This is a genomic window from Plantactinospora sp. A48, assembly GCF_055793945.1.
This window is the reverse complement of record NZ_JBTIXF010000008.1, coordinates 114,706-156,911: the sequence shown is the minus strand read 5'-3', so window position 1 is coordinate 156,911 and position 42,206 is coordinate 114,706. Positions and strand designations below refer to the sequence as shown.

The window sequence follows — 42,206 nt, the reverse complement described above, 5'->3', positions numbered from 1 at the left end:
GACCAGACCTGACCGCCCAGAGCGGGCCACCCAGCGAAGGGTTGGGGGCGGGGGGGAGGCGGCGGGGGTGCGAACCAAAACCCCAAAGCGGGGCTCCGTACCCAAACCAAACCCCCCAAGAACCCCCCCCCCACCTCCCCCCCCCACCCCCCCACCCCGGCACCCAGAGCGACTCCGCCCGGCCTCGACCCTCAGCGAGCGTCGAGCTGGTCGAGCCGGCCGAAGATCACCCCTTCGCGCAGCGCCCACGGGCAGATTTCCAGCGTCTTCACGCCGAGCCGGCGCATGGTTGCCTCCGCCACCACCGCCCCGGCCAGCAACTGGTGCGCCCGGCTGGCGCTCAGCCCCTCCAACTCGGAGAGCTTGCTCGGCGGGATGTGCCGGATGAAGCCGATCACCTGGCGCAACCCGTCCTGCGACAGGGTGCGGCGGGCCCACAGACCGGCGCCCGAGGGAGCGGCACCGGCGAGCCGGGCCAGGGTGCGGAACGTCTTCGAGGTGGCCACCGGACGTTCCCAACCGGTCTGCGCCAGCTTTTCGACCACCGGATCGAGGGTGTCGGTGACGTACTCGACAAGCTCGTCGATGGTCTCGGCCGAGGGGGCCGCGCTGGTGGCGGGCGTCACCCCGAGCCGGTCCCGGGTCAGCCGGCCGGCGCCCAGCGGCAGCGAGAGGGCCAGCTCCGGGTACTCGTCGACGCCGGCCGCCAGCTCCAGGGAACCGCCGCCGATGTCGAGCACCAGCAGCCGACCGGCGGACCAGCCGAACCAGCGCCGGACCGCCAGGAAGGTCATCCGGGCCTCGTCGGCGCCGGGCAGCACCTGCAGGTGTACGCCGGTGTCGCGGCGTACCCGGGCCAGTACCTGGGGCGCGTTGGTGGCGTCCCGGACCGCCGAGGTGGCGAAGGCCAGCAGGTCGTCGGAGCCCAGTTCCTCGGCCGCCGCACGCGCGCGGGCGACGGCGCCGACCAGGGCGTTCTCCCCGGCTTCGGTCAGCGCGCCGTCGGATCCGATCTGCTCGGCCAGCCGCAGCACGGCCTTTTCGGAATGCGCCGGCCACGGGTGCGCGCCCCGGTGCGCGTCGACCACGAGCAGATGGACGGTGTTGGAGCCGACGTCGAGCACACCCAGCCGCATGACCCGACCCTAAGCCAACCCGGGGAATCCGCGCGGTTGGCGGGCGCGTCCACGCCCACGGCGTACGCTGGCCGGGTGGCAGCCGGTACCGAACTCCGCATTCTGGTCGACGACGCCGACGACCCCCGCAGTCGGGAGGTCGGCCTGGACTTCCCTCGGGAGTGGATCGAGTTTCCCGACCCGGCCGATGAGGAACACCTGATCCGGGCCGATCTCACCTGGCTGCTGTCCCGGTGGACCTGTGTCTTCGGCCGTGGCTGTCACGGCATCATCGCCGGACGGGCCGAGGACGGCTGCTGCTCGCACGGCGCCTTCTTCACCGACGGCGACGACGAGAAGCGGGTCCGGGCTGCGGCGCGGCGGCTCACCCCGCAGACCTGGCAGCACCATCGCCGGGGCTTCCAGAACTGGACCGAGATGGATTCGGTGGACGGCACCAAACCGGCCCGCCGGACCGCCACCCGGGGTGAGGACGGGCCGTGTGTCTTCCTGAACCACGCCGACTTCCCGGGTGGTGGTGGCTGCGCGTTGCACGCCCAGGCGCTGCGTGACGGCGTCCACCCGCTGGAGTACAAGCCGGATGTCTGCTGGCAGTTGCCGGTCCGCCGGGATCAGGAGTGGAGCAAGCGTCCCGACGGGACGAAGGTGCTGGTGTCGACGCTCGCCGAGTTCGACCGTCGGGGCTGGGGCGCCGGCGGACACGACCTGGACTGGTGGTGCACCTCGTCGCCCGACGCGCACGTCGGACGGGAGCCGATGTACCTGTCGTACGGCCCGGAGTTGACCGCGCTGATCGGCGCCGCGGCGTACGAGCGGTTGGTCGAGCTGTGCGCGGCGCGGGTCAGGCAGGGCATGGTGGCGCCGCACCCGGCGACGCCGGCCCGCCCGGCGCCACGCGCCGCCGGTGGTCGGGAGCCGGCCACCCCACCCCGCCAGCCGTAGCGCCGGGTCAGGGTTCGAACTTGTAGCCAAGGCCGCGGACGGTCACGATGTGCCGGGGCGTCGATGGTTCCGGTTCGACCTTGGACCGCAGCCGCTTGACGTGTACGTCCAGCGTCTTGGTGTCGCCGACGTAGTCGGCCCCCCACACCCGGTCGATGAGCTGGCCCCGGGTCAGCACCCGACCGGCGTTGCGGAGCAGCAGTTCCAGCAGCTCGAATTCCTTGAGCGGTAGTTGCACGGTCGAGCCCTCCACGGTCACGACGTGCCGCTCGATGTCCATCCGCACCGGGCCGGCGGCCAGCGTCGCCGCCGCGGTCTCGGGCGTCTCGGGCAGTTGCCGGCGCAGTACGGCACGGATCCGGGCGACCAGCTCACGCGGCGAGTACGGCTTCGTCACATAGTCGTCGGCACCGATCTCCAGCCCGACCACCTTGTCGATCTCGCTGTCCCGGGCGGTCACCATGATGATCGGCACGCCGGACCGCTGTCGCAGCTGACGGCACACCTCGGTGCCGGACATCTCGGGCAGCATCAGGTCGAGCAGCACGATGTCCGCGCCGGTGCGGTCGAACTCGGTAAGTGCGGAGGTGCCGGTCGGGGCGACCGAAACCTCGAACCCCTCTTTGCGGAGCATGTAGGACAGGGCGTCGGAGAACGACTCCTCATCCTCGACCACGAGCACGCGGGCCAACGAAGTGTTCCTTTCCTCTGGTCCGCACCTTGCGGAGAGATCATCTGGTTCGCAGCTAGCGGAGCGCGGCCGGACCGGTTCCTATCTCGGCAGACGGCGGTGACGGCAGGAAGGCGTCGGGTGGATGCGCGGGCAGCCGCAGGGTGAACGTCGAACCCCCACCGAGCGCGCTGGAGACCTGCACCCGCCCGCCGTGGTTGGTGACGATGTGCTTGACGATCGCCAGGCCCAGCCCGGTCCCCCCGGTGGATCGGGATCGCGCCTGGTCGGCCCGGTAGAACCGCTCGAAGATCCGGTTGACGTCGTCGGGCGCGATCCCGATCCCCTCGTCCGCCACCGCGATCTCGACGTGGTCCCCGTCCGCCGCGATGGTGACGGTGACCCGGGTTTTCTCACCGGAGTAGGCGATGGCGTTCTCCACCAGGTTCGTCACCGCGGTGGCGAGCTGGCCGTCGCTGCCGTACACCGTCTGGCCGCGCTGCCCCTCGATGGCGATCTCGACTCCACGGGCGTTCGCGGCGGTCCTGGTCCGGTCCACGACCTCGGCCAGCACCCAGTCCACGGAGACCGGGTCCGGCGCGGGCAGCGGCTCGGCGCCCTGTAGTCGGGTGAGTTCCAGCAACTCGTTGACCAACCGGCCGAGCCGGGTGGACTCGCTGGAGATGCGCTCGGCGAACCGGCGGGCCGCGGCCACGTCCTCGGCCGCGGTCTCCGGGTCGCTGCTGGTCGAGTCGGTGGCGTCGAGCAGCGCCTCGGCGAGCAGTTGCAGGGCGCCGATCGGGGTCTTCAGTTCGTGGCTGACGTTGGCCACGAAGTCCCGGCGTACCCGGGCGACCCGGTGCGCCTCGGTGACGTCCGCCGCCTCGACGGCGACATGGTCGGCGCCGATGCCCATGGCCCGCAGGTGTACGCCGAGCGGGTCGGAGGCCAACCCCGCGCCACCGCGGGGCAGGTCGAGCTCCACCTCGCGCCGCACGCCCGTCCGCCGGACCTGCCCGGCGAGGGTACGGATGATCGGGTGCGGCACGACGGTGCCCGGTTCGGGGCCGGTCCGCAGCAGCCCCATCGCCCGAGCCGCCGGATTGATCAACAGGGGCAGTTCGTCCGGCCCGAGGACCACCACGCCGACCCGGAGCGAGTCCACGGTCCGCCGGCCCAGATCACGCAGCCCGAGCGGCCGATCCGGTTCGGCCGCCGCCGGTCCGTCCCGGACAGCGCCGGGCGGGGCGTCCGTCCCGCCGGCCGTCACGCCGCGACGGGCACGCGGAAGCAGCGGCGCGACGATCAGTCCCGCCACCAGCCCCAGCAGCAGGGCAACCACGACGTACCAGTTCACGTGACGATCGTAGGGTTGTTGTTAACCGAGGGATCCCCACAAATGGGGCAAATCGCCGCCAGGTTGTGGAAAGTTAACCCTGCGGACCGTCCGCGTTCACCCCGGTTCATCCGCGCGCCGCCTGCGCCGACCTACCGTGGGCCGGGAAATCCGCCCATCCCCCCGTACGTCGGCCTGCTCAGGCGCCGTACCAGACACAGGACGTGACCATGCGCGACGAATTCCGGGCCGATCTGCATCTTGTCAGTCAACTGCTGGTCGACATGGCCGAGGCGGTCCGGGCCGCCATGCGGCTGGCCACCCGGGGCCTGCTCACCGCCGACCGGGGCGCCGCCGAGGAGGTCGTCCGGGCCGACGCCGAGATCGACGCCACGTACAAGCAGGTCGAGGAGCGGGTCTGCGACCTGCTGGCGCGACAGGCACCGGTCGCCTCGGACCTACGGGCGATGATCACCGCCCTGCATGTCGCGGCCGACCTGGAGCGGATGGGCGACCTGGCCGACCACGTCGCCAAGACCGCGCTGCGCCGGCACCCCTCCCCGGCGGTACCGGCCGAGCTGCGGCCCGTCTTCACCGACATGTCGCAGGTCGCCGACCGGATGGCCGGCAAGATCGGTAACGTGCTCGCGAAGCCCGATGCCGAGCTGGCCGCGGAGCTGGACCGCGATGACGACGCCATGGACGACCTGCACCGCAGCCTCTTCGCGGTGCTGCTCGGCGACGACTGGCCGTACGGGGTGGAGACGGCGATCGACGCCACCCTGCTGGGCCGCTTCTACGAGCGGTTCGCCGACCACGCCGTGAACGCCGGCGAACACGTCGTCTATCTCATCACCGGCGAATCCGTCCCCGCCCAGCCCGGCGACAACACCTGACCCCACCCGTCCTTGCGGTTTCGCCGCCCCGCCCCAAATCGCCCGACGGAGTCCGCCGGACCAGACCCAAGGACACACGACAGGCTTCCACCGGGCCCGCCCACAACGGGATCAAGCCTGACCGCCCAGAGCAGCCAACCCCAAACGCGGACCCGGCGGAACCCCAAACGCGGACCCAGCGGAACCCCAGGTGCAGCCGGGATCAGCGTCCCTGGTTGGCGACCGCTGCCGCCGCCTCCTTGGCGGCCTCCGGGTCGAGGTACGTCCCGCCCGTGGTCAACGGCCGCAGCGAGGCGTCGAGGTCGTACCGCAGCGGGATGCCGGTCGGGATGTTGAGCTTCGCGATCGCCTCGTCGGAGATCTGGTCCAGGTGCTTCACCAGGGCCCGTAGCGAGTTGCCGTGCGCGGCCACCAGCACGGTCCGGCCGGCGAGCACGTCCGGGACGATCGAGTCGTACCAGTACGGCAGCATGCGTTCGACGACGTCCTTGAGGCACTCCGTCCGGGGCATCAGCTCGGGCGGCAGCAGGGCGTACCTCGGATCCCCGGCCTGGGACCATTCGTCGTCGTCGGCGATGGGCGGCGGCGGGGTGTCGTAGGACCGGCGCCAGAGCATGAACTGCTCCTCGCCGTACTCGTCGAGGGTCTGCTTCTTGTTCTTGCCCTGGAGTGCGCCGTAGTGCCGCTCGTTGAGCCGCCAGGACCGGCGGACGGCGATCCAGTGCCGGTCGGCGGCGTTCAGGGACAGTTCGGCGGTGCGGATCGCCCGGCGCAGCACGCTGGTGTGCACGACGTCGGGCAGCAGGCCGTGCTCCCGCATCAACTCGCCGCCGCGCCGGGCCTCGGCCTCGCCCTTGGCGGTCAGGTCCACGTCGACCCAACCCGTGAACAGGTTCTTGGCGTTCCAGTCGCTCTCGCCGTGCCGGAGCAGCACCAGGGTGCCGATCGAGGCCCCCTCGCTCGCCACGGGCCGGCCGGCAGAAGCACTATTCGCGCTCGCAGTCATGCGTCTCATCCTGCCCGACCCGTGAGCCGGCCACGCGCCGGACCCGGCTGCCCGGGCGTGGCTCGACCGTGATCACGGACACGCCGATATCCGAGTGACCCGTCCCTGGTCAGCGGCCTAGGTTGTAAGGCGTTCCAAATCTTTGGCTCATTACGGGGGCGGGGGCGACGGCGTGCGGTCGGTACGGGGATGGTTGCGGGAGACCACGGGCGGGCTACCTGGCGCGTTCTGGTACCTGTGGATCGGCACACTGATCAACAAGCTCGGCTCGTTCGTGCTGATCTTCCTCGCCATCTATCTGACGACGGTCCGTGGCTTCTCGTCGGTGCAGGCCGGCGCGGTCATCGCGCTCTGGGGCGTGGGCGGCGCCGTGGGCACGATGCTCGGCGGCACGCTGGCCGACCGGTGGGGCCGACGGCCGACGCTGCTCACCGCCCAACTCGGCGCCGCGACCATGATGCTGGCGCTCGGGCTCGCCCGCGGGCTGTGGGCCGTGGCGCTGGGCGCGCTGCTGCTCGGCATGTTCGCCGAGGCGGCCCGGCCGGCCTTCGGCGCCATGATGGTCGACGTCGTACCCGGCCGGGACCGGCTCAAGGCGTTCTCCCTCAACTACTGGGCGCTCAACCTCGGCTTCGCCTGCGCGGCGGTGCTCGCCGGCCTGGCCGCCGAGGCCGACTATCTGCTGCTGTTCGTCATCGACGCGGCCACCACGCTGATCACGGCGACGATCATCTTCACCAGGGTCGGTGAGACCCGGCCGGTCCGGACGTACCGAGCGGAAAGCCCGACCACCACGGGCAACGCCGGCCTCCGCCGGGCCGCGAACGGCGGACGCGGTACGCCTGGCGGCGGACGCGGTACGACGACCGGCGGCCTGCGGACCGTGCTGACCGACCGGGTCTTCGTCGGATTCGTCGCGCTGAACCTGTTCTCGGCGCTGGTGTTCCTCCAGCACGTCTCGATGCTGCCGATCGCGATGACCGCCGACGGGCTCGCGCCGTCCACCTACGGCTCGGTGATCGCCCTCAACGGGGTCCTGATCGTGGTGGGCCAGCTGTTCGTACCTCGCCTGATCCGGGGCCGTAACCGGTCGCGGGTGCTGGCGCTGGCCGCGCTGATGATGGGGGCGGGTTTCGGGCTGACCGCCTTCGCCGACGCGGCCTGGTTCTACGCGCTCACGGTGCTGGTCTGGACCGTCGGCGAGATGCTCAACGCGCCGTCCAACTCCACCCTGATCGCGGAGCTGTCACCCGTCGCGCACCGTGGTCGCTACCAGGGCGTCTTCTCGCTCTCCTGGCAGCTGGCCGGGGCGTCGGCGCCCATCCTGGGCGGGCTGGTGCGTCAGCAGCAGGGCAACACCACCCTCTGGCTGGGCTGCGCCGGCCTCGGGCTGCTGGTGGCGGTCGCTCATCTCGTCTCCGGTCCGGCCCGCGAGCGGCAGGCCGCGGCACTGGGTTCGGTCACCGCGTCGGGCATCAGCACCGCACGGGGCACGAGCATCAGGCCGGGTACGGTCACCGCGCCGGACGCGGTCAGTGCGGCGGTCGGTGCGGGCGCCCGGACCCCGGAGGTGGCCGAAGCCGCCGCGACGGCACCGACGACAACCGTTGGGGAGTCCGCGGCCACGGCGCGCACGTCGTAGTGACGAGAGGGTGTTCGCGCAGCCGGACCGGTCGGGAGATGTTCCTCGGCTCGATATCCGTTCTGTGCCCGGGCCGGCCGGGTGGGCCGGCGGCGGCGGGCAACGCTCACCCCCGTAAGCGCCGCCCGCTCGCACCGCCGGTCATAAGGTGGCCTCGCCGTCCCCCAACAGCGGAGTGCCACCTCCCCTGCGCCACTGCTCGGTTCTGCGCGAACTACGGCTCCCCCGAGCCGTTTCGAGCGTGGCGCGTACAGTAACGTTAGAGGTCCGAGGAATGCCCCCACAACCCGGCTGTCCTGTTCCGAGGGTCACACCGGGTCGGCGGCCTTTCCAGGCCTTACCCGGGGCACAACCCCGGAGGCAACCTCGGAATTCCCGCACCGTCAGCCGTCTTCCCGATGCGGCGCCTCGGTACGGAAAAAGTTGCTCATGCCGCCGTTCGACCGCTCTTCCTGGTAGATGAAGTTGAGTTGTCGCAGGTCGAACGTCTGGAACCACTGCTCCCAGGTGATCGGCTGGATCCGGCCGCCTTCCCGGTAACCGGGGAAGTTGAACGTCAGCACCCCGGCCCGGCCATCGCGCTCGGTGCCCGCGATGGTCGCGGGTTGCGCCTGCCGGTCCCGCGCCCAGTTCCGGATCACCTGGTGGTTCGTGGTCACCAGACTCCGGCCGGCCCGCTCGGGACGGTCGCTGGGCGAAGCTATCCGCTGGGCGTACCGCAGCGACCGGGACATGCTCTTGCCTTCCCGGATGCCACCCGCGCCGACCTTGGCCTTCGGCGCCGCCCCGCTCCTCGCGGCAGCGCTCCGCGCCGCGCCACTCGCGGCACCGGCCGCGCTGGGCTTGGCCGCCGCCGTACTCCTGGACCCGGTGGCCGTACCCCTGGCGGTGGCCGCCGGACTCCGAGACCTGGTGGCCGTGGACCTGGCGGTGGCCGCCGTGCTCCGAGACCTGGTGGCCGTGGACCTGGATTTTGTCGCCGCACCGGTGGCCCGGCGGGCCCCGGCGGCCGGCTTGGCGGCTGCCGCGCTCCGGCTGCCCGGTTTGGCCCCGGCCGCTCGCCTACCGGCCGGTCCGGTCGCGCTGGACCGGCGGTTCTCCGCCCGCATGCTCCGAACGAGCGTGTCGACGAGATCGTCCTTGCGCATCCCGGAGATCCCGGTCACGCCGCGTTTACGTAGTCGGTTCCGGATGTCGTCCGCCCGAAGCTGGGCGATGTCGTTCTTGCTGATCGCGGACGATCCGGTCGCCCGGCTTCTCGACCGGGTCGCCGTACCGCCACGAGCCGAAGGGTTCCGTTGAGCCATCAGGATCTCCCGCTCCCTCGACAGGTTGTCCTCCCGCCGGTGACTGCGGGACCTGCGGCCCGCGTCACCCGGCGGCCGGTTACCCGTCAGGTCGGCTCTGAACCCGGCTCGACCGGATGAGTTTTCGCAGCCTGCCCGGCCGCAGGCTGCCCCGATGGGGCGTCCGGCCCGGCGGAAGGCTCACTCGCCGCGGAGGACCCACTCGGGGCGGAGGGTTCGCTCACGGCGGAGGGCTCGAACAGGTGGGCGAACGCCTGGAGGTTGGCCAGCGACTCGCCGCGCTTGACCCGCCACTCCCACTCGCGCCGGATGGCCGCCCCGAACCCGATCTCCAGCATGGTGTCGAAGGACTCGTCCGCGTACGTGAGCACCGAGCCGAGCAGCCGGTCGAGTTCCTCCTCCGTCACCCCGGACAACCCCACCCGGCCGGTCAGATAGACGTCCCCCGAGGAATCGATCGAGAAAGCCACGCCGTACATCCGGGCGTTGCGCTGCAACAACCAGGCCCACAGCTCCTCGCGGCGCTCGTCCGGCTGGCGCATCACGAACGCCTCGATCCGCAGCGCGTGCTCGCCGACGATCAGGTTGCAGACCGTCTTGAGTTTGTGCGTGCCGGGAAGGGTCACCGCGTACGAGAACTCGCCGGTCGCCTCGCACGGCAGCTCGCGTTCGGCACAGACCCGCTCGACGAGGGCGGCGACCTGGGCTGGCGCGGAGTCGGTGGTCGTCATCGGAGCATTGTTCCCCAGCAGAACCGTCCGCACGCCGCCCCGACCGGAACGATGCCCGGGGGCCGCACGACGTTGGTCCTGAGCGATGCTCGGGCGCCGCACGGCGTCAAGCTGGCCGCACGGCGTCAAGCTGGCCGCACGGCGTCAAGCAAACCGCACGGCGTTAATAAGGGGCCCCTGCTATACGAAAAGCGATAACAAGGTGCCCTTCCTTTCAGCCGGTCAGCAGCAGGCGCCGAGGGTCGCGGCGTCGCCCAGCAGGCGATCGGCGAGTCGTTCCCGGTGCTCGACCATCGCCTCGCGGTAGACCGCCAGCAGGCCGGCGGCGGTACGCGACCAGGAGAAGTTCGTCGCGTGCCGGGCTGCCGCCCGGCCCAGGGCGAGTCGCCGCCGGGGCTCGGCCAGCAGGTCGGCCAGCGTTCGGGCCCAGTCCTGCGGATCGTGGCCGGCCACCAGCCGCCCGCTCACCCCGTCCCGGACGGCGGTGACCAGGCCGCCCACGGCGGCCGCCACCACCGGCGTACCGCAGGCCTGGGCCTCCAGGGCGACCAGGCCGAACGATTCGTTGTACGACGGCACGGCGACCAGGTCGGCGGCCCGGTACAGCGCCGGCAGGCCATCACCGGTCTGCGGTGGCAGGAACCGGACCAGTTCGGAGATGCCCAGCGAGGCGGCCAGCTCGATCAGCGAGGTCGGCCGGTCCAGCCCGCTGCCGCTCGGGCCGCCCGCGATCACCACGGTCAGTTCGGCGGCCAACCGCGGATCACGGTCACGCAGCGCGGCGACCGCGCGCAGCAGCACATCCGGTGCCTTGAGCGGCTGGATCCGGCCGACGAACGCCACGACGTACCCGTGGCGGGGCAGGCTCAGCCGGTCGCGGGCGGCGAGGCGGGCCGCGACCTCGCTTCCGGCGGACACCGGCCGGAAGCGGTCCAGGTCGACGCCCGGCTCGACCACGGCGACCAGCCGCGGGTCGGCGGCGTAGCGCTCCACCAGGTCCCGTTCCTCGAACGGGGTGTTCGCCACCAGCCGGTCGGCCTCCGCGACCACCTGCTCCTCGCCGATCACCCGGGCCTTGGGTTCGGGCCGGTCCCCGGCCGCGAGCTGGGCGTTCTTGACCTTGGCGAGGGTGTGCGCGGTGTGGATCAGCGGTACGCCCCAACGCTCCTTGGCGAGCCAACCGACCTGCCCGGAGAGCCAGTAGTGCGAGTGGATGAGGTCGTAGAAGCCGGGCGGGCGGGCCGCCTCCGCCCGCAGCACCCCGGTGGTGAAGGCGCACAGCTGGGCCGGCAGTTCCTCCTTGGCCAGGCCCTCCAGGGGTCCCGCGATGACGTGCCGGACCCGTACGCCGGGGGCCATCTCCACGGTCGGCGGCACGTCCCCGGCGGTGGCCCGGGTGAAGATCTCGACCTCGACCCCGAGTTCGGCCAGCCGGCGGGACACCTCGACGATGTAGACGTTCATGCCACCCGCGTCACCCGTGCCCGGTTGGTGCAGCGGAGAGGTGTGGACCGACAGGGTCGCGATACGCCGCGGTGTCTGCCACGGCAGGCTTCCGCGCTGCCGGGCCAGTGCGCTGTGCAGTTCCGCCACGTCCGCTCCCTCTGTCGCGGTTATCCCTGAACGCCCACCAGTGGCGCTTCTCGGTCAACCTCGACGCGGTATGCCATCTTCCCGATCGACGACCAAGGATGCACATCGGCACCCCCCGGGACGTGACCCATCTCATCCAGGGGGACGGTCGCAGCGTGCGGAAGAATGCTGCGATGACCTCCATAGCTGTCGTGACCGGCGCGTCCAGTGGGATCGGGGCGGCCACCGCCCGTCGACTGGCGGCCGAAGGTTTCCACGTGCTCGCCGCGGCCCGCCGGGTCGACCGGCTGGAGGCCCTGGTCGCGGAGATCACCGCGGCCGGCGGCGCGGCCACCGCGGTCGGCTGCGACGTGACCTCCGCCGAGTCCGTGGCCCAGCTCGCCGAGACGGCGCAGCGGCTGCCCGGTCCGGTCACCCTGCTGGTCAACAACGCTGGCGGGGCGCGCGGGGCGGATCCGGTGGCGTCCGGCTCGGTCGAGGACTGGCAGTGGATGTACGAGGTCAACGTGCTCGGCACCCTGCGGGTGACCCAGGCCGTCCTGCCGCTGCTGGACGCCTCCGGCGCCGGGACCGTCGTGGTGATCTCCTCCACCGCTGGCCTGATCGTCTACGAGGGCGGTGGTGGGTACACCGCGGCGAAGCACGGGCAGACGGCGCTGGCCGAGACGCTCCGGCTGGAGCTGAACGGCCGGCCAGTGCGGGTGGTGGAGATCGATCCGGGCATGGTCCGGACCGACGAGTTCAGCCTGCGGCGCTTCGGTGGGAACGCCGAGCGGGCGGACGCGGTCTACCGGGGCGTACCGGCGCCGCTGGTGGCCGAGGACATCGCCGACTGCGTGGCGTGGTGCGCCACCCGCCCGCACCACGTGAACGTCGACCGACTGGTGGTCCGGCCGCTGGCCCAGGCCGCCCAGCACAAGGTCCACCGGATTGGGTGAAAGGAAGGGCACCTTGTTATCGCTTTTGTATAGCAAGGGCCCCCGCTTAACGCCGAGGCACCGCAGTACGGTGGGCCGGGTGGGTTCCAGTGCGGCGCGCCGACCTCCGGTGGACCGGCCGGTGGGAACGGTCACCCGGGGCACCACCAACCCGAACCGGTTACGCCGGGTGGACAACTGGATCGCGTACCGGGCGGCCGGGGTGCTGCGCGACGCCGCCGACCCGCTGGTGGTCGACCTGGGTTACGGCGCGACGCCGGTGACGGCGGTGGAGCTACGCGCCCGGCTGGCCGCCGCGATCCGCCCCGACCTGCGGGTGGTCGGGCTGGAGATCGATCCGGTACGCGTCGCCGCCGCCGCGCCCGTGGCGGATCCCCCGGGGCTGACCTTCGCCCAGGGCGGGTTCGAGCTGGCCGGCCTGCGTCCCACCGTGGTCCGGGCGTTCAACGTGCTGCGGCAGTACGACGAGGCGGCGGTGACCGGTGCCTGGCGGACCATGACCGCCGCGCTCGCCGACGGCGGGCTGGTGGTGGAGGGCACCAGCGACGAGGTGGGCCGACTGGCCGGCTGGGTGTTGCTGGACGCGACCGGACCACTGTCGTTGACCCTGGCCGCCCGGCTGGCCAACCTCGACACACCGGCGTCGCTCGCCGAGCGGCTGCCGAAGGCGCTGATCCACCACAACGTGCCGGGCACCGGCGTACACGGGTTGATCCGGGCCCTCGACGAGGGCTGGCGGGACGCGGCGCCGTACGCGACGTTCGGCCCTCGGCAGCGGTGGCTGCGGGCGGTCGGCGCCGTCCGGGACGCCGGCTGGCCGGTGCTGGACCGCCCGACCCGGTGGCGTCACGGCGAACTGACCGTAGCCTGGACCGCCATCGCCCCCTAATCCCCCACCCCGCCCGCCGGTCCCGCCCGCCCCGCCCGTCCCGGTCCGTCCCGTCCGGTCCGTCCCGGTCCGTCCCCGCGATCTTGGAATTCTGGTGCCCCCAGAGGGGCAGCGGAATTCCAAGATCTCCGGGGTTTGTGGGGGTGGAAGGGCGGGGGTGGAAGGGCGGGGGTGGAAGGGCGGGGGTCAGATCGCGCAGTTGATCATGATTGGTTCGGGGTGCAGGGTCACGCCGAAGCGGTCCCGGACCCCGGCGCGGATCTCCCGAGCCAGGTTAAGCAGCGCCTCGGTCGACTCGCCGGCCGGGTTGGTCAACGCGAGGGTGTGCTTGGAGGAGATCGCCACCCCGCCGGCGCCCGGGTGGCCCTTGCCGAAGCCGGCCCGTTCGATCAGCCAGGCGGCGCTCACCTTGACCACGCCGGCACCGGGCCAGGAGGCCGGTTCACCCAGGCCGGCCGCTGCCGCCCGGTCCCGCAGCGCCGCGTACGCCCGCTCGTCGAGCACCGGGTTCATGAAGAACGAGCCGGCCGAACGGGTGTCCGGGTCGGTCGGGTCCAGCACCATGCCCTTGCCGGCCCGCAGCGCCAGCACGGCTTCGCGGGCCCGGGCCAGCTCGACCCGGTCGCCCTGCTCGACGCCGAGCCGGCGGGCCAGTTCGGCGTACCGGACCGGGGCCGACAGCGGCGACCGGGCGAGGGTGAAGTCGACGCTCAGCAGCGCCCAGCGGTCGCTGTGCCGGAACACGCTGGACCGGTACGCGAAGCCGCACTCGGCGGCCGTCATCCGGACCACCTCGCCGGTCACCCGGTCGTACGCCTCGACGCCCGCGATGGTCTCGGCGACCTCCTGGCCGTACGCCCCGACGTTCTGGATGGGCGTCGCGCCGCAGGAGCCGGGGATTCCGGAAAGGCATTCGCAGCCCGACAGGCCAGCCGAGACGGTGCGGGACACGAAGTCGTCCCACGGTTCGCCGGCCGACACCCGCAGGGTCACCGTGTCGGCGGTCTCGGCCACGGTCAGCACTCCGCGTGACCGGATGAGGATCACGGTGCCGGCGAAGCCGTCGTCGCCCACCACGACGTTGCTGCCGCCGGCGAGGAGCAGAATCGGCTCCCCGACCAGCTCGGCCTCCCGTACGCTTTGTACTATTTCGTCCGAAGATTTGGCCGTGACCAGCCGGCGGGGCGCTCCACCCAGCCGCAGCGTCGTATACCTCGCCAACCGCTTGTCCGGATCGAGGTCTGCGGCGGGTGTCGGTTGGGCACTAACGTCTCGCACGCCCTTCACCCTAGGCTGAGGGACAGCCTCGCCACTCCATCGGTGGTCAGGTCGTCCGGGAGGAACGCGATGAGCAGACTGCACGGCAGCAAAGACTTCTGGATCGGGGCGCTCCGGGCCGACGGCCCGGCGTTCCGCGCCGCCGTCGCGGAGGCTCCGTCCGACACACCCGTACCGTCGTGTCCCGAGTGGACGACGGCGGACCTGGCCCGCCACCTGGCCGGCATCTACCACTGGGTACGCGAAACCATCTCCCGGGGGGTCACCGACGCGCCGGAGCGGCGGTACGCCGACGACGCACTGCCGACCGGTACCGACCCGGTGGGGTGGTGGCAGGACGAGTACGACCAGTTGATCAACCTGTTCGACGGGCTCGACCCGGAGGCCCCGGCCTGGAACTGGGCTCCGCAGCCGAAGAAGGCCGGCTTCTGGCACCGCCGGATGGCGCACGAGACCGCCGTACACCGTTGGGACGCCCAGATGGCGCTGGCCGCGGCCGAGCCGATCGAGGCGAAGCTCGCGGCCGACGGGGTCAGCGAGGTGCTCGACACCTGGCTGCCGGCCGGCCGCCGCAAGGAGCCGGGGCAGTGGCAGGGCGTCGCCCAACTGGTCGCGGTGGACGCCGGTCAGGAATGGTTCCTGCGGCTGCGCGGCGACGGGGTGGCCCTGCTGGACACCGGCACCATCCTGGACGACGACGACCACCACGCCCGGGTGAACGCCGCCGGCACGGCCAGCGACCTGCTGCTGGCGCTCTACGGCCGGGTGGACCTGGACGTGCTCGACGTCACCGGGGACGGCGCACTGCTGCGCGGCCTTCGGGTCCGCTGAATCTCTGGGTCCGCTGAGCCTGTGAATCGCTGAGCCTTCGGGTACCGGGACGGACGATGCCCGGCCCGGTGCCCGCGTGGCACAGTGACGCCGGAGGTGATCCATGGCTCAGACCCGGCGTGCCATCCCGCTGCGCCAGCGGCCGACCGACCTGATCTTCCTGGGCTACTTCCTGCTCAACCTGACCTTCATCACGTACGTGGTGGACGTCGAACAGCTCGTCATCGCCGACCCCGACGCCTTCCGCCAGCCGCTCTGGCCGCCGGCGCCGCTGGTGGACCTCATCCACTGGTACGGGCGGACGTACGATCCGCTGCTGATGGCCCGGCCGCCGTTCTGGCGGATGACCATCTGGATCGACGTGCTCTTCTTCGGTCCCTACTATCTCGCGGCGCTCTACGCCTTCGTCCGGGGCCGGGACTGGATCCGGGTACCTGCCCTGGTGTGGTCCGGGACCATGGCCGCCAACGTCCTGATCATCCTGGCCGAGGAGCGTTCCGGTCAGTCGGCCACCCCGCACTTCGGTCCGGTACTCGCCCTGAACCTGCCCTGGCTGCTGATGCCGGTGGCGACCATCTGGCGGATGCGCCGGGAACACCCGTTCACCCGGTCCGGCTCCGTCGACCCCACCACCCCGGCGGCCACCGAACCGTCCCCGAGACCGGGCGGTGCAGCGGCCACGTCGCTGGGTCGGACCGAGGGGGCCGCGGAGGCGTCGACATGACGCGCGACGGGTCGGACTTCGCCCGCCGGTACGGGCCGTACGCCGTGGTCGCCGGCGCGTCCGAGGGCATCGGCGCGGCCTTCGCGCGGGCCCTGGCCGGCCGGGGCCTCGACCTGGTGCTGGTCGCTCGCCGGCCGGCACCGCTCGCGGCACTCGCGGCCGAACTGCCGACCAGGGCGATCACCGTGGCCGCCGACCTGTCCGAACCCGAGGGGCGCCGCGCCCTGTACGCGGCCACCGAGGGCCGCGAGGTGGGGCTGCTGGTGGCCAACGCGGCGAACGCGCCGATCGGTGCCTTCGTCGACGTCCCGCCCGAGGAACTGGACCGTACCGTCGCGTTGAACTGCGCGGCGCCGCTGCTGCTGGCCCGGCACTACCTGCCGGCGATGGCCGAACGCCGTCGAGGGGGCCTGATCGTGCTGTCGTCCCTCGCCGGACAGCAGGGCCTGCCCGGGATCGCCGCGTACGCCGCGACCAAGGCGTTCGGGGCGATCCTCGCCGAAGGACTCTGGGCGGAACTGCGTGGCCAGGGCGTCGACGTGCTCGCCTGTGTGCCGGGCGCGGTCGCGACCCCGGGGCTGGACCGGGCGACGCGCCGGCCGGCTCCCGGGACCGTGTCACCCGAGATGGTGGCGAGGGAGGCGCTGGCCGCGCTCGGCCGGGGGCCCCGGGTCGTACCCGGGCGGCTCATGCGACTGTCGGCGCAGGCCATGACCCGGCTGTTGCCGCGCCGCAGCGCCATCACGCTGATCGGCCGGGCCTCCCACGACGTCACCGGACCCGGTTGACGTCTGCCTCCCACGACGTCACCGGACCGGGTTGAGGTCTCAGCCCGACTGGAACACCCGCTCGGCCAGTTCGAAGGTCGACCGGCCGTAGAGCACCAGGCGTGCCTCGGTGTCCCCGGCCGGTTCGGCCGGCCGGAGCACGGACAGGGCCTGCGCGACCGCGTCCTCGGCCGGCCAACCGTAGATGCCGGCGGAGATCAGCGGAAAAGCGATGGTGCTGGCGCCGAGTTCGGCGGCCACCCGCAGGCTGTTGGCGTAGCAGTCCCGCAGCAGCGCGGACCGGTCCTCGGTCGCCGACCAGACCGGACCCACGGTGTGGATGACCCAGCGCGCCGGCAGCTCACCGGCGGTGGTCGCGACCGCCTGGCCGGTCGGCAGACCCCGTTCGTACCGGCTGGCGCGCAGCCGCCGGCACTCCTCAAGGATCGCCGGTCCGCCGCGCTCGTGGATGGCGCCGTCCACCCCGCCGCCGCCGAGCAGCGAGGAGTTCGCGGCGTTGACGATCGCGTCCACCCGCTGTTCGGTGATGTCGCCCTCGACCAGCACGATCCTCACGCCCGACCCACCTCGATCCTCATGACCGACCCTCCTCGATCCTCATGACCGGCCTTCCTCGATCGGCTGGCCGAGCGAACGGCGGGCCAGCAGGGTGGCACCGGCGACCGCAGCCGGGGTCAGCAGCACGGCACCGAGCGGGATCAGGAAGGCCACGAACACCGCCACCCCGAACCCCAGCGCCGTGGGCCGGCAGGTCCGCAGGGCCCGGCGGCGATCCGGGAGGCGCAGGCCCCGGCGGTAGAACGGAGCACCGGTCAGTTCCAGCGCCAGCAGCCAGCCGCCCACGGCGGCCCCCAGCACGGGTACGACCGTCTGGCCCACCACCGGCAGGAAGCCGGCCGCGAACAGCGGGAGCCCGATCAACACCGAGAGCAGAATCAGCCGTACGGAGTCGCCGAGGCTCCGGCGCAGCGACCGCCACCAGGAGATCTCCACCTCGTCCGGCGTCCCGCCGTACCGCTCCTCCACCCGCTCGGAGATCTTCTCGTAGAAGGGGTCGCCGATCGCCAGCGTGACCGCGGTGAAGAGCAGCACGCTGAGCAGGCCACCGACGCCGAGCAGCGCCAGCGCCGCCACCGTACGGACGAAGCCACGCGGGCCCGCCGACCAGTCGTCGGCGAACGGCGTGATCAGGTCGGCCAGGTCGGTGACGAAGTACGCGAGCAGCACGAACGCCCCGACGAACAGCGCGGCGGAGATCAGCGCCGGGACGATGCCGAGCAGGATCAGCCCGGGGTTGCGCGCGTAGACACCGAGCCCACGCAGCAGCAGGCCGACCCCGGAGAGGAACTGGCCGACCGGGCCGGTCACCGCCCTCGCGCTGCGTACGTTCACGAGGCGTGAGCCTAGCGATCAATCGCTACCTCGGCACGCGGGCGTTAATTGATAGGGGGCCCTTCCGCTACGAAAAGCGATAACAAGGTGCCCTTCCTTTCAGCCGGGCGCATCAACCGGGTGGTGGATGGGGTGGTCCGCCGGGGGTGGAGCTGGGATGTCGCCGGCCGTTCGATTCGGCGCCGCCGGAACGCCGGAATCCTGGAGTCGGAACTCCACCGCTACTGGAAGGGCGGCTCCGATGTCCGTTGTCGACGTCAAGAACCTGGGCAAGCGCTACGGTGCCCGGGTCGCGGTGCGCGACGTCTCGTTCAGTGTCGAGTCCGGGGAGATCTTCGGGATCCTCGGGCCCAACGGCGCGGGGAAGACCACCACGGTGGAGTGCGTCGGGGGGCTGCGGGTCCCGGACGCGGGCACCGTCTCGGTGCTCGGCCTGGACCCGCGGCGCGACCCGGCCGAGCTGCACCAGCGGGTCGGCATCCAGCTTCAGGAGAGCCAGCTTCCGGACCGGATCCGGGTGGGCGAGGTGCTGGAGCTGTACGCCTCGTTCTACCGGCGCCCGGCCGACTGGCGGGAGCTGATGGATCAGCTCGGCCTGACCGACAAGCGGGACATCGCGTACAAGCGGCTGTCCGGCGGGCAGAAGCAGCGGCTGTCGATCGCGCTCGCGCTGGTCGGCAACCCGGAGGTGGCGATCCTGGACGAGTTGACCACCGGGCTCGATCCGCAGGCCCGTCGGGACACCTGGGAGCTGATCGAGCAGGTACGCGCGCGGGGCGTGACGATCGTGCTGGTCACGCACTTCATGGCGGAGGCCGAACGGCTCTGCGACCGACTGGCGGTCATCGACGCGGGCCGCATCGTCGCGCTGGACACTCCCGCCGGGCTGGTTTCCCGGGTCGCGCCCGAGCAGCGGATCCGGTTCCGGCCGTCCGCCCCGCTGGACGACCGGCTGCTCACCGAACTGCCGGAGGTCACGTCGGTGAGCAGCAGCGGTGGTCAGGTGGTCGTCGCCGGCACCGGCAACGTGCTGCACGCCGTCACCTCGGTGCTGGCCCGGCACCAGATCATCGCCGCCGACCTGCGGCTGGAACAGGGCAGCCTCGACGACGCCTTCGTCGAGCTGACCGGACACACCCTCGACAACTCGACCCGGGAGACCCGATGAAATCCTTCCACCGGATCCTGACCATGGAGACCAGACTGTTCCTCCGCGACCCCGCCGCGCTGCTCAGCACGCTCGGAATACCCGTGGTCGTCCTGGTCGGGCTGGGCCTCATCCCGGCGCTGCGCCGAGCGGATCCGCAGTTCGACGGCCGGAGCTTCGTCGCGTACTTCGCACCCTCGCTGCTGGTGATCAGCCTGGCGGTGACCGGGGTCAACACCATGCCGCAGGTGCTGGCCGGCTACCGGGAACGTGGGGTGCTGCGGCGACTGTCCACCACCCCAGTCGGCCCGGCGGCGCTGCTCGCCGCGCAGCTCGTGCTCAACGTGGGTGTGCTGCTGGTCAGTTCCGCACTGGTCATCCTGACCGGACGGCTGGCCTTCGGAATACCGCTGCCCCGGCAGCCGCTGTGGTTCGCGTTGGCCTTCGTCCTGGGGGCGGCGTCGCTGCTCGCCCTGGGCCTGCTGGTCGCCGCGCGAGCCCGGGGCGGTCGGTCGGCCGGGGGCCTCGCGACCGGGTTGTTCGCCCTGGTCATGTTCTTCGGTGGCGTCTACCTGCCCCGGTTCCTGCTGCCGGACTTCCTGGTCCGGATCGGCGACTACACCCCGCCCGGGGTGCAGACCCTGCTGGACGCCTGGACGGGCACCAGACCGCAGGTCCTGCCGCTGGTCATAATGGCTCTGATCGCTGTGGCAGCCGGCGTCACGGCCGCCCGACTGTTCCGCTGGGAGTAGATCGCCATGCAGACCGAGGCCGACCGGTGGGAGGCGTGGCGACGCCACGAGAACACGGCGAACCGCGTCATCCCGTACGCGACCCTCGGCATCTCCACCCTGCTGGCGCTGGTCGTACCGGCTCCCGGCCAGCAGCCGGCGACGCTGCTGCTCGCGGTCTGCGCCGTGGCCGTGGGATGGGTCCTCTGGTTGGGCCGCGCGGTCGTCTGCGCGGCGGAGCGGCCCCGCCGGATGGCCGGGTACCTCGCCGGCCTGCTGGTGCTGGCCGCCGTGCTGGTGCTGCTCTCCCCCTGGTACGGCTTCTTCGCCTGGGTCGGCTACCCGCTGTCGTTCTCCCTGCGAGGCCGGTGGATCGTCGCGGGGGTGGCGGCCACCGCCGTGATCAGCGGCACCGCCCAGGGTGGCGGGCTCCCGGGCAGCGGCCGGGAGGCGGTGCTGTGGGTGTTCGTGGTGCTGTTCAACCTGGTGCTGGCCGGGGCCGTCGGTTGGTTCGGCGTGGTGAACGCCCGGCAGAGCGAGGGCCGCAAGGTCATGATCGACGAGCTCGCCGAGGCCAACGGCCGACTTGAGAACGCGCTGCGGGAGAACGAGGGGCTGCACGCCCAGTTGCTCGCCCAGGCCCGGGAGGCTGGCGTGCTGGACGAGCGGCAGCGGCTGGCCCGGGAGATCCACGACACCATCGCGCAGGGGCTGGCGGGCATCATCACCCAGCTGGAGGCGGCCGAGCAGACCCGGGATCGGCGCGGCGAGTGGCAGCGGCACGTGGACACCGCCATCGGGTTGGCTCGGGAGAGCCTGGCCGAGGCCCGCCGGTCGGTCCGCGCGGTGGGTCCGGAGGAGCTGGACACCGGCCGTCTGCCGGACGTACTCGCCGACCTGATCGAGCGCTGGTCGGCCCGGCACGGCATACCGGCCGGGATCACCACCACCGGTACGGTCCGACCGATGCACCCGGAGATCGAGGTGACGCTGCTGCGCACGGCGCAGGAGGCGCTCACCAACGTGGCCAAGCACGCCGACGCCAGCCGGGTCGGGCTGACCCTGTCGTACATGCCGGACCAGGTGACGCTGGACGTCCGGGACGACGGGCGGGGCTTCCCGGCCGTCCCGGTCAGATCGGCCACCGGTACGGTGCCCACCGGGCTGCCACCGGCCGGAACGCTGCCAGCCGGGCTGCCGCTGGACGGCGCAGCACCAGCCGGTACGGCGGCGCCCGGCGGTTCGGCGCCGGACGGATCGGTCGCGGACGGATCGGCGGGTGACGGTGGGTTCGGCCTCATCGCCATGCGACAGCGGATCGGCCGGGTCGCCGGTCGGTTGGAGATCGAGTCCGAGCCGGGCGGCGGAACCGCGATCTCGGCGTCGGTACCCGCCCTGGCCGGCGAGGCGGCGTGACCGGCCCGACCCCCGTCCGGATCGTCATCGTGGACGACCATCCGGTGGTCCGGGACGGGCTGCGCGGCATGTTCGCCGGTGACCCGGACTTCGCCGTGGTCGGTGAGGCCGGCGACGGGACCGAGGCGGTCGCCGTGGTCGAGGCGGTACGCCCGGACGTGGTGCTGATGGACCTGCGCATGCCCGGCACGGACGGGGTGACGGCGATCGGCGAGTTCGCCCGGCGCGGCCTGACCGCCCGGGTCCTGGTGCTGACCACGTACGACACGGATCGCGACGTGCTGCCGGCGATCCAGGCCGGGGCGACCGGGTACCTGCTCAAGGACACCCCGCGGAACGATCTGGTCCGGGCGGTTCGGGCCGCCGCCCGGGGCGAGTCGGTGCTGTCGCCCACCGTGGCGGGCCGGCTGATGGGCCAGCTACGCGCGCCCGCGCAGGAACCGTTGAGCCGCCGTGAGCTGGAGGTGCTGACCCTGATCGCCCGGGGACGAAGCAACCGGCAGGCCGCCGCCGACCTGTTCATCAGCGAAGCCACCGTGAAGACGCACCTGCTGCACGCGTACGGCAAATTGGGGGTGAACGACCGGGCGGCGGCCGTGGCGGTCGCCTTCGAGCGCGGGCTGATCAGCCGTGGCACGGGCTGATCAGCCGTGGCACCGACTGATCGGCGCTGGCACGGGCTGATCAGCGCTGGCTCCGGTTGACCCATGGCCCGGTTGACCCATGGCCCGGTTGACCGCCTCGCGGCGCTGCCTGATCCGGTGGTCCGGCTGATTCCGGCGCGTCGGTTGATCCGGCTGCTCGGGCGTCGGCGCTTGCTCTGAGTCACCGCGTCGGTAGCCACCCGGTCCGCGGCGTCCACACCGCACAGTCATATTTATGACTGTGCGGTATGACCCCTACCCGACCACCCAGCCGAATGCGGTCATGCTTCCTGGTATCCGTCGCAGAATGGCACGGCAGCCACGGTCTCCTCGACGGTTTCCGGGTTAAGAAGGGGCCCTTCCTATACCGGAAGCGATAAAAGGGGGCCCTTCCTTACCCGGGCCGTTCATGGTTCTCTCTGTTCAGGAACATCGGCGCGCGTGGATACTACCCCCGACATCCACGGCGCCCGCTCCCAACCGAGGAGATGTCATGGCCCGTATCAGAGGCTGGCGGGGACTATGCGCCGCCACCGTCCTCGCCCTCGTCGCCGCCGGCGTGCCGGCGCTGGCCGCCACCCCGGCCGCCGCCACCCCGTTGAGCACCACCGCCCCGTTGAACGCCACCGCCCCGTTGAGCGCCGCGATCGGCGCTGCCCCGGCCGTCGTCCCGATGGCCGCCCCGATCGCCGCCACGGACACCACCCGGACGCCGAACCAGGGCAGCTACACGGTGAACCTGACCAGCAACTCGACCGGCGCGAGCTGGACCGGCCACCAGAGCATCCGGTTCAGCAACGCCGCCCCGGCCGCACTCACCGAGGTCTACCTGCGGTTGTGGGACAACTACCACGGCAGCTGCCCGAGCAACCAACCCATCAAGGTCAGCAACGTGACCGGCGGTACGGCCGGGGCGCTGGAGGTCAACTGCACCGCGCTCAAGGTGACCCTGCCGGTAGCGCTGGCCCAGGGCGCCTCCGCGACGATCGGGTTCGACCTGTCCATCGCGGTGCCGAACGGCAGTGACCGGTTCGGCCGGGACGGGTCGTACAACTTCATCGGCAACGCGCTGCCGGTGCTGGCGGTCCGGGACACCCGTGGCTGGCACCTCGACCCGTACACCAACAACGGTGAGAGCTTCTACCAGCTCGCCAGCGACTACACCGTCATCCTCGACCATCCGAGCGGCGTACTCACCCCCACCACCGGCACCGCCACCGAGGTGCCCGGCTCGTCCGGCCGTACCGTCACCACGGCGACCGCCACGAACGTCCGGGAGTTCGCCTGGGGCGCCGGACCGTTCGTCCGGACCACCACCACCTCGCCGGGCGGGGTGAAGGTCAACACCTGGCGGACGTCGGGCGTATCCAGCAGCGCTGCCGCGAGCATGCAGTCCACCGCCGCGTCGGCGATGGACGGGCACGGTTCCCGGTTCGGCACCTACCCGTACGGGGAGGTGGACCTGGTGCTGCACAACAACTTCTGGTTCGGTGGCATGGAGTACCCGGGCTTCGTGCTCTCCCAGCCCAGCGCCGGCCCGGTGATCCACGAGTTGGGTCACCAGTGGTTCTACGGGATCGTCGGTGACGACGAATACAACACGCCATGGCTGGACGAGGGCTTCACCGACTACGCCACCGACCTGCAACGCGGCCTCACCGGCACGAACTGTTGGAACAACGTCTACTGGGCGTCGAGCGCCGAGAAGATCACCAACCCGATGAGCTACTGGGACGCGCACTCCAACCGCTATTCCACGGTCGTCTACTCGTACGGCAAATGCGTCCTGCACGACCTGCGCCGGGTGCTCGGGGACACCACCATGGCGACGATGCTCCGCAACTACGCCCAGAGCCACTGGTACGGAATTTCCACGGTGGCCGACTTCAAGGCGGCGGCGCAGGCCGCCACCGGAACCGACCTCACCTCCTTCTGGACCACCCACCGGGTCGAGGGCTGAGCGCCACCCGATGCGCCGTCGGTCGGCGCTGAAACCCAGGGCCACCGCGCGGGGCTGAGGCCCGGAGGGTCCCCGGCCAGGACAGATCCCGGCCGGGGGCCCGAGCCGATCCTGGTACGCTGCGCGGGCGTCCTCGACCATCGACCGGGAGGTGAGAGCCATGACCATCGCAGTCCTGTGCTCCCGTCCCGTTGAGAGGGCGTCGCGGTCCTGACCCGGGAGCACCACCGCTACCCGGAGGAAACATCGTGACCGACCTGGTCATCCGCCCGCTCGTCGCGGGCGAGGAACAACTCTTCCACTCGCTTCCCGACCCCGGCCTGGTGGGTCGGGCCGCGTTCGGCGACCGCTACACCACCGACGGGTACCGACCCGAGTGGACCTGGATCGCGTCCCGCCAGGGCCGGGTGGTGGCCCGGGCCGCCTGGTGGGGCAGCCCCGACGACCTTCAACCGTTGGCTCTCGACTGGTTCGACTTCACCGACCCGGTCGCCGGGGTCGAACTGCTCCGCACCGCGCCGCTGCGTACCGAATATTCGTTGGCCCTGCCGCCGGCCTGGCGGACCGATCCGGCGGTCCGGGCCGAGGGAGACCGGCGGATCGAGGCGGCCATCGAGGCCGGCATGTCGGTGCTGGTCGAGCGGTACCGGTACCGCTGGACGCCGACGTGTGGGCTGCCGGACCGGCCCGGCCGGCTGGAGTTCCGCCCCGAACCGGATGACGAGGTGATCCTCGACGTGCTCCGGCGGGTCGGGGAAGGCAGCCTGGACGCGCACACCCGGCACGCCCGGGAACAGGCCGGTCCGGTCGCGGCGGCACGGAAGGAACTGGAGTTTCTGACCTGGCTGCCCAGCCCGCGCGACTGGTGGCTGCTGGCGTACACGGCGACCGGCGAGCCGGTCGGTATCACCGTGCCGGCCCGCAACCCCGTCGACCCGATCATCGCCTTCGTCGGCGTGCTGCCCGAACAGCGCGGCCACGGCTATGCGTACGACCTGCTGGTGGAGGCCACCCACCGGCTGGTCGAGGCAGGCGCCGATCGGATCGTGGCGGCCACCGACCAGCCCAACCAGCCGATGGCGGCGACCTTCGCCCGCGCCGGCTACCCGATCGACCGGGAACGCATCGACCTGGTCTGGCCCGCCGGCTGACCTGCAAGGAAGGGCCCCTTCTTATCGCTTTTCGGATAGGAAGGGCCCCTTCTTAACCGCCGAAGTCCGATGGAGTGTCGAGAACGGGCCCACTCGTTCGTATGGGAGGGAGACCGTCCCGAACCTCATGAGGAGCCCGCCATGCGACCACCCACGACCCTGCTCACCGGGCTCGCGTTCGGCGAGTCGCCGCGCTGGCACGACGACCGGCTGTGGTTCGCCAACTGGGGCACCGGCGAGATCCTCCGGTTCGACGGCACCGGACGGGCCGAGGTGGCGCTGCGGGTCCCGCCCACCCTGCCGTACTCGCTGGACTGGCTGCCGGACGGCCGGCTGCTGCTGGTCGCCGGGCGGCAGGCCCGGTTGCTGCGTCAGGAGCCGGACGGCGGCCTGGTCACCCATGCCGACCTGAGCGGGATCGACCGGGTCTTCAACGAGATCGTCGTCGACCGGCGGGGCAACGCGTACGTCAACGGTGGCGGCTTCGACCTGATGGCCGGCGAGGAGTTCCGGCCCGGGATCATCGTGCTGGTCACACCGGACGGCTCGACCCGTCGGGTCGCCGACGACATCGCCTTCGGCAACGGGATGGCGCTCACCGACGACGGCGGAACCCTGATCGTGGCCGAGTCGTACGGCCAGCGGCTCACCGCGTTCGACGTCGAGCCGGACGGCGGCCTGACCGGCCGGCGGGTCTGGGCGGATCTGCGCGGCGGCGTGCCGGACGGCATCTGCCTGGATGCCACGGGCGCGGTCTGGTACGCCGACGTGCCCAACCGGTGCTGCGTACGGGTCCGGGAGGGCGGCGAGGTGCTGGACCGGGTGGACGTGGACCGGGGCTGCTTCGCGTGCATGCTGGGCGGCCCGGACGGTACGACGCTGCACGTGCTGGCCGCCGAGTGGCACGGTGCCGACCAGATGGCTGAGCAGTCGACCGGAACGGGCCGGACGGGGCTACTACTCAGCACCGAGGCCCCCGCGCCACACGCCGGCCGCCCCTGACCGGCCGAGGCTCTGGGCGTTAAGAGGGGGCCCTTGCTATAACAAAAAGCGATAACAAGGTGCCCTTCCTTTCAGGTCAGTCGGAGAGGCGGACCCGGACCCGGCGGTTGGCCCGGCCCTTGCTCTCCACCTTGACCACCCGGACCTTGCCGATCTGCGCCGTCGAAGCCACATGCGTGCCGCCGTCGGCCTGCACGTCCAGGCCGACGATGTCGACGATCCGGACCTCCTGCTCGTCCGGGGGAATCAGGTTGGACTGGGTACGGATGATGTCCGGCAACGCCAGCGCCTCCGCCCGGGGCAGCACCCGCACCGCCACCGACCGGTCGGCGGCCACCTCGGTGTTCACCAGTTCCTCGATCCGGGACTTGAAGTCCGACGGCACCTCGGGCAGGTTGAAGTCCATCCGGGCCTCGCCGGGCTCCATCGAGTTGCCGGTCACCAGCGCGCCGAAGTCCCGGAACACCACGCCGCACAGCACGTGCAGCCCCGAGTGGGTACGCATCAGCAGCGTCCGCCGCTCGTCCTCCACCGCGCCCGTCACCGCCGTACCGGCCGGCGGCAGCGGATCACCCTCGGCCGGGATCAGGTAGAGCTCGTCGCCCTTGCGGGTGCCGACGATCCGGGTCTGCACCCCCTGCCAGAGCAGGACGCCATGGTCCGGTGGCTGGCCACCGCCACCGGGATAGAAGGCCGACCGGTCCAGCACGATGCCCTGCTCGGGATCGCTGGACAGCACGACGCACTCCCACTCCCGCAGGGTGGGGTCGGTCAGGTCCAGCCGGTGCGTGTGGCCATGTCGAGTGACGCCCATGCCCGGAGCCTACGTGTTGAGGAATTCCGAGATGCGCTCCCGCACGTCGGCGCGGTGTGTCCAGAGCACACCGGGCCGGTCGTACACGTGCAGGGTAGCCGCCGGCAACGCGGCCGCGACCTGCTCGGCGACCTCCGCCGGGTGCAGCGGGTCGCCCTGGCAGCCGATCACCAGGGCCGGCGCGGTCACCTCCGCCAGCGCGTCCGCCGTGCGCACCGCGACCTGCTCGGGCAGGCTGGACAGCGCGGGCGCCAGGCCGTCCCGGGTCAGTTGGTCCACCCGCTGTCGCAGGTACGCCCAGCCGGCGGGGGTGTTACGGAGCGCGGCCGGGATCTCGTACGAGACGGCCTCGGCGACCGTGGCCGCGTCGTTCTCGTCGATCGCCTCCAGCAGGTCGGTCAGATGCTCCCGGGCGGCGGACGGGCGAGGCCGGTCCAGCACGGCCGGCAGGAACAGCACCAGCCGGTCGAACCGGAGCGGGCTCTCCACCAACAGCCGGCACAGCGCACCGGCGCCGAGGCTCACCCCCACCGCCCGGGTCGCCTGCCCGAGGTCGGCCATGGCCCGCAGGTCCCGGGCGAGGTCCTGGTAGCTCCAGGGGCCCGGGGGTGCGTCCGAGCGCCCGTGCCCACGGAACTGGAAGAAGATCTTCGTGCCGGCGACCGCGCTGCCCAGCGGGCGGGTGGTGGCGATCCCCTGGCCCAGCCCGTGCGCGAACACCGTGACCGGCTCACCCGACCCGGTGACCAGGCGCTCCAGCCGTACCCCGTGTGGGGTGGTGACCAGCTCGGTGGGGGGTTCCGGGATCGTCGGCCGCCCGGTGCGCGGCGCCGTGGGACCCGGGCCGTACGTCCGCGGTCCGCCGTCGGGCGGCGGTGGCCAGCGGAAATCCCTCACCAGAAGCCCTTGCCGTCGGTGAGGTCCCGCAGTCCGACCCGGACGTCGAGCAGGTAGATGAGCGCGGCCGCGATCCCGATGAGCCCGAAGATGTGGATCGGGCCGAAGAAGAAGAGAGTCAGCACCATCGACAGGCCCAGGATGACCAACCAGCCCGCCTTGGGCAGTGTCCCGATCGCCGGGAACGCGTCGGAGCGCTGGGTGAGGCAGTGCACGAAGGCGACGCTCTCGATGACGAGCGCGAAGACCAGCAGGATCAGGTCGATGACGTACTTGACGTCCAGGTAGAAGATCGGCGTGGCTGTGGCCATGTCGGCAAGCTTATGTCGGCGGCCCCGGGTCCGTGCCACTTGGCGCGGCCCGGGGTGTTCCGGCCGTGACGGCCCGGGGCCGTCACGGCCGGAAGCTGGACCGGCGACAGCTACTCGGCGGCCCGCCGGCTCCGCCTGGTGGCCGGCTTCGTGGCGTCGGCGGCCCTGCTCGCCGTCGCCTTGGTCCCGGGAGTACGGGTCGCCCGCGGCCGCTTGGCGCTCGGGCTGGCCTCGGCGACGGTGGCCGGGGTTGCGCTGGCCTCGGCGACGGTGGCCGGGGTGGCGCCGACCTCGGCGACGGTGGCCGGGGTTGCGCCGACCTCGGCGACCTCCGTGGCCGCCATGTCGGCGTTCACGGTGTCCGCCGCGCGCACGACGCCGGAACCGATCACCCGCTCGCCGCGGGCGACCAGCGCCGAGTACGCCGCGACGGCCCGCTGCTGGGCGACCTGGGCGTTGGTCAGCACCACGGCCGCGTTGCGGATGGCGGCTTCCCGCAACCGGTCCACATCGAACTCAGGGACCGACCGGCCACGGAACTCACGGACCGAGCGGTCCCGCAGGGTCCGCGCGGTGTCGGTGGCGGTGGCGTTCAACGTCTCCAGCGAGGCGGCGGCCTTCTCCCGCAACCCGGAACTCGTGCCGGTCACCGTTCCCGCGGCCTTCTCCCGCAGTTCGGAGCCGGTGCTGGTCACCGTGCCCAGCGAGGCGGCGGCCTTGTCCCGCAGCTCGGAACCGGTGCTGGCGGCGCGCTCGCCGAGACCCGTGACGATGGTGGGTAGCCGGCGCAGCGACTCGTAGGCGAGTTCACCGGCACCGGCGGCGGCGTACAGCGGGGCTGGGATGCGGCTGGTCCTGGGCTGGTTCATGATTCCTCCTCGTCGGCCGCCGGAGCGGCCTCACGGGTGGGCGATCCCGAGGGTCGGGTCGCCTTGCGGGTAGCCGTCCGGCGGGCGGCGGTGCTGGTCGTGGGCCCGGTGGCCGTACCGGCCTGGGCCGGTGGCGAAGCGGCCGGCGCGACATCGGCCGGCGCGGCATCGGACGGCGCGGCATCGGACGGCGCGGCATCGGCTTCGGCGTGCCGGGCGTTCTCCCGGCGGAACGTCTCGTAGATCTGGCTGAGCGACTGCTTCTGCGCCATCGTGAGGTCCGGGTCGGTCGCGATGGCCGCGAGCACCCCCTGGCCCTCCTTGTCGTCGAGCAGTCCGGCGCGCAGGTACATGGCCGGGGTCGAGACGCGCAGCGCGCTGGCGATCTGCTGCAACACCTCGGCGCTCGGCTTACGCAGACCTCGTTCGATCTGGCTCAGGTAGGGGTTGCTGACGCCGGTCTGTTCGGCGAGTTGCCGCAGCGAAATCTGGGCGTTGCGCCGCAGGTCGCGGATGAACCCCCCGATGTCCCGGGGCAGGTCCTTCGGTGTGGCCATGACCCCACGCTAACCAGCGGTGCTAACTATTGCAAGCGAAATGCTTGCAGAAGTTAGCAGCATCACCCACACCCGACCATCGCCCTGGACGGCCGCCGCCAACCGGGATGGACCGCGGGTCGAGGGCGGACCGGCTCACCAGAGCGGGCGGAGGGAGCCGACCGGTTCGCCGCCGCCGTAGAGCGGTTCGGCGGCCAGTTCGGCCAGTACCGGCGCCGCCACCCCGAGCCGGCCCAGCGCCGAGGCCAGCACGGGCATCCGGGCCCGCATACCGCCGTCGTCGATTTTCAGCGCCACCGCACCGACCCCTGGTACGGCCACCACCTGCACGCCCTCGGCGCCCCCCTTCGACAGCAGCCCGGGAAGGGCGGCCATCAGCCGGGTGTCGTCGCCGTCCGAGCCGGCCACCTGCTCCGGGTTGGCCCGCATGGCGTCCGCGACGGTCCGGCCCGGCGTACCCGGCTCGGCGCCTACCAGCCGAAGGAAGGCGCCGGCCACGCCGGTCAGCGAGACCGCCAGCACCGGCGCGCCGCAGCCGTCCACGCCCACGGCGGCGACCGGTTCACCGGTGTACGTCTCGACGGCCGTCCGCAGCCGCTGCTGCAGCGGGTGCCCGGGGTGCCAGTAGCCGTCGATCGGCCAGCCGGCCGCCTGGCAGGTGAGCAGCATCCCGGTGTGCTTGCCGGAGCAGTTCATGTACACCCGCTCGGGTCCGCCACCGGCGCGGTACACCGCCACCCGGGCCGGCTCGGCGAGCGGCAGGTCCGGCGGGCAGTGCAGGGCGGACTCGGACAGCCCGGCTCCGGCCAGCAGGGCGCGTACCCGGTCGACGTGGAAGTCCTCCCCACGGTGACTGGCCGCGACCAGCGCGAGGTCGGCGTCGGCCAGCCGGAGCCCGGCGGAGAGCATCCCGGCCGCCTGCATGGGCTTGTTGGACGATCTGGGGAAGATCGGCGACGTGACATCACCCGCCGCGGTCAGCACCGACCCCTCGGCGTCGAGCACCACCACGGAACCGCGGTGGACGCCCTCCACGAAGCCGGACCGGACGATCTCGACGAGCGGCACACCGCCCTGGTAAGTCTTGCTCACGGTCTGGAACGTTACCGATCGGCCGCCGCCGACCGGCCACGGCCCGGTAGATCGGCCGGTTCCGGCCCGGGACACCCGCCGGCCGAGGCCCGGGTCACAGCAGGCGGCGAGCCGGGGCCGGGGTCAGCCGCGGGCCGGGATTCCCAGCAGCGTACGGGCCTCGGCCGGGGTCACCGGCGGACGCTGGGCGAGCTGGGCGAAGGCGACCGCGCGAGCCACCAGCTGCATGTTCGACTCCACCGGCCGGCCCTTGGCGTACGTCACGGTGTCCTCCATGCCCACCCGCAGGTGACCGCCGGCGGACAGCGACGCCAGGATGACCGGGATCGTGCCCCGGCCGATGCCGGTGGCCGAGAAGGTGGTTCCGGCCGGCAGGTCCCGCAGCGCCTGACGGCAGGCGACCAGCGCCTCGGTGCTGGCCGGCATCCCGCCGGGCACGCCCATCACGAAATCGACGTGTACGTGCCCGCCGGCCGGCAGCCCGTACCTGTCGAGCAGCCGCTGGAGCGCGGTGAGGTGGCCGAGGTCGAAGATCTCGTACTCGGGGACCACGCCGCGCTCCTGCATCCGGGTGTGCAGGTCGACGATGAACTCCCAGCGGTTCAGGAACACGTCGTCACCGAAGTTGACCGTGCCCATGGTGCAGGAGGCCATCTCCGGGCCGGCGTCCAGCACCGCCAGCCGGGCGTCCTCCGGATCGGTCACCGCACCGCCGCTGGAGAGCTGCACCACCAGGTCGGTGCCCTCGCGCAGCGCCGCCACCGTGTCCCGGAGCCGGCCGAGGTCCAGGGTCGGCCGGGCCTCACCATCCCGGATGTGTACGTGGATCACGGCGGCGCCCAGCGCCTCGCACTCCTTGGCGGTCAGCACCAGTTCGTCGAGTGTGACCGGCAGGGCCGGTACGTCCGCCTTGGTCGACTCGGCCCCGGTGGGAGCCACCGTGATCAACGTCCCTGTGCTCATGGCCGGATCCTAACCGCAGGTCAGGCGGGGCAATACCCTTCCTTTCACAGGTCGATGGCGGCGGCGGACTCCCCGACCAGCAGCTGGGCGTCGTCCGGGACGTTCCGCTTCAGGACGGCGAGCGCGATCATTCCCAGCTCGTGGTGCTGGACCGCGGTGCCGACGAAGCCGACCGCCCGGCCGTCCAGGGTCACCGGAGTGCCCGAGATGGGCAGCCGGTCGCTGGCGATGCCATCCAGGTGCAGCAGCACCAGCCGGCGGGGTGGCCGGCCGAGGTTGTGCACCCGGGCCACCGTCTCCTGGCCCCGGTAGCAGCCCTTGTCCAGGTGCACGGCCGGGGCGATCAGGTCCACCTCCGCCGGGATGGTCCGATGGTCGGTGTCCACGCCCACCCGGGGGATCCGGGCCGCCACCCGCAACGCCTCGTACGCCCACAACCCGGCAGCCGGGACACCGGAGTTGCGCAACGTGGCCGCCACGGTGTCGATCTGCTGACGGGGCACCAGCAGGTCCACCCCGAGCCGGACCCGGCGCGCCCAGCCGCCCTCGGGCAGCGGGCCGACGTCGTACCGGGAGGTCGGTCGGGCCGGCACGGACCCGGCGGCGAACTTCGGACCCGGCACCTCGACCAGGTCGGGTTCGGCCAGCGCCGGCCCGCCGAGCGCCGCCACGGCCTCGGCGGCCCGCGGGCCGACCAGGGACAGCAGTGCCCAGTCGGCCGTCACGTCCGCCGGATCGACCCGGGTGAAGAACCGCATCTTGAGCAGGTAGTCCAGCAGGCCCGTCGTGTCGCCCGGCTCGGTGTCCAGCCAGGTCGTGGTGCCGTCCTCGGCCACCATGGCGTGCTGCTCCAGGTGCCCGTGCGGGGACAGCACCAGCAGTTCGGAGCCCTGCCCGGCGCCCAGGGTGGCGAGGTGCTGCGAGGTCAGCGTGTGCAGCCAGCCGGCGCGTTCCTCGCCCGGCACGGCGATCACCCCCCGGTGCGAACGGTCCACCAGGGCCACGTCGGTGGCGGCCTGCCGCTGCTCCCGCAGCGGGTCGCCGTAGTGGGCGGCCACGGACCGGACCCCCGCCGCCGCGTGTACCGGCTCGGGGCGGTCCCGGGTCTGCTCGTCGATCGCGTCGACCGCCACCGCACCAGCAAGATCGATCATGTCTGCTCCCCGTGCTCGCAGGCTTCGCAGACGCCGAACAGCGCCACGTGCCCGATGTCCACCCGGAAACCCCGCTCGGCCCAGAGCTGGTCGGCCAACGGTCGCAGCAGCTCCGGGTCCATCTCCAGCACCGCGCCACAGGATCGGCAGACCAGGTGTACGTGCTGGTCCTCGCCCGCCGCATGGTACGTCGGTGAACCGTGCGACAGGTGCGTGTGGGTGACCAGGCCCAGCCGCTCCAGCAGTTCGAGGGTGCGGTAGATGGTGGTGATGTTCACCCCAGCCGCCACCTGCCGGACCGCCGCGTGGACCCGTTCCGGCGTCGCGTGTCCCAGCTCGTGGACGGCCCGCAGCACCAGCTGGCGCTGAGCGGTCAACCGCAGCCCACGAGACCGCAGCAGCTCGGCGAGGTCCGTTTCCGACACCGTTCGAGCATAGTTCGCCGGTTATGCTCGGCCCGATGTCTGGTCGCCGGATCGTCGCGGTGCCGGGTCGGGGTGTGGTACCGGCCGGCGAGCCGGTCGTGCGCGCCGACGACCGGGGGTTGCTGCAGGGCGACGGTCTGTTCGAGACCATGCACGTCCGGTGCGGCCAGCCCTGGCTGGCCGGCGAACACCTGTCCCGGCTGGTCGCCGGGGCCGCCGTGCTCGACCTGCCGTTGCCACCGGTCGCCGACCTCCACGACCTGCTGCTCACCGCCTGCGCGGCCTGGCCGGCGGACCTCGAAGGCACGCTGCGGTTGACCTGCACCCGGGGACCGGCGGACGGCGAGCCGGCGGTGGTGGCGATGATCACGGAGGTGTCGCCGGTCTCGGTACGCGCCCGGACCGCCGGCCTCGCCGTCCGGACGCTGCCGCTGGCGGTGACCGCGACCGCCCGGGCCGGGGCGCCCTGGCTGCTGTCCGGCCTCAAGACCCTGTCGTACGGGGTCAGCGCGGCGACCCGGCGTTGGGCCGCGGCGAACGGCGTGGACGACGTGCTCTGGGTCTCCACCGACGGCTACGCGCTGGAGGCGCCCAGCGCGAACGTGGTCTGGCTGGACGGCGACACGCTGTGTACCGTCCCGGCCGCGTCCACCGGGATACTCCCCGGGGTCACCGCCCGGTGGCTGCTGGAGCACGCGGGCGAGCTGGGCTGGTCGGCGGAGGAGCGGATGACCACCCCCGGCGACCTGCGGGGGTCCACCGGGGGCGTCTGGTTCACCTCGTCGGGACGTGGGCTGGCCGAGGTACGGCGGCTGGACGGCATCGCGTTGCCGCCGTCCCGGCACACCGGTCGGCTGCTGGAACTGCTCGGCTTTCCCGTCGCGGTGCCGTCCAGCTGATCATCCGCCCCTGCGCAGCGATCAGGACGCATCCCGGCGGTGGGACCCGTACCGGCCGCTCGGTCGTCAGCGCCCAGACCGGCGCAACCGTGCGGCGGCCGTCAGTGCCCCGACCGGCGCAACCGTGCGGCGGCCGTCAGTGCCCCGACTGGAGCAGCCGTGCGACGGTTGTCAGCGCCGTGACCGGAGCAGCCGCGCGGTGGTTGTCAGCCGCCGACCCGGAGCAGCCGGGCGGACAGGTGCGGCGACAGCCCGTGGCCGACGGCGGCCATCTCCTGCGCGTACAGCAGCGCGCCCTCGACGATTCCGAAGAGCCGCTGTCCCCCGGTGACCTCCTTGGCCGTGGCCGTCCGCAGCACCGCGTCGGTGGCCATCTCGATCCGCGTACCGGTGACCCGGCCGAGGTAGAGCTCCATGATCCCGTTCGGGTTGGTGAGCGTCACCTCAAGATCATCGGTGGCCCGGTCGCCGTCCATCACCGGCCGCCACCAGCCGACCTCGCGGCCCAGCGGGCGTACCGGCTTGCTGTCCGGGTCCAGCAGCCAGGCCCGGGACCGGTAGTGCAGGAACGGCCGCCCGTCGTGGGTGATCTCGATCTCCTGCGCGTAGTCGAAGTCCTCGATGGTGGGGTAACCGCCCCGGCCCCGGCCCCGCCACCGGCCGATGTACGGCAGCAGTCCCAGCAACGCCGGGTGCAGGTCCGGACCGACCCGCAGGTTGTACGTCTCCTCGAACGGGTACGGCTCGACCGGCGGGGCGTTGAGCCACGGCGGCTGCATCGGGTTGTCGTCCGAGGGGGCTGGGGAGTTCACCAGGGTCCTTTCGCTCGCAACCCCGGCTCGCTCCGCGCGCGCACGGTCGTACTCACGCTCACCAGGGGCCTCTCGATATCTTCACGGCCAGATAGACCAGGCCACCCGCCAGCGCGCCGAACCCGGCGACCAGCAGGCTGACGAACCCGATCTCGGTAACCATCGCGCTCATCCTATGCTGGCCAGATGGCACGTACCCTGATCGTCAAGGCCACCGCCGGTGCCGATGCGCCCGAGCGGTGCGCGCAGGCGTTCACCACCGCGGCCACGGCCGTGGCGGCCGGCGTCGAGGTGTCACTCTGGCTGACCGGCGAGTCGAGCTGGTTCGCGCTACCCGGTCGGGCGGACGAGTTCGAGCTGCCCCACTCGGCGCCGCTGGCCGAACTGCTGCATGTGCTGATCAGCAGCGGGCGGGTGAGCGTCTGCACCCAGTGCGCGGCCCGGCGCGGGATCACCGAGACGGACGTGCTGCCGGGGGTCCGGATCGCCGGCTCGGCCACGTTCGTCGAGGAGATCCTGGCCGAGGGCGCCCAGGCGTTGGTCTACTGAGCGCGACGCCGACAGCGCCGACGGCGCCAGCGGCGTTAACAAGGTGCCCTTCCTTTCATCAGCAGGGGTGCGAGATGGAGACCCGGGTGTGGCCGTCGGCGGTCCGGGCCAGCACGCTGAGCGGTCCGGCGTGGTAGCCGTACGACTCTGGGGTGTCCAGCGGGGCGGGACCGCCGCCGGCCAGTGACCGTAGCCGGGCCCGCAGCCCGCCGGCCGGCACGCCCGGCGCGTCCGCCCGGACCGTGTACGCGGTCCCACCCGCCGGACAGCTCGCGCCCGCCGCGGAGCCGCCGTCCCGGTCCGGCACCGGCAGGCCGAGCGCCCCGAACACCCGACCCAACTCGTTTCGTACGACGGATTGGGCGTCCCCCGCCGGAGTGGGGCCGATGACGACGGCGTGCGGCGCGTCCGGTCGACAGCCGGTGTCGACGGTCAGCTCGATCAGTCCCGGGGCGGTGACGCCTCCGGTGATCCGCACGAACTCGCCGGCGTCGGCCCGCAGGCGGGATCCGGCGCCGGCCAGCCCGGGCCGGGTGCCGGCCTGGTATCCGGCCGGGAGTCCGGCCGAAATCTGTTCGAGCAGCGCGTCGGCGTCGTCCGGGCCGGTGCGGAAGGTGACGGTACGCGCGAGGCTGACCCCGTCCCGGACCACGCTGACCTGGCAGCCCCGGTCCAGTCGGGGCTCACCGAGTTCCATCAGGGCGTCCGGACCCGCGGCGGCGACCAGGGCGCCGAGTGCCCGGTCGACCACCGGCACCGCGTCGGCCAGGTCGCGCTGCTCGGGCACGGTCGGCGCGTCCCGGGCCACCGAGATCCAGGCGAGGAGCACCAGCAGCAGCCCCCAGCCCGCGACGACGACCGGCATGATCCGCCGGCGGGGCCGGTCGGCCCGGGTGGTCGACGGGCCCGGTTGTGCCGCCGGCGGCGCTTCTGTGCTCACGCCGCAATCGTGGCACGGGGCCCGATCGTCCCGGCTGGCGCCCGCCGGGTGCCCGGAACGCCGGGCGACGGTCTCAGTCCGGCAGGGCCAGGTGGTACCCGACGCCGCGTACGGTCTGGATCTGCGGGCCGCCGTCCACCGCCCGCAGCCGGCGCCGCAGCCGCTTGACGGCCGAGTGCAGGATCGCGGTGTCGCCGAGGTAGGCGCCGCCCCAGACCGAGGTGAACAGGCGCTCGTACGTCCAGACCCGCACCGGTGAACTGGCCAGCCGGGTCAGCAGTTGGCGCTCCAACCGGCTGAACCCGAGCGACCGGCCCCGCCAGGTGACCTGGTGCCCGTCCGCGTCCACCGCCAGTGCCCCGAGCGGCGCCAAGCCAGCGGTCCCGGTCCACGCCGACTCCACCGGAACGGTCCCCGGCGCTGCCGACCCCGCCGGAACGACTCCGCACGACACCGGATCCGGCCGTGGGGCCCCGGACGACACCAGGTCCCGTGGAGCCCCGGACGACACCAGGTCCCGCGGGGGCCCGGTCGACGCCGCAGCGGCGGCCACCGGGCCGGTCGGGAGCGGGGCCGGGTCGACGACCGCCGGGCCAGCCGGCCCGATCAGCGCGCCCGGCATGCCCTGAACGGTCAGCGCGGCTGGCGCGGCCGGCCGGGCGTGCTCCGGCAGCGGGTGCTCCGGCAGGGGAGGTTCCGGCAGGGGGAAGAGCATCGCCCGCAGTTCGGCCAGATCCGAGCAGATGACGAGCGGGGCGAGGTCGTTCAGCTGGCGCACCACCCGCTCCCGGACCCGCCAGTCGGGTGAAACACAGACCACGAGCGCCAGCGGTGCGTCGGACACGTGACCTCCCCTGCGGGTGTCTTGCTCCCAGCCAACGCGAGAGACCCGGGACAGTCAACAGTGACAATGGCTGATATCTGTCCGCTTTCTGTCGGCCACCGGGCGGACGCCCGGTTCTGACCGAATACTGGCCGGCCACATCCATTGATCACCAACGCCGCCCTGTCGAGCATGGCAGCTAGGTCCGATGTTCCGGAACTCGGCTCGACGAATTCCGGACCACCCGATCTGGTCCACGCGGGGGGCGCCGCGCGTACCACCCCCCTGCGCGGGGCGGCTGCCGGATTTCCCGGCGCCGCGGCACCGACGCCGGCCGACCCGGACCCACGGCGTCGCGAAGTGGGGAGGAACGATGTCCATCAGATCATCGGGACGGCGGTCCCGGGGGCGTTGGCTACGCCGGCCGGTGGCCGTGCTCGCGGCCGCGCTCCTTGGGCTGACCGCCCAGCCGGTGCTGGCCAGCGCCGCGGGGGCCGCGCCCAGCACACCGCACGCGACGGTCAGCAAGGAGCTGCTGACGGAACTGGCCAGCAAGGGCAGCACGAGCTTCACCGTCTATCTTCGCGAGCGGGCCAACCTGAGTGACACCGCCACCCTGCGGGACAGCGACGCCAAGGCCACCGAGGTACACCGTCGGCTGACCGAAACCGCCAAGCGCAGCCAGTCCGGCCTGCGGGACCTGCTGACCGAACGCAAGGCGCCATACACCGCGTACTGGATCGCCAACGCGCTGCGGGTGACCGGGAACCGGGCGCTGGTCGACGAGATCGCCGCCCGCTCCGACGTGGAGCGGGTCGACCCGGCCCGCACCTACCAGCTGGTGGTACCGCAGCGGGGCACGGCCAGCAAGCCCAGGGCCGGCACCCGGTCCGGTACCGAAGGCATCGAGTGGGGCCTGACCAACATCGAGGCCCCTCGGGTGTGGAGCGAGTTCGGCGACCGCGGCGAGGGCGTCGTGGTGGCCAACATCGACAGCGGTGTCCAGTTCGACCATCCCGCGCTGGTCGGCAAATACCGGGGAAACCTCGGAAACGGCACGTTCGACCACAACTACAACTGGTTCGACCCGGCCGGGATCTGCCCCAGCGCGGCGCCGTGCGACAACAACGACCACGGCACCCACACCATGGGCACGATGGTCGGTGAAGACGGCGCCAACAACCAGATCGGCGTCGCCCCCGGCGCGAAGTGGATCGCCGCCAAGGGCTGCGAGACGAACGACTGCTCCGACACCTCGCTGTTGGCGGCGGCCCAGTGGATCCTCGCACCGACCGACCTCAACGGGCAGAACCCCCGCCCGGACCTGCACCCGGACATCGTCAACAACTCCTGGGGCGGTGGCGGAAACGATCTGTGGTACCAGGAGACCGTGACGGCCTGGCGGGCCGCCGGCATCTTCCCCAGCTTCTCCAACGGCAACGACGGACCGGGCTGCGGCACAGCGGGCTCCCCCGGCGACTACCCCGACACCTACTCGGCCGGGGCGTACGGGGTGGACAACACGATCGCCAGCTTCTCCAGCCGAGGGGCGTCCGGGGTGGACGGCGGCCTCAAGCCGAACATCGCGGCGCCCGGCAACAACGTCCGGTCCAGCGTGCCGGGCAACGGCTACGCGGCGTTCAGCGGCACCTCGATGGCCGCTCCGCACGTGTCCGGCACCGTCGCGCTGATCTGGTCGGCCGCGCCCGGCCTGCGCGGCGACATCGCGGCCACCGCCACCCTGCTGGACGACACCGCCACCGACGTGAACGCCACCACCTGCGGCGGCACGGTCGATGACAACAACGTCTTCGGCGAGGGCCGGCTCAACGCGTACCAGGCGGTGAACGCCGCACCCCGGGGCGCGACGGGCCGGGTCACCGGCACCGTCACGAACGCCGGCAGCGGCGCTCCGGTGGCCGGCGCCACGGTCGGTTCCGAGGGCCGCACGGCGAACACCGGCCCCGACGGCCGGTACACGCTGACCCTGCCGGCCGGTGACCACGAGATCACCGCCGCCGCGTACGGCTACACCGGGCAGACCGCCACCGTCACGGTTCCCGACGGCGGTGCGGTGACCCGGGACTTCGCCCTGGTCGCGTCGCCCACGGTGACCGTCTCGGGCAGGGTCACGGACGGTTCCGGGCACGGCTGGCCGCTGTACGCGAAGATCGAGGTCACCGGTCGCCCCGGCGCTCCGGTCTTCACCGACCCGGCGACCGGCCGGTACTCGTTCACCGTGCCGGGCAACGCCACGTACCGGCTGACCGTTTCCGCCCGCTATCCCGGCTACCAGACGGTGACCAGGGAGCTGACGGTCACCACCGGTAACCGGACGCAGGACATCGCCGTACCCGTCGATCCGTCCTGCACGGCGGCCGGCTACTCCGGCAGCCTGGGCGACCCGCTGCTGTCGCAGTCCTTCGACGGCACCGGCGCCCCCGCCGGCTGGTCGGTGGTGAACCGGACCGACGGCGGTGGTTGGCAGTTCGACGATCCGGGCGAGCGGGGCAACCTGACCGGCGGTACCGGCGGCTTCGCCATCGTGGACAGCGACGCACTCGGCATCAGCGACGCCCAGGACACCGACCTGCGCAGCCCGCCGCTGGACCTGTCCGGGGCCGCCGCGCCGCTGCTGCGCTTCAACAGCGACTGGCGGGCCGTCGGCACCGAGGACAAGGCGGACGTGGACGTCTCCGTGGACGGCGGTACGAACTGGACCAACGTGTGGCACCAGACCAGCAGCCGACGCGGCCCACGGGTCGAGGAGGTGCCGCTGACCCCGGCGGCCGGCGCGGCCAACGCGCTCGTCCGGTTCCACTACACCGGCGCCTGGGACTGGTGGTGGGAGGTCGACAACGTCCAGATCATGAACCGCAACTGCGCGCCCACCCCGGGTGGCCTGGTGGTCGGCTTCACCACCGACCAGAACACCGGAACACCACTCAACGGCGTGACGGTGACCAGTGTGGACGCCCCCGCCGACCAGGGCGTCTCGGCGGCCACCCCGGAGGATCCCAACATCCCGGACGGCTTCTACTGGCTGTTCTCCAGCAAGGTCGGCGCGCACAGGTTCACCGCGTCGAAGCGGCCGTACCAGGACCTCACCAAGAGCGTGTCCGTGGTGGCGAACGGGGTCAAACGGGCCGACTTCGCGCTGAAGGCCGGTCGGCTCACGGTCACCCCGGCCAGTGTGGAGTCCTACCAGCCGTACGGCAGCACCCGCAGTACGAAGTTGACCTTCACCAACACCGGTGGCGCGGCGGCCACGGTGCAGGTGCTGGAGCGGCCCGGCGGGTTCGACCTGCTCGGTCACCGGGGCGCAGCGCTGGCCGAATACCGGATGAAGGGCATCAGCAAGACCCGGACCGGGGTGCGGTACGGCGCCACCGGCAATGTCGCCGCGCCGGCCGCGCGGATCGACGACGCCTGGGTACGGGTGGCCGACCTGCCGGCCGAACTGTACGACAACGCCGGCGCCGCGCTGAACGGCCTGATCTACTCGGTCGGCGGTGGCGCGGACACCGGGCTGGAGAAGAAGGCGTACGTCTACGACCCGGACGACGACGTCTGGACCACCCTGCCCGACCTGCCGAACGCCCGGTCGAAGCCGTCGGCCGCGGCGGTGAACGGCAAGCTGTACGTCTTCGGTGGCTGGGCCCCCGACGGTGACCCGGTGGCCGTGGTCGACGTCTTCGACCCGGCCGCCGGAAGTTGGAGCACGCTGGCCGGCGCCACCAACCCGGCGCCGCGCTCCGCGGCCGGCACCGCGGTGGTCGACGGCAAGGTCGTGCTGGTGGGCGGCTGCGCCGACGGTGCGTGCACCGACTCCGACTCGACGGTGATCTTCGATCCGGCGACCGGTTCGTTCCGCACCGGCCACGCATATCCACACCCGGTGTCCTGGATGTCCTGCGGAGGCATCTCCGCCGGCGTCTACTGCGGTGGTGGGCTGGGCGAGACCGAGTTCACCGACGCCTACCGGTACGACGTGGCCGGCGACTCCTGGGAGGCACTGCCGGACCTGCCGTTCGACCTGTGGGGCTCGCAGTACACCACCGCCAACGGCCTGCTGGTGCTGGCCGGCGGCGTGACCGGCGGTTCGACCACGGTGACCAACCACACCATCGGGTACGACCCGGCCGCCGGCGCCTGGCAGGACCTGCCGAACGCGCAGTTCAGCCGGTACCGGGGCGCGGCCGCGTGTGGGGCGTACAAGATCGGTGGGTCGCCGTCCTCGTTCGTCGGTTCGAAGGAGACCGAGCGGCTGCCCGGCCTGGACCGGTGTGACAACGAGGGTGACGTGCCCTGGTTGTCCGAGGCACCCACCAGCTTCACGCTGGCCCCGGGCGCCTCGAAGACCGTGACCGTCACCCTGACCGCGACGGCGGAGGCCGGCGTGGCGCAGCCCGGCACGTACACCGCCGGGCTGGGCTTCCGGTCGGACACCCCGTACCAGGTCCAGGACATTCCGGTGACCATGCACGTGCAGCCGCCCGCCAGCTGGGGCAAGTTGCAGGGCACGGTGGTGGGGCAGACCTGCACGGGCGAGCGGGTGCCGGTCCGGAACGCCACCGTCCGGGCGAACTCGCTGAGCACCCCGGGCACCGGGTACACGCTCAGCACGGACGCCCAGGGCCGGTACGTCTACTGGATCCCGAAGGGGAAGTACGAGGTGATCGCGGCCAAGGACGGCTGGATCCCGGAGGTGGCCCGGGTGCAGATCAGCGCCGGGTTCGTCGAGACGCTGGACTACGTCCTCGACCCGGTCTCCCCCTGCGGCAGCCGGGCCAGCGGCCTCTGACCCGATGAAAGGAAGGGCCCCTTGTTATCGCATTTCGTATAGCAAGGGGCCCTTCTTAACGCCCGGGAGTTTCGAGGCGGCGCCGACGCCCGCGAGTTTCGGGGGCGGCACCGACGCCCGGAGGGTTCGGGTGGCCTCGACGCCCGG

At 72.2% G+C, this 42,206-nt stretch carries 40 protein-coding genes and 2 pseudogenes; 18 read left to right on the top strand and 24 right to left on the bottom strand.

Features of this window, described 5'->3' with window-relative positions; genetic code table 11:
* Nucleotides 1–191: 191 nt before the first annotated feature.
* Nucleotides 192–1,136: a Ppx/GppA phosphatase family protein gene (locus ACXN5W_RS07105; protein ID WP_473157343.1), complete on the bottom strand. Its 945-nt coding sequence runs from the start codon at nucleotides 1,134–1,136 to the stop codon at nucleotides 192–194.
* 99 nt (nucleotides 1,137–1,235) lie between these two features.
* On the opposite strand from ACXN5W_RS07105, the gene ACXN5W_RS07100 reads away from it, so the two are divergent.
* Complete coding sequence (locus ACXN5W_RS07100; RefSeq protein WP_473157352.1) at nucleotides 1,236–2,078, top strand: DUF3109 family protein; 843 nt, start codon at nucleotides 1,236–1,238, stop codon at nucleotides 2,076–2,078.
* 7 nt (nucleotides 2,079–2,085) lie between these two features.
* On the opposite strand, the gene ACXN5W_RS07095 is transcribed toward ACXN5W_RS07100, so the two are convergent.
* Nucleotides 2,086–2,769: a response regulator gene (locus ACXN5W_RS07095; protein WP_473157342.1), complete on the bottom strand. Its 684-nt coding sequence runs from the start codon at nucleotides 2,767–2,769 to the stop codon at nucleotides 2,086–2,088.
* Between the two features lie 55 nt (nucleotides 2,770–2,824).
* Nucleotides 2,825–4,105: a sensor histidine kinase gene (locus tag ACXN5W_RS07090; RefSeq protein WP_473157341.1), complete on the bottom strand. Its 1,281-nt coding sequence runs from the start codon at nucleotides 4,103–4,105 to the stop codon at nucleotides 2,825–2,827.
* A gap of 209 nt (nucleotides 4,106–4,314) precedes the next feature.
* On the opposite strand from ACXN5W_RS07090, the gene phoU reads away from it, so the two are divergent.
* Complete coding sequence (phoU, locus tag ACXN5W_RS07085; RefSeq protein ID WP_473157340.1) at nucleotides 4,315–4,980, top strand: phosphate signaling complex protein PhoU; 666 nt, start codon at nucleotides 4,315–4,317, stop codon at nucleotides 4,978–4,980.
* Nucleotides 4,981–5,182: 202 nt separating this feature from the next.
* On the opposite strand, the gene ACXN5W_RS07080 is transcribed toward phoU, so the two are convergent.
* Nucleotides 5,183–5,986, bottom strand: a complete 804-nt coding sequence (locus ACXN5W_RS07080; protein WP_473157339.1) for a phosphoglyceromutase — start codon at nucleotides 5,984–5,986, stop codon at nucleotides 5,183–5,185.
* A 172-nt stretch (nucleotides 5,987–6,158) separates the two neighbouring features.
* Between ACXN5W_RS07080 and ACXN5W_RS07075 the strand changes: the two genes are divergently transcribed.
* Complete coding sequence (locus tag ACXN5W_RS07075; protein ID WP_473157338.1) at nucleotides 6,159–7,628, top strand: MDR family MFS transporter; 1,470 nt, start codon at nucleotides 6,159–6,161, stop codon at nucleotides 7,626–7,628.
* Between the two features lie 383 nt (nucleotides 7,629–8,011).
* Here ACXN5W_RS07075 and ACXN5W_RS07070 read toward each other — a convergent pair whose 3' ends face one another.
* From ACXN5W_RS07070 to mshA, 3 genes are all read right to left on the bottom strand, one after another.
* Nucleotides 8,012–8,776 carry a hypothetical protein gene (locus ACXN5W_RS07070; protein WP_473157351.1) on the bottom strand — a complete coding sequence of 255 codons (765 nt, stop codon included), beginning with the start codon at nucleotides 8,774–8,776 and terminating at the stop codon, nucleotides 8,012–8,014.
* A 245-nt stretch (nucleotides 8,777–9,021) separates the two neighbouring features.
* Nucleotides 9,022–9,666 carry a type III secretion system chaperone family protein gene (locus ACXN5W_RS07065; RefSeq protein ID WP_473157337.1) on the bottom strand — a complete coding sequence of 215 codons (645 nt, stop codon included), beginning with the start codon at nucleotides 9,664–9,666 and terminating at the stop codon, nucleotides 9,022–9,024.
* 222 nt (nucleotides 9,667–9,888) lie between these two features.
* Nucleotides 9,889–11,259, bottom strand: coding sequence for a D-inositol-3-phosphate glycosyltransferase (gene mshA / locus ACXN5W_RS07060; protein WP_473157336.1), 1,371 nt, complete (start codon nucleotides 11,257–11,259; stop codon nucleotides 9,889–9,891).
* A gap of 173 nt (nucleotides 11,260–11,432) precedes the next feature.
* Here mshA and ACXN5W_RS07055 point away from each other — a divergent pair, with 173 nt between their 5' ends.
* Both ACXN5W_RS07055 and ACXN5W_RS07050 read left to right on the top strand, forming a co-directional pair.
* A complete protein-coding gene (locus ACXN5W_RS07055; RefSeq protein ID WP_473157335.1) occupies nucleotides 11,433–12,197 on the top strand; it encodes an SDR family oxidoreductase in 765 nt (254 codons plus the stop codon).
* Between the two features lie 79 nt (nucleotides 12,198–12,276).
* Entirely contained in the window at nucleotides 12,277–13,086 is an 810-nt protein-coding gene (locus ACXN5W_RS07050) for a class I SAM-dependent methyltransferase (RefSeq protein WP_473157334.1), read from the top strand.
* 186 nt (nucleotides 13,087–13,272) lie between these two features.
* Here the strand turns inward: ACXN5W_RS07050 and ACXN5W_RS07045 are convergent, their stop codons facing one another.
* A complete protein-coding gene (locus ACXN5W_RS07045; RefSeq protein ID WP_473157333.1) occupies nucleotides 13,273–14,364 on the bottom strand; it encodes a UDP-N-acetylmuramate dehydrogenase in 1,092 nt (363 codons plus the stop codon).
* A gap of 69 nt (nucleotides 14,365–14,433) precedes the next feature.
* On the opposite strand from ACXN5W_RS07045, the gene ACXN5W_RS07040 reads away from it, so the two are divergent.
* From ACXN5W_RS07040 to ACXN5W_RS07030, 3 genes are all read left to right on the top strand, one after another.
* Entirely contained in the window at nucleotides 14,434–15,195 is a 762-nt protein-coding gene (locus ACXN5W_RS07040; protein ID WP_473157332.1) for a maleylpyruvate isomerase family mycothiol-dependent enzyme, read from the top strand.
* A gap of 103 nt (nucleotides 15,196–15,298) precedes the next feature.
* On the top strand, nucleotides 15,299–15,919 hold the full coding sequence (locus tag ACXN5W_RS07035) for an EXPERA domain-containing protein (protein ID WP_473157331.1): 621 nt from the start codon (nucleotides 15,299–15,301) through the stop codon (nucleotides 15,917–15,919).
* Nucleotides 15,916–16,707, top strand: a complete 792-nt coding sequence (locus ACXN5W_RS07030; protein WP_473157330.1) for an SDR family NAD(P)-dependent oxidoreductase — start codon at nucleotides 15,916–15,918, stop codon at nucleotides 16,705–16,707. Before ACXN5W_RS07035 ends, ACXN5W_RS07030 begins: the two co-directional genes overlap by 4 nt.
* Nucleotides 16,708–16,746: 39 nt before the next feature.
* Here the strand turns inward: ACXN5W_RS07030 and ACXN5W_RS07025 are convergent, their stop codons facing one another.
* Nucleotides 16,747–17,262, bottom strand: a complete 516-nt coding sequence (locus ACXN5W_RS07025; protein WP_473157329.1) for an O-acetyl-ADP-ribose deacetylase — start codon at nucleotides 17,260–17,262, stop codon at nucleotides 16,747–16,749.
* A 42-nt stretch (nucleotides 17,263–17,304) separates the two neighbouring features.
* Nucleotides 17,305–18,099 (bottom strand): EI24 domain-containing protein, encoded by a 795-nt coding sequence (locus ACXN5W_RS07020; RefSeq protein ID WP_473157328.1) that lies wholly within the window; start codon nucleotides 18,097–18,099, stop codon nucleotides 17,305–17,307.
* Nucleotides 18,100–18,340: 241 nt separating this feature from the next.
* On the opposite strand from ACXN5W_RS07020, the gene ACXN5W_RS07015 reads away from it, so the two are divergent.
* The 7 genes from ACXN5W_RS07015 (at nucleotide 18,341) to ACXN5W_RS06985 (ending at nucleotide 26,150) form a co-directional block, all read left to right on the top strand.
* Nucleotides 18,341–19,267 carry an ABC transporter ATP-binding protein gene (locus ACXN5W_RS07015; protein WP_473157327.1) on the top strand — a complete coding sequence of 309 codons (927 nt, stop codon included), beginning with the start codon at nucleotides 18,341–18,343 and terminating at the stop codon, nucleotides 19,265–19,267.
* Nucleotides 19,264–19,998, top strand: a complete 735-nt coding sequence (locus tag ACXN5W_RS07010; RefSeq protein WP_473157326.1) for an ABC transporter permease — start codon at nucleotides 19,264–19,266, stop codon at nucleotides 19,996–19,998. Before ACXN5W_RS07015 ends, ACXN5W_RS07010 begins: the two co-directional genes overlap by 4 nt.
* Nucleotides 19,999–20,004: 6 nt before the next feature.
* On the top strand, nucleotides 20,005–21,393 hold the full coding sequence (locus tag ACXN5W_RS07005) for a sensor histidine kinase (RefSeq protein ID WP_473157325.1): 1,389 nt from the start codon (nucleotides 20,005–20,007) through the stop codon (nucleotides 21,391–21,393).
* A complete protein-coding gene (locus tag ACXN5W_RS07000) occupies nucleotides 21,390–22,037 on the top strand; it encodes a response regulator (protein ID WP_473157324.1) in 648 nt (215 codons plus the stop codon). Before ACXN5W_RS07005 ends, ACXN5W_RS07000 begins: the two co-directional genes overlap by 4 nt.
* Nucleotides 22,038–22,530: 493 nt before the next feature.
* On the top strand, nucleotides 22,531–23,997 hold the full coding sequence (locus ACXN5W_RS06995; RefSeq protein ID WP_473157323.1) for a M1 family metallopeptidase: 1,467 nt from the start codon (nucleotides 22,531–22,533) through the stop codon (nucleotides 23,995–23,997).
* A gap of 248 nt (nucleotides 23,998–24,245) precedes the next feature.
* Nucleotides 24,246–25,148, top strand: a complete 903-nt coding sequence (locus ACXN5W_RS06990) for a GNAT family N-acetyltransferase (protein WP_473157322.1) — start codon at nucleotides 24,246–24,248, stop codon at nucleotides 25,146–25,148.
* Nucleotides 25,149–25,289: 141 nt separating this feature from the next.
* Complete coding sequence (locus ACXN5W_RS06985; RefSeq protein WP_473157321.1) at nucleotides 25,290–26,150, top strand: SMP-30/gluconolactonase/LRE family protein; 861 nt, start codon at nucleotides 25,290–25,292, stop codon at nucleotides 26,148–26,150.
* Nucleotides 26,151–26,226: 76 nt separating this feature from the next.
* Here ACXN5W_RS06985 and ACXN5W_RS06980 read toward each other — a convergent pair whose 3' ends face one another.
* The 9 genes from ACXN5W_RS06980 to ACXN5W_RS06940 all read right to left on the bottom strand — a co-directional run bounded on the left by ACXN5W_RS06980 (nucleotide 26,227) and on the right by ACXN5W_RS06940 (nucleotide 33,232).
* Complete coding sequence (locus tag ACXN5W_RS06980) at nucleotides 26,227–26,964, bottom strand: alanyl-tRNA editing protein (protein WP_473157320.1); 738 nt, start codon at nucleotides 26,962–26,964, stop codon at nucleotides 26,227–26,229.
* A gap of 9 nt (nucleotides 26,965–26,973) precedes the next feature.
* Nucleotides 26,974–27,861 carry an alpha/beta fold hydrolase gene (locus ACXN5W_RS06975; protein WP_473157319.1) on the bottom strand — a complete coding sequence of 296 codons (888 nt, stop codon included), beginning with the start codon at nucleotides 27,859–27,861 and terminating at the stop codon, nucleotides 26,974–26,976.
* The gene (locus ACXN5W_RS06970; protein WP_473157318.1) at nucleotides 27,858–28,172 is read right to left on the bottom strand and encodes a DUF2516 family protein; all 315 of its coding nucleotides are present in this window, start codon (nucleotides 28,170–28,172) and stop codon (nucleotides 27,858–27,860) included. The genes ACXN5W_RS06975 and ACXN5W_RS06970 overlap by 4 nt, the downstream gene beginning before the upstream one ends.
* A 110-nt stretch (nucleotides 28,173–28,282) precedes the next feature.
* The gene (locus ACXN5W_RS06965; RefSeq protein ID WP_473157350.1) at nucleotides 28,283–29,044 is read right to left on the bottom strand and encodes a hypothetical protein; all 762 of its coding nucleotides are present in this window, start codon (nucleotides 29,042–29,044) and stop codon (nucleotides 28,283–28,285) included.
* Nucleotides 29,038–29,598, bottom strand: a complete 561-nt coding sequence (locus ACXN5W_RS06960; RefSeq protein WP_473157317.1) for a helix-turn-helix domain-containing protein — start codon at nucleotides 29,596–29,598, stop codon at nucleotides 29,038–29,040. The genes ACXN5W_RS06965 and ACXN5W_RS06960 overlap by 7 nt, the downstream gene beginning before the upstream one ends.
* A 135-nt stretch (nucleotides 29,599–29,733) precedes the next feature.
* On the bottom strand, nucleotides 29,734–30,690 hold the full coding sequence (locus tag ACXN5W_RS06955; RefSeq protein ID WP_473157316.1) for an asparaginase: 957 nt from the start codon (nucleotides 30,688–30,690) through the stop codon (nucleotides 29,734–29,736).
* 123 nt (nucleotides 30,691–30,813) lie between these two features.
* On the bottom strand, nucleotides 30,814–31,653 hold the full coding sequence (locus tag ACXN5W_RS06950; protein WP_473157315.1) for a beta-keto acid cleavage family enzyme: 840 nt from the start codon (nucleotides 31,651–31,653) through the stop codon (nucleotides 30,814–30,816).
* 44 nt (nucleotides 31,654–31,697) lie between these two features.
* Nucleotides 31,698–32,807, bottom strand: a complete 1,110-nt coding sequence (ygfZ, locus tag ACXN5W_RS06945; protein ID WP_473157314.1) for a CAF17-like 4Fe-4S cluster assembly/insertion protein YgfZ — start codon at nucleotides 32,805–32,807, stop codon at nucleotides 31,698–31,700.
* Complete coding sequence (locus ACXN5W_RS06940; protein ID WP_473157313.1) at nucleotides 32,804–33,232, bottom strand: Fur family transcriptional regulator; 429 nt, start codon at nucleotides 33,230–33,232, stop codon at nucleotides 32,804–32,806. The genes ygfZ and ACXN5W_RS06940 overlap by 4 nt, the downstream gene beginning before the upstream one ends.
* Before the next feature lie 35 nt (nucleotides 33,233–33,267).
* On the opposite strand from ACXN5W_RS06940, the gene ACXN5W_RS06935 reads away from it, so the two are divergent.
* The gene (locus ACXN5W_RS06935) at nucleotides 33,268–34,131 is read left to right on the top strand and encodes an aminotransferase class IV (protein ID WP_473157312.1); all 864 of its coding nucleotides are present in this window, start codon (nucleotides 33,268–33,270) and stop codon (nucleotides 34,129–34,131) included.
* Nucleotides 34,132–34,337: 206 nt separating this feature from the next.
* Here the strand turns inward: ACXN5W_RS06935 and ACXN5W_RS06930 are convergent, their stop codons facing one another.
* The gene (locus tag ACXN5W_RS06930; RefSeq protein ID WP_473157349.1) at nucleotides 34,338–34,910 is read right to left on the bottom strand and encodes a heme-binding beta-barrel domain-containing protein; all 573 of its coding nucleotides are present in this window, start codon (nucleotides 34,908–34,910) and stop codon (nucleotides 34,338–34,340) included.
* Nucleotides 34,911–35,001: 91 nt separating this feature from the next.
* Complete coding sequence (gene mtfM / locus ACXN5W_RS06925) at nucleotides 35,002–35,106, bottom strand: small membrane protein MtfM (RefSeq protein ID WP_473157311.1); 105 nt, start codon at nucleotides 35,104–35,106, stop codon at nucleotides 35,002–35,004.
* A 23-nt stretch (nucleotides 35,107–35,129) separates the two neighbouring features.
* On the opposite strand from mtfM, the gene ACXN5W_RS06920 reads away from it, so the two are divergent.
* On the top strand, nucleotides 35,130–35,492 hold the full coding sequence (locus ACXN5W_RS06920) for a DsrE family protein (protein ID WP_473157310.1): 363 nt from the start codon (nucleotides 35,130–35,132) through the stop codon (nucleotides 35,490–35,492).
* 58 nt (nucleotides 35,493–35,550) lie between these two features.
* On the opposite strand, the gene ACXN5W_RS06915 is transcribed toward ACXN5W_RS06920, so the two are convergent.
* The 3 genes and pseudogenes from ACXN5W_RS06915 to ACXN5W_RS06905 all read right to left on the bottom strand — a co-directional run.
* A complete protein-coding gene (locus ACXN5W_RS06915) occupies nucleotides 35,551–36,432 on the bottom strand; it encodes a hypothetical protein (RefSeq protein WP_473157309.1) in 882 nt (293 codons plus the stop codon).
* Nucleotides 36,433–36,505: 73 nt separating this feature from the next.
* Nucleotides 36,506–36,793, bottom strand: a pseudogene (locus ACXN5W_RS06910) (winged helix-turn-helix domain-containing protein); the annotation flags it as partial.
* Nucleotides 36,794–37,126: 333 nt separating this feature from the next.
* A pseudogene (locus ACXN5W_RS06905) lies at nucleotides 37,127–37,252 on the bottom strand (winged helix-turn-helix domain-containing protein); the annotation flags it as partial.
* Between the two features lie 376 nt (nucleotides 37,253–37,628).
* Between ACXN5W_RS06905 and ACXN5W_RS06900 the strand changes: the two are divergent.
* The gene (locus ACXN5W_RS06900) at nucleotides 37,629–42,059 is read left to right on the top strand and encodes a S8 family serine peptidase (protein WP_473157308.1); all 4,431 of its coding nucleotides are present in this window, start codon (nucleotides 37,629–37,631) and stop codon (nucleotides 42,057–42,059) included.
* Nucleotides 42,060–42,206 lie beyond the last annotated feature (147 nt).

What these genes read in the sequence shown, in the direction of transcription:
- ACXN5W_RS07105 (WP_473157343.1), bottom strand. Translation starts at nt 1,136, where the DNA reads ATGCGGCTGGGTGTGCTCGACGTCGGCTCCAACACCGTCCATCTGCTC.
- phoU (WP_473157340.1), top strand. Translation starts at nt 4,315, where the DNA reads ATGCGCGACGAATTCCGGGCCGATCTGCATCTTGTCAGTCAACTGCTG.
- ACXN5W_RS07080 (WP_473157339.1), bottom strand. Translation starts at nt 5,986, where the DNA reads ATGACTGCGAGCGCGAATAGTGCTTCTGCCGGCCGGCCCGTGGCGAGC.
- ACXN5W_RS07070 (WP_473157351.1), bottom strand. Translation starts at nt 8,776, where the DNA reads ATGCGCAAGGACGATCTCGTCGACACGCTCGTTCGGAGCATGCGGGCG.
- ACXN5W_RS07065 (WP_473157337.1), bottom strand. Translation starts at nt 9,666, where the DNA reads ATGACGACCACCGACTCCGCGCCAGCCCAGGTCGCCGCCCTCGTCGAG.
- ACXN5W_RS07055 (WP_473157335.1), top strand. Translation starts at nt 11,433, where the DNA reads ATGACCTCCATAGCTGTCGTGACCGGCGCGTCCAGTGGGATCGGGGCG.
- ACXN5W_RS07040 (WP_473157332.1), top strand. Translation starts at nt 14,434, where the DNA reads ATGAGCAGACTGCACGGCAGCAAAGACTTCTGGATCGGGGCGCTCCGG.
- ACXN5W_RS07035 (WP_473157331.1), top strand. Translation starts at nt 15,299, where the DNA reads ATGGCTCAGACCCGGCGTGCCATCCCGCTGCGCCAGCGGCCGACCGAC.
- ACXN5W_RS07030 (WP_473157330.1), top strand. Translation starts at nt 15,916, where the DNA reads ATGACGCGCGACGGGTCGGACTTCGCCCGCCGGTACGGGCCGTACGCC.
- ACXN5W_RS07015 (WP_473157327.1), top strand. Translation starts at nt 18,341, where the DNA reads ATGTCCGTTGTCGACGTCAAGAACCTGGGCAAGCGCTACGGTGCCCGG.
- ACXN5W_RS07010 (WP_473157326.1), top strand. Translation starts at nt 19,264, where the DNA reads ATGAAATCCTTCCACCGGATCCTGACCATGGAGACCAGACTGTTCCTC.
- ACXN5W_RS07005 (WP_473157325.1), top strand. Translation starts at nt 20,005, where the DNA reads ATGCAGACCGAGGCCGACCGGTGGGAGGCGTGGCGACGCCACGAGAAC.
- ACXN5W_RS06995 (WP_473157323.1), top strand. Translation starts at nt 22,531, where the DNA reads ATGGCCCGTATCAGAGGCTGGCGGGGACTATGCGCCGCCACCGTCCTC.
- ACXN5W_RS06985 (WP_473157321.1), top strand. Translation starts at nt 25,290, where the DNA reads ATGCGACCACCCACGACCCTGCTCACCGGGCTCGCGTTCGGCGAGTCG.
- ACXN5W_RS06980 (WP_473157320.1), bottom strand. Translation starts at nt 26,964, where the DNA reads ATGGGCGTCACTCGACATGGCCACACGCACCGGCTGGACCTGACCGAC.
- ACXN5W_RS06970 (WP_473157318.1), bottom strand. Translation starts at nt 28,172, where the DNA reads ATGGCCACAGCCACGCCGATCTTCTACCTGGACGTCAAGTACGTCATC.
- ACXN5W_RS06960 (WP_473157317.1), bottom strand. Translation starts at nt 29,598, where the DNA reads ATGGCCACACCGAAGGACCTGCCCCGGGACATCGGGGGGTTCATCCGC.
- ACXN5W_RS06950 (WP_473157315.1), bottom strand. Translation starts at nt 31,653, where the DNA reads ATGAGCACAGGGACGTTGATCACGGTGGCTCCCACCGGGGCCGAGTCG.
- ygfZ (WP_473157314.1), bottom strand. Translation starts at nt 32,807, where the DNA reads ATGATCGATCTTGCTGGTGCGGTGGCGGTCGACGCGATCGACGAGCAG.
- ACXN5W_RS06935 (WP_473157312.1), top strand. Translation starts at nt 33,268, where the DNA reads ATGTCTGGTCGCCGGATCGTCGCGGTGCCGGGTCGGGGTGTGGTACCG.
- ACXN5W_RS06930 (WP_473157349.1), bottom strand. Translation starts at nt 34,910, where the DNA reads ATGCAGCCGCCGTGGCTCAACGCCCCGCCGGTCGAGCCGTACCCGTTC.
- mtfM (WP_473157311.1), bottom strand. Translation starts at nt 35,106, where the DNA reads ATGGTTACCGAGATCGGGTTCGTCAGCCTGCTGGTCGCCGGGTTCGGC.
- ACXN5W_RS06920 (WP_473157310.1), top strand. Translation starts at nt 35,130, where the DNA reads ATGGCACGTACCCTGATCGTCAAGGCCACCGCCGGTGCCGATGCGCCC.
- ACXN5W_RS06900 (WP_473157308.1), top strand. Translation starts at nt 37,629, where the DNA reads ATGTCCATCAGATCATCGGGACGGCGGTCCCGGGGGCGTTGGCTACGC.